The 56,720-nt window shown below is 71.5% G+C and carries 53 protein-coding genes, 1 tRNA gene, 1 other RNA gene and 1 pseudogene (1 of these 56 running past the window's edge); 19 read left to right on the top strand and 37 right to left on the bottom strand.

Annotated features, from left to right (window positions below; translation table 11 throughout):
• The 4 genes in view from GIS00_RS26805 to GIS00_RS05325 are tightly spaced (at most 14 nt apart) and all read right to left on the bottom strand, a layout consistent with a single transcriptional unit that may run on beyond the window.
• Positions 1–827: the 5' portion of a sugar phosphate isomerase/epimerase family protein gene (locus GIS00_RS26805; protein ID WP_196073126.1), read on the bottom strand. It extends 52 nt beyond the left edge of the window; only the first 827 of its 879 coding nucleotides appear in the window; it begins with the start codon at positions 825–827; the stop codon falls past the left edge of the window.
• Between the two features lie 5 nt (positions 828–832).
• Complete coding sequence (locus GIS00_RS05335) at positions 833–1,885, bottom strand: Gfo/Idh/MocA family protein (RefSeq protein ID WP_154767238.1); 1,053 nt, start codon at positions 1,883–1,885, stop codon at positions 833–835.
• 14 nt (positions 1,886–1,899) lie between these two features.
• Complete coding sequence (locus GIS00_RS05330) at positions 1,900–3,114, bottom strand: CaiB/BaiF CoA transferase family protein (RefSeq protein ID WP_154767237.1); 1,215 nt, start codon at positions 3,112–3,114, stop codon at positions 1,900–1,902.
• Positions 3,114–3,911 (bottom strand): enoyl-CoA hydratase/isomerase family protein, encoded by a 798-nt coding sequence (locus tag GIS00_RS05325; RefSeq protein ID WP_154767236.1) that lies wholly within the window; start codon positions 3,909–3,911, stop codon positions 3,114–3,116. The genes GIS00_RS05330 and GIS00_RS05325 overlap by 1 nt, the downstream gene beginning before the upstream one ends.
• A 222-nt stretch (positions 3,912–4,133) precedes the next feature.
• Here GIS00_RS05325 and GIS00_RS05320 point away from each other — a divergent pair, with 222 nt between their 5' ends.
• From GIS00_RS05320 to GIS00_RS28825, 7 genes are all read left to right on the top strand, one after another.
• Positions 4,134–5,009: a fumarylacetoacetate hydrolase family protein gene (locus GIS00_RS05320; RefSeq protein ID WP_322097541.1), complete on the top strand. Its 876-nt coding sequence runs from the start codon at positions 4,134–4,136 to the stop codon at positions 5,007–5,009.
• Positions 5,006–6,364, top strand: coding sequence for an aldehyde dehydrogenase (NADP(+)) (locus GIS00_RS05315; RefSeq protein WP_154767235.1), 1,359 nt, complete (start codon positions 5,006–5,008; stop codon positions 6,362–6,364). Before GIS00_RS05320 ends, GIS00_RS05315 begins: the two co-directional genes overlap by 4 nt.
• A 72-nt stretch (positions 6,365–6,436) precedes the next feature.
• The gene (locus GIS00_RS05310; protein WP_154767234.1) at positions 6,437–7,762 is read left to right on the top strand and encodes an extracellular solute-binding protein; all 1,326 of its coding nucleotides are present in this window, start codon (positions 6,437–6,439) and stop codon (positions 7,760–7,762) included.
• Between the two features lie 3 nt (positions 7,763–7,765).
• A complete protein-coding gene (locus GIS00_RS05305) occupies positions 7,766–8,725 on the top strand; it encodes a carbohydrate ABC transporter permease (protein ID WP_154767233.1) in 960 nt (319 codons plus the stop codon).
• Complete coding sequence (locus GIS00_RS05300; RefSeq protein ID WP_154767232.1) at positions 8,722–9,588, top strand: carbohydrate ABC transporter permease; 867 nt, start codon at positions 8,722–8,724, stop codon at positions 9,586–9,588. Before GIS00_RS05305 ends, GIS00_RS05300 begins: the two co-directional genes overlap by 4 nt.
• Positions 9,585–10,496, top strand: a complete 912-nt coding sequence (locus GIS00_RS05295; RefSeq protein ID WP_154767231.1) for an aldo/keto reductase — start codon at positions 9,585–9,587, stop codon at positions 10,494–10,496. The genes GIS00_RS05300 and GIS00_RS05295 overlap by 4 nt, the downstream gene beginning before the upstream one ends.
• A 215-nt stretch (positions 10,497–10,711) precedes the next feature.
• Positions 10,712–11,743: a GGDEF domain-containing protein gene (locus GIS00_RS28825; protein ID WP_196073125.1), complete on the top strand. Its 1,032-nt coding sequence runs from the start codon at positions 10,712–10,714 to the stop codon at positions 11,741–11,743.
• Between the two features lie 187 nt (positions 11,744–11,930).
• Here GIS00_RS28825 and GIS00_RS05285 read toward each other — a convergent pair whose 3' ends face one another.
• Positions 11,931–13,187, bottom strand: a complete 1,257-nt coding sequence (locus tag GIS00_RS05285) for a sensor domain-containing phosphodiesterase (RefSeq protein ID WP_196073124.1) — start codon at positions 13,185–13,187, stop codon at positions 11,931–11,933.
• 567 nt (positions 13,188–13,754) lie between these two features.
• Between GIS00_RS05285 and GIS00_RS05280 the strand changes: the two genes are divergently transcribed.
• The 3 genes from GIS00_RS05280 (at position 13,755) to GIS00_RS05275 (ending at position 17,099) form a co-directional block, all read left to right on the top strand.
• On the top strand, positions 13,755–15,128 hold the full coding sequence (locus tag GIS00_RS05280; protein ID WP_154767228.1) for a S8 family peptidase: 1,374 nt from the start codon (positions 13,755–13,757) through the stop codon (positions 15,126–15,128).
• The gene (locus GIS00_RS26800) at positions 15,029–16,078 is read left to right on the top strand and encodes a hypothetical protein (protein ID WP_196073123.1); all 1,050 of its coding nucleotides are present in this window, start codon (positions 15,029–15,031) and stop codon (positions 16,076–16,078) included. Before GIS00_RS05280 ends, GIS00_RS26800 begins: the two co-directional genes overlap by 100 nt.
• 115 nt (positions 16,079–16,193) lie before the next feature.
• Positions 16,194–17,099 carry a hypothetical protein gene (locus tag GIS00_RS05275; protein WP_154767227.1) on the top strand — a complete coding sequence of 302 codons (906 nt, stop codon included), beginning with the start codon at positions 16,194–16,196 and terminating at the stop codon, positions 17,097–17,099.
• A gap of 6 nt (positions 17,100–17,105) precedes the next feature.
• Here the strand turns inward: GIS00_RS05275 and rdgB are convergent, their stop codons facing one another.
• From rdgB to clpS, 8 genes are all read right to left on the bottom strand, one after another.
• Positions 17,106–17,711, bottom strand: coding sequence for an RdgB/HAM1 family non-canonical purine NTP pyrophosphatase (gene rdgB / locus GIS00_RS05270; protein ID WP_322097539.1), 606 nt, complete (start codon positions 17,709–17,711; stop codon positions 17,106–17,108).
• Positions 17,708–18,466: a ribonuclease PH gene (gene rph, locus GIS00_RS05265; RefSeq protein ID WP_154767226.1), complete on the bottom strand. Its 759-nt coding sequence runs from the start codon at positions 18,464–18,466 to the stop codon at positions 17,708–17,710. Before rph ends, rdgB begins: the two co-directional genes overlap by 4 nt.
• 35 nt (positions 18,467–18,501) lie before the next feature.
• Entirely contained in the window at positions 18,502–19,191 is a 690-nt protein-coding gene (locus tag GIS00_RS05260; RefSeq protein ID WP_154767225.1) for a rhomboid family intramembrane serine protease, read from the bottom strand.
• A 95-nt stretch (positions 19,192–19,286) separates the two neighbouring features.
• A complete protein-coding gene (locus tag GIS00_RS05255) occupies positions 19,287–20,237 on the bottom strand; it encodes a PLP-dependent cysteine synthase family protein (RefSeq protein WP_154767224.1) in 951 nt (316 codons plus the stop codon).
• Positions 20,238–20,244: 7 nt separating this feature from the next.
• Positions 20,245–20,529 carry a MoaD/ThiS family protein gene (locus GIS00_RS05250; RefSeq protein WP_154767223.1) on the bottom strand — a complete coding sequence of 95 codons (285 nt, stop codon included), beginning with the start codon at positions 20,527–20,529 and terminating at the stop codon, positions 20,245–20,247.
• Positions 20,530–20,579: 50 nt separating this feature from the next.
• Positions 20,580–21,020, bottom strand: a complete 441-nt coding sequence (locus GIS00_RS05245; RefSeq protein WP_322097538.1) for a M67 family metallopeptidase — start codon at positions 21,018–21,020, stop codon at positions 20,580–20,582.
• A gap of 47 nt (positions 21,021–21,067) precedes the next feature.
• Positions 21,068–21,613 (bottom strand): DUF2017 domain-containing protein, encoded by a 546-nt coding sequence (locus GIS00_RS05240; protein WP_322097537.1) that lies wholly within the window; start codon positions 21,611–21,613, stop codon positions 21,068–21,070.
• A gap of 1 nt (position 21,614) precedes the next feature.
• Positions 21,615–21,908: an ATP-dependent Clp protease adapter ClpS gene (gene clpS / locus GIS00_RS05235; protein ID WP_230313181.1), complete on the bottom strand. Its 294-nt coding sequence runs from the start codon at positions 21,906–21,908 to the stop codon at positions 21,615–21,617.
• Between the two features lie 199 nt (positions 21,909–22,107).
• On the opposite strand from clpS, the gene GIS00_RS05230 reads away from it, so the two are divergent.
• From GIS00_RS05230 to GIS00_RS05220, 3 genes are read left to right on the top strand one after another with little or no spacing between them, the layout of a single operon-like run.
• Complete coding sequence (locus GIS00_RS05230; RefSeq protein WP_154767222.1) at positions 22,108–23,397, top strand: nicotinate phosphoribosyltransferase; 1,290 nt, start codon at positions 22,108–22,110, stop codon at positions 23,395–23,397.
• Between the two features lie 36 nt (positions 23,398–23,433).
• Entirely contained in the window at positions 23,434–24,021 is a 588-nt protein-coding gene (locus GIS00_RS05225) for an isochorismatase family protein (RefSeq protein WP_154767221.1), read from the top strand.
• 45 nt (positions 24,022–24,066) lie between these two features.
• Positions 24,067–25,995 (top strand): alpha-amylase family protein, encoded by a 1,929-nt coding sequence (locus tag GIS00_RS05220; RefSeq protein WP_322097535.1) that lies wholly within the window; start codon positions 24,067–24,069, stop codon positions 25,993–25,995.
• Between the two features lie 84 nt (positions 25,996–26,079).
• Here GIS00_RS05220 and GIS00_RS05215 read toward each other — a convergent pair whose 3' ends face one another.
• The 10 genes from GIS00_RS05215 to GIS00_RS05170 all read right to left on the bottom strand — a co-directional run bounded on the left by GIS00_RS05215 (position 26,080) and on the right by GIS00_RS05170 (position 36,850).
• Positions 26,080–26,877 carry a peptidyl-tRNA hydrolase gene (locus GIS00_RS05215; protein ID WP_154767220.1) on the bottom strand — a complete coding sequence of 266 codons (798 nt, stop codon included), beginning with the start codon at positions 26,875–26,877 and terminating at the stop codon, positions 26,080–26,082.
• Between the two features lie 133 nt (positions 26,878–27,010).
• Positions 27,011–28,225 carry a phosphoserine phosphatase SerB gene (serB, locus tag GIS00_RS05210; protein ID WP_154767219.1) on the bottom strand — a complete coding sequence of 405 codons (1,215 nt, stop codon included), beginning with the start codon at positions 28,223–28,225 and terminating at the stop codon, positions 27,011–27,013.
• 82 nt (positions 28,226–28,307) lie between these two features.
• A complete protein-coding gene (gene ctaD, locus GIS00_RS05205; protein ID WP_322097534.1) occupies positions 28,308–30,059 on the bottom strand; it encodes an aa3-type cytochrome oxidase subunit I in 1,752 nt (583 codons plus the stop codon).
• A gap of 189 nt (positions 30,060–30,248) precedes the next feature.
• Positions 30,249–32,021, bottom strand: a complete 1,773-nt coding sequence (locus GIS00_RS05200) for a gamma-glutamyltransferase family protein (protein WP_154767218.1) — start codon at positions 32,019–32,021, stop codon at positions 30,249–30,251.
• 87 nt (positions 32,022–32,108) lie between these two features.
• Positions 32,109–32,181 (bottom strand) — tRNA-Ala (locus GIS00_RS05195).
• Positions 32,182–32,274: 93 nt separating this feature from the next.
• The gene (locus tag GIS00_RS27280) at positions 32,275–33,135 is read right to left on the bottom strand and encodes a DsbA family protein (RefSeq protein WP_154767217.1); all 861 of its coding nucleotides are present in this window, start codon (positions 33,133–33,135) and stop codon (positions 32,275–32,277) included.
• Positions 33,136–33,355: 220 nt separating this feature from the next.
• Positions 33,356–33,958, bottom strand: coding sequence for a DUF3349 domain-containing protein (locus tag GIS00_RS27275; RefSeq protein ID WP_322097533.1), 603 nt, complete (start codon positions 33,956–33,958; stop codon positions 33,356–33,358).
• A complete protein-coding gene (locus tag GIS00_RS05180) occupies positions 33,955–34,218 on the bottom strand; it encodes a hypothetical protein (RefSeq protein WP_154767216.1) in 264 nt (87 codons plus the stop codon). Before GIS00_RS05180 ends, GIS00_RS27275 begins: the two co-directional genes overlap by 4 nt.
• A gap of 14 nt (positions 34,219–34,232) precedes the next feature.
• Positions 34,233–35,498, bottom strand: a complete 1,266-nt coding sequence (locus GIS00_RS05175; RefSeq protein WP_322097532.1) for an inorganic phosphate transporter — start codon at positions 35,496–35,498, stop codon at positions 34,233–34,235.
• Between the two features lie 299 nt (positions 35,499–35,797).
• Positions 35,798–36,850: an FKBP-type peptidyl-prolyl cis-trans isomerase gene (locus GIS00_RS05170; protein ID WP_154767214.1), complete on the bottom strand. Its 1,053-nt coding sequence runs from the start codon at positions 36,848–36,850 to the stop codon at positions 35,798–35,800.
• 200 nt (positions 36,851–37,050) lie between these two features.
• Here GIS00_RS05170 and GIS00_RS05165 point away from each other — a divergent pair, with 200 nt between their 5' ends.
• Together GIS00_RS05165 and GIS00_RS05160 are read left to right on the top strand one after the other, a co-directional pair.
• Entirely contained in the window at positions 37,051–38,358 is a 1,308-nt protein-coding gene (locus GIS00_RS05165; protein WP_322097530.1) for a magnesium transporter MgtE N-terminal domain-containing protein, read from the top strand.
• 440 nt (positions 38,359–38,798) lie between these two features.
• The gene (locus GIS00_RS05160; protein ID WP_154767212.1) at positions 38,799–39,509 is read left to right on the top strand and encodes a TetR/AcrR family transcriptional regulator; all 711 of its coding nucleotides are present in this window, start codon (positions 38,799–38,801) and stop codon (positions 39,507–39,509) included.
• A gap of 79 nt (positions 39,510–39,588) precedes the next feature.
• Here the strand turns inward: GIS00_RS05160 and ssrA are convergent.
• The 7 genes from ssrA to GIS00_RS05125 form a co-directional block, all read right to left on the bottom strand.
• Positions 39,589–39,961, bottom strand: a transfer-messenger RNA (tmRNA) gene (gene ssrA / locus GIS00_RS05155).
• Between the two features lie 108 nt (positions 39,962–40,069).
• Positions 40,070–40,582 (bottom strand): SsrA-binding protein SmpB, encoded by a 513-nt coding sequence (smpB, locus tag GIS00_RS05150; RefSeq protein ID WP_154767211.1) that lies wholly within the window; start codon positions 40,580–40,582, stop codon positions 40,070–40,072.
• A 94-nt stretch (positions 40,583–40,676) separates the two neighbouring features.
• On the bottom strand, positions 40,677–41,579 hold the full coding sequence (gene ftsX, locus GIS00_RS05145; RefSeq protein ID WP_154767210.1) for a permease-like cell division protein FtsX: 903 nt from the start codon (positions 41,577–41,579) through the stop codon (positions 40,677–40,679).
• Between the two features lie 77 nt (positions 41,580–41,656).
• Entirely contained in the window at positions 41,657–42,346 is a 690-nt protein-coding gene (gene ftsE, locus GIS00_RS05140; RefSeq protein ID WP_322097529.1) for a cell division ATP-binding protein FtsE, read from the bottom strand.
• Positions 42,347–42,477: 131 nt separating this feature from the next.
• Positions 42,478–43,308 carry a histidinol-phosphatase gene (hisN, locus tag GIS00_RS05135; RefSeq protein WP_322097528.1) on the bottom strand — a complete coding sequence of 277 codons (831 nt, stop codon included), beginning with the start codon at positions 43,306–43,308 and terminating at the stop codon, positions 42,478–42,480.
• On the bottom strand, positions 43,305–44,090 hold the full coding sequence (locus GIS00_RS05130; protein ID WP_322097527.1) for a class I SAM-dependent methyltransferase: 786 nt from the start codon (positions 44,088–44,090) through the stop codon (positions 43,305–43,307). Before GIS00_RS05130 ends, hisN begins: the two co-directional genes overlap by 4 nt.
• 58 nt (positions 44,091–44,148) lie before the next feature.
• Positions 44,149–44,907 (bottom strand): class I SAM-dependent methyltransferase, encoded by a 759-nt coding sequence (locus GIS00_RS05125; RefSeq protein ID WP_154767209.1) that lies wholly within the window; start codon positions 44,905–44,907, stop codon positions 44,149–44,151.
• Positions 44,908–45,008: 101 nt separating this feature from the next.
• Between GIS00_RS05125 and GIS00_RS05120 the strand changes: the two genes are divergently transcribed.
• Positions 45,009–46,295, top strand: a complete 1,287-nt coding sequence (locus tag GIS00_RS05120; protein ID WP_154767208.1) for a CpaF family protein — start codon at positions 45,009–45,011, stop codon at positions 46,293–46,295.
• A gap of 66 nt (positions 46,296–46,361) precedes the next feature.
• Here GIS00_RS05120 and GIS00_RS05115 read toward each other — a convergent pair whose 3' ends face one another.
• The 5 genes from GIS00_RS05115 to GIS00_RS05095 form a co-directional block, all read right to left on the bottom strand.
• Positions 46,362–47,003 carry an NADPH-dependent F420 reductase gene (locus GIS00_RS05115; RefSeq protein WP_154767207.1) on the bottom strand — a complete coding sequence of 214 codons (642 nt, stop codon included), beginning with the start codon at positions 47,001–47,003 and terminating at the stop codon, positions 46,362–46,364.
• 66 nt (positions 47,004–47,069) lie between these two features.
• Entirely contained in the window at positions 47,070–47,558 is a 489-nt protein-coding gene (locus GIS00_RS05110) for a nucleoside deaminase (protein WP_154767924.1), read from the bottom strand.
• Positions 47,559–47,597: 39 nt separating this feature from the next.
• Positions 47,598–48,218, bottom strand: coding sequence for a YigZ family protein (locus GIS00_RS05105; RefSeq protein ID WP_322097525.1), 621 nt, complete (start codon positions 48,216–48,218; stop codon positions 47,598–47,600).
• A gap of 4 nt (positions 48,219–48,222) precedes the next feature.
• The gene (locus GIS00_RS05100; RefSeq protein WP_154767206.1) at positions 48,223–48,948 is read right to left on the bottom strand and encodes a DinB family protein; all 726 of its coding nucleotides are present in this window, start codon (positions 48,946–48,948) and stop codon (positions 48,223–48,225) included.
• Between the two features lie 70 nt (positions 48,949–49,018).
• Positions 49,019–50,569 carry a fatty acyl-CoA synthetase gene (locus GIS00_RS05095; RefSeq protein WP_154767205.1) on the bottom strand — a complete coding sequence of 517 codons (1,551 nt, stop codon included), beginning with the start codon at positions 50,567–50,569 and terminating at the stop codon, positions 49,019–49,021.
• 57 nt (positions 50,570–50,626) lie between these two features.
• Between GIS00_RS05095 and GIS00_RS05090 the strand changes: the two are divergent.
• Positions 50,627–51,886 (top strand): annotated as a pseudogene (locus GIS00_RS05090) (MFS transporter).
• Here the strand turns inward: GIS00_RS05090 and GIS00_RS05085 are convergent.
• Positions 51,876–54,140 carry an aminotransferase class III-fold pyridoxal phosphate-dependent enzyme gene (locus GIS00_RS05085; RefSeq protein ID WP_154767204.1) on the bottom strand — a complete coding sequence of 755 codons (2,265 nt, stop codon included), beginning with the start codon at positions 54,138–54,140 and terminating at the stop codon, positions 51,876–51,878. The pseudogene GIS00_RS05090 and the gene GIS00_RS05085 overlap by 11 nt on opposite strands.
• 24 nt (positions 54,141–54,164) lie before the next feature.
• Between GIS00_RS05085 and GIS00_RS05080 the strand changes: the two genes are divergently transcribed.
• Positions 54,165–55,325 (top strand): glycerate kinase, encoded by a 1,161-nt coding sequence (locus tag GIS00_RS05080; RefSeq protein ID WP_154767203.1) that lies wholly within the window; start codon positions 54,165–54,167, stop codon positions 55,323–55,325.
• Positions 55,326–55,362: 37 nt separating this feature from the next.
• Here GIS00_RS05080 and GIS00_RS05075 read toward each other — a convergent pair whose 3' ends face one another.
• Entirely contained in the window at positions 55,363–56,118 is a 756-nt protein-coding gene (locus tag GIS00_RS05075) for a DeoR/GlpR family DNA-binding transcription regulator (RefSeq protein WP_154767202.1), read from the bottom strand.
• 118 nt (positions 56,119–56,236) lie between these two features.
• Here GIS00_RS05075 and GIS00_RS05070 point away from each other — a divergent pair, with 118 nt between their 5' ends.
• On the top strand, positions 56,237–56,590 hold the full coding sequence (locus GIS00_RS05070) for a DUF4406 domain-containing protein (protein ID WP_154767922.1): 354 nt from the start codon (positions 56,237–56,239) through the stop codon (positions 56,588–56,590).
• The last annotated feature ends 130 nt before the right edge of the window (positions 56,591–56,720 follow it).

The raw sequence follows: 56,720 nt of genomic DNA, 5'->3' as shown, positions 1-56,720 counted from the left end.
AACTCGAGTGCGGCCGGCACCTCGGCCTCGGTGAGATGTTCGATCACCAGCGCGCCCTCGTAGCCGGCGTCGGCCAGCAGGTCGAGGTAGAGCGGGTAGTCGAGGATGCCCTGGCCCGGTCCGGGCAGGCCGGGGACCGCCTCACCCGGCGCCGTCGGGACGACGTCCTTGGCGTGGGCGAGCCGGAAGTACGGGCGCTCGGCGGCGAAGCCGTCCCGGATCACCTGCCCCACCAGCTCCGGCCGGGCCAGCGCGGTGGAGAAGAAGTTGGTCGGGTCCATGCAGATCCCCAGGTGCGGCGAGGAGAAGCGACGCACCAGATCCGCGCCCAGCTGCGGGGTGTCGCAGACGTTGACCACGTACGGCTCGATCAGCACGACCACGTCCTCGGCCTCCGCGACCGCCACCAGTTCGGCCAGCACCGCTTCCAGGTCGGCCATCGCCTGCGGCGTGTGGTTGGTCGGGTCGTCGTCCCAGTCCCCGGTCGGCGCGAGGCTGCCGGTCTCCACGCTGATCAGCTGTGTACCGAGCAGGTGCATCCGGCGCAGGTAGCCGGTGAAGGTGTCGATGTTCCGCCGACGGATCGTCAGGTCGTGGTGCAGCAGGTTCAGATAGCCCGCGACGGCGCAGATCCCGATCCCCTCGGTGTCGTAGGCGGCCTTCCAGGCGGCGAAGTCCCCGCCGGTGACGTCGGTGTCGAAACCGAAGCCGACGGAGACCTCGGCCGGCGTGAACTGCACCGAGGCCAGGCCCAGCTCCCGGGTGCGGGCGGCCGCCCGGTGCGGGTCGGTCCCGGTGATCACGTTCGAGAAGATGCTCGGGTACACGGGTCTCAGAGCTCCAGGTCCAGATCGACGGGTGTGCCGCCCTGCTCGGCCGAGGCGACCGCCGCGGCACCGAGGCGGACGGAGCTGAGGACGTGACGGCCGGAGTTGGACGGCTCCCGGTGCTGCAGGATGGCGGACTGCAGTTCGCCCATCGCGCCGGCGAAGCCGTCCGGGAACCAGGACCCGGCCGGGGTGGCACGGACGGTCCCGGACGGGCGCAGCAGCTCGACCTCCTCGCGGTCCAGCACCTGGCCGCGGATGCTGCCGCCCTCGCCGGTGATGGTGAACCGGTGCACCGGCGGGATGTCGTCCCGGGCAGCCCCGGTCCCCCGGATCGTCGCCAGGGTGCCGTCCTCGCAACGGATCCCGATCAGCACCGTCCACGGGGTGCGCGCCGGTCCCGGCTGCACCGGGGCCCGCAGGTCCTCCGCCCGCACCTGGACCACCCGCTTGCCGGCCAGCCAGCACCGGGTGATGTCCAGCCAGTGCGCGCAGTAGTCGTAGAGGACGAAGTGCGCCTGGTCGTTGAAGTGCCGGTCCGCGGTCCAGGCGAACGAGGTCTCGAAGTCGTGCCCGATGGCGCTGACCTCGCCGATCTCGCCGGCGGCCAGCCAGCTCGACGCGAGTCGCCAGGACGGCGCCCACCGGCCGTTCTGGTTCACCGCGAGGCGCAGGCCGAGGTCATCGGCGAGGGCGACCAGCTCCTCCGCCTCCGCCGGGCTGTTCGCGAACGGTTTCTGGCTCAGCACGTGTTTGCCGGCGCGCAGGGCCTGCCGGACCAGCGGCGCCCGGTCCTCGGTCCGCGCCGGCACGTCGACGACCTCCACCTCCGGGTCGGCCAGCAGCTCCTCGGCGTCGGCGTAGACGTGCACGCCGAAGGTGTCGGCGGCCCGCTGCCGGGCCACCGGGTCGATGTCGTAGATCCCGGTCACCGGCAGGCCCCAGGCCCGGTACCCGGGCAGGTGGGCGTCCTGCGCGATCCAGCCGCAGCCGAGCATGCCGATACCCAGCGGGTGGCCGGGGATCAGCGGGCGGTGGTCGAGATCCAGGGTGTCCATGGTTGTCCCGGTCCTCAGAGGTCCTCGTGGCCGACGACGCCGGTGGCGAGCAGGGTCTCGACGTCGCTGCCGCCGTGGCCCAGCTCGGCGAGGATGTCCTTCGTGTGCTGGCCGGTGAGCGGGGCGCCGGACCGCACCGCCGGTGGCGTCGCCGAGAGCCGGAACGGGAAGCCCGGCGTGGTGACGGTGCCCTCGGTCGGGTGGTCGTAGGTGACGAAGCTGCCGTTGTGCTTGACCTGCGGGTCGGCCAGCAGGTCCTGGTATGAGTACACCGGACCGACCCAGATGCCGTTGTCCAGCAGGAGTTCCAGCCACTCCCCCGTCGACCGGGTGCGCAGCGCCGCGGACACGATCGCGGTGATCTCGTCCCGGTTGCCGTTGCCGTCGACGATGTCGTCCATCTCCTGCAGCCGCTCGCTGCCGATCAACCGGCCCAGCTGCGCGAGATTCGGCATGGCCAGCGCGATGTACCCGTCGGAGGTGGCGAACGCCCCGTACGGTGCTCGGATGTACGGGTGGCCGTGCGGCTCGTGCCCGCGGGTCTGCGGGATGCCGCCGACGGTGAAGATCGCCAGTTCCTGCGCCTGCACCGCGATGGCGCTGTCCAGCATGTTGACCTGGACCAGCTGACCCTCCCCGGTGCGGGCCCGGTGCAGCAGCGCCGCGAGGGTGCCCTCCACCGCGCTGTAGGCGGTGATGGCGTCGCAGGCGTAGGTGCCGGCGGCCTGCGGCGGGTCCTCCACCCGGCCGACGTTGTACATGGCCCCGCTCATCGCCTGCAGCAGCATGTCCTGCCCGGGCCGGAACGCGTACGGCCCGTCCTCGCCGTAGCCGGACATCGAGACGTAGACGATGGACGGGTTCACCGCGCGGATGGACTCGAAGTCGACCCCGAGCCGGGCGGCCACCCCCGGCCGGTAGTTCTGGATGAAGACGTCCGCGGTCGCCGCCAGCTCCAGCAGGATCCCCCGGCCGGCGTCGGACTTGAGATCGACTGCCAGGCTGCGCTTGTTGCGGTTCAGCGCCAGGAACGAGGCGTTGATCCGGCGGCCGTGCGCGGCGCCGGCCGGGGCGTGTCGCTGCCACTCCCCCGTCACCGGCTCGACCTTCACCACATCGGCACCCAGGTCGCCGAACCGCATCGCGGCCAGCGGGCCGGCCATCGCGATGGTCAGGTCGACGACGCGGTAGCCGGACATCGGGCCGACCGCGGCTGCGGGAGAGTTCATCATCGTCCTTCGAAGCGGGGCTCGCGCCGGGCCAGGAACGCCGCGCGCCCCTCGGCGGCGTCGGCGGTGGCGAAACAGATGGTCTGCATGCGGCGCTCGAGCGCGATCGCGTCGTCGAGCGACATGCTGTACGCAGCCTTGAGATCGATCTTCGCCGACTGCGCGGCCAGCGGTGCCCGGGAGGCGATGGTGGCGGCCAGGGCCAGCGCCGCGGACAGCAACTCGTCGGCCGGCAGCACGTCGGTGACCAGCCCCCAGGACAACGCGGTGGGCGCGTCGACCGGGTCGCCGGTGAGGATCATCCTGGCCGCGTTGGACGGGCCGACCGAGTGCGCGAGCAGCGCCGCCTGGCCGCTGCCGCCGATCCAGCCGAGCTTGATCTCCGGCGCGGCGAAGCGGGCGGTGTCGGCGGCCAGCCGGATGTCGCACCCCAGCGCCAGCTCCAGCCCACCACCGAAGGCGAAGCCGTTGACGGCCGCCACCACCGGGGTGCGCGCGGCCCGCAGCAGGTCCCCGTAGTCCTTGCGCAGCCCGAAGTCCCAGGCGGTCGGGTAGTCGTCCAGGCCGGCGATGTCGCTGCCGACGCAGAACGACCGCCCGGTGCCGGTGAGCACCGTGCAGCGCAGCCCCGGATCGGCGTCGACCGCCTGCAGATGCTGCTCCAGTGCGGCGGTCATCGCCGGGGTGAGCGCGTTCAGCTTGGCCGGGCGGTCCAGCCGGATCACCGCCACCGCGCCGTCGACGTCCAGGGTCACCTGCCCGTCCGGCTGCGCCGGGGAGTCGTGCGGCTGCGTCATCGCTGCGGTCCGATCGTGAGTGGGATCCCCGGTGGCACACACACGTCGGCCCGTCCGGTGATCGGCACAGTAGCGCCGCAGTGCGGCTTCTGCAATCCGTAAGTCCGACACTTTCGTAACTTCGTCCGATGAACACTCTTGACGCCGCACCGCCGAGTCCCTACCTTTCTCATCACGAGGCGCACGGTGAGGTGCGCTGTTTCCCCGGTAGGAGGAGCGCGGGTGCGCATCGTCCGCTATCTCGAGACCCCCACCGCCCCAACGCCTGCGATCGGTGTGCGGGACGGTGACACCATCACCGCACTGCCCGGCGACCTGGCCGGTCTGCTGTCGATGTCGCTGTCGTCCCTGCGGGACGTGGTCGACGCGGCACTTTCCGATGCCGCGGCCGTCCGGGTGGCGGCGGCGGACGTGCAGCTGCTGGCGCCGGTGGACGGCGCCACCGAGGTGTGGGCCGCCGGTGTCACCTACCACCGTTCGCAGCAGGCCCGCATGGAGGAGAGCGAGCGCTCCGCCGACATCTACGAGCGGGTGTACGACGCGAAGCGGCCCGAGCTGTTCTTCAAGTCGGTGGCCTGGCGGGCGGCCGGCCCGGGCCGGCCGATCCAGGTCCGCGAGGACTCCGAGATCAACGTGCCGGAACCGGAACTCGCCCTGGTGCTGAACTCCGCGGCGGAGCTGGTCGGCCTGACGATCTGCAACGACGTGAGCTCCCGGTCCATCGAGGGCGAGAACCCGCTCTACCTCCCCCAGGCCAAGGTGTACCTCGGCGCCTGCGCGCTCGGGCCGTGGATCACCCCGATCTGGGACGTCGCCGATCCCTACGCACTGGGCATCTCGATGGAGATCGACCGTGGCGGCGCGACCGTGTGGTCCGGAACGGCATCGACCGCCCAACTGCACCGCACCTTCGACGACCTGGTCGAGCACCTGTTCCGGGCCGACGACTTCCCCGCCGGCGCGATCCTGTCCACCGGCACCTGCCTGGTGCCGGACCTGCCGTTCACGCTCGACGCCGGCGACACCGTGCGCATCGGCATCGACGGCATCGGCAGCCTGGAGAACCCGGTGGTGCGCGGGAAGGTGGCGGCGCGATGACGGCGTGGGCGGACACCTCCCGTGCGGAGCGGGCGGTCGTGCTGGACCGGATGGCGTCGGCACTGGAGGCCGCCGGCGAAGGGATCATCGCCCTGGCCGACCGCGAGACCTCGCTCGGCTCCGCACGTCTGGCCGGCGAGCTGCGCCGGACCTGCTACCAGCTCCGGTTCTTCGGGGAGGTGCTGCGCGACGGCGGCTACCTCGAGGCGACGATCGACCATGCCGGCGACACCCCGATGGGCCCGCGCCCGGACCTGCGCCGGATGCTCGTCCCGATCGGACCGGTGGCGGTGTTCGCCGCGAGCAACTTCCCGCTGGCCTTCTCGGTGCCGGGCGGCGACACCGCCTCCGCGCTGGCGGCCGGTTGCCCGGTCGTGATCAAGGCGCACTCCGCCCATCCCGGCACCTCGGCCCTCTGCTTCGAGGTGCTGTCCGGCGCCGCCCCGGCCGGTGTCCTCTCCATGGTGACCGGGCGGCAGGCGGGTCGGGACCTGTTGGCCGATCCGGTGATCCGGGCGGCCGGCTTCACCGGCTCGGTCGGTGCCGGACGGGAGCTCGCCGCGATCTGCGCGGCCCGACCGGACCCGATCCCGTTCTTCGGCGAGCTCGGCAGCGTCAACGCGCTGGTGGTCACGCCGGCCGCGGCCGCCGAGCGCGGCACCGCGATCGGCCAGGGGCTGGCCGGTTCGTTCACCCTGGGTGCCGGTCAGTTCTGCACCAAGCCGGGTGTGGCTTTCGTCCCGGCGGGTGTCGAGGGTGACGCGGTGCGGGATGCGTGTGTGGCGGCCGTCGCGGGTTCGTCGTTCACGATGCTGACGCCGCGGATCCTCGAGGGCTTCCTCGCGGGGGCTGCCGGGGTCGGTGCGGACGGTCGAGGTCCGGACGGCGGTGCGGGGGCGGTCGTGGTCGAGATCGACGACGTGGCCGGCTTCCTCGCGCGGCCGGAACTGCTGGAGGAGGTCTTCGGACCGCTCCTGGTGATCGTCCGGTTCGCCGATCCGGAGAAGCTGCCGGAGGTGCTGGCCGGATTGCCGGGGGCACTGACGGCGTCGATCCAGCACGGGGCCGGGGATCCGGACCTGCGGGCCCTTGTCGCGGCGGTACTGGGGGTGGCGGGGCGACTGGTCTTCAACGGTTTCCCGACCGGGGTCGCCGTTTCCTGGGCGCAGCACCACGGTGGCCCCTGGCCCGCCACCGACACCCAGCACACCTCGGTCGGGGCCACCGCCATCCGGCGTTGGCTGCGGCCGGTTGCCTTCCAGGACGCTCCCCCGGACCTGCTGCCGGCCGAGCTCCGTGACGGGCCGGTCGACGTGCCGCGGCGCGTCGACGGGGTCCTGCAGCTCGCCTCCTGAACCACCCGCACCAGCATCACCAGCACGCATCAGCACGACAAGTCCACCGTCACAACGAAGTACGGAGAATCGATGAAGCCGAACCCGTTGTTCCAGCGCCCCATCTCCCGCCGCACCCTGCTCCGGGCCGGCGGCACCCTGGCCGCCGCCGGGCTGGCCGCTCCCCTGCTCGCCGCCTGCGGCTCCGACGACTCCGGCGGCGGGTCGGGCACCGCCACCAGCGGTGGCGGCGGCGGAGGTGGCGGCACCATCAAGCTCGGCATCGTCCAGGCCTGGGTGGAACCGATCCAGCCGACCATCGACGCCTTCACCAAGGAGTCCGGCGTCAAGGTCGAGATCGTCCCGCTCTCCGGCTCGTCCGGCGTCGAACTGATCCAGCAGTTCACCCCGGGCTTCGTCTCCGGCAAGCCCGCCGTCGACGTCATGGTCATCTCCGACGAGGCCACCCCCGGCTTCGTCAAGGCCGGCTGGTTGGAGCCGCTGGACGACATCGGCAACGCCGAGTACTGGTCGGACTTCCCGACCTTCGTCAAGGACTACGCCGACACCTGGTCGTCGCAGGACGGCAAGATCTACCGGCTGCCGACCTCGTTCACCATCTGCCTCTACGTCGTCCGGCAGGACGTCCTCACCGAGCTCAAGGCCGACGTCCCGGCGTCCTGGGACGACCTGAAGGCGTTGGGCGAGAAGGCGAAGTCCAAGAACATGTTCGCCTTCGGCGACGCCCTGTCCAAGCCGGCGCTGGCCTCGGTCGATGCCGCCTGGCTGTCGCTGCAGGGCGGCGGACAGGTCTTCGACTTCGATGCCGGCACCAAGGCGGCGTTCGAGTTCGCCAACGACATGCTGACCACCGGCTACATGCCCAAGGACGGCCTGGCCTGGACCTACGACCAGAGCAACGCCGCCTACACCGGGGACTCGCTGTTGTCGATGCGGCAGTGGGACTACTTCCTCAGCGTCTCCGCCGGCACCACGCCCTGGTACTCGCCGGACAAGGTCGTCGTCGTCCCGCCGCCGGCCGGCACCGGCGGCCAGGCCGCGACCTACGGCGGTGGCTGGGGTCTGGCCGTCCCCGCGGCGGGCGAGAACAAGGACAACGCCAAGGCTTTCGTCGCCTACATGACCGGCAAGGACCAGGCGGTGGCCCTGGCCAGCGCGAAGAACTCGCAGTTCTCCGTCATCCGGAACACCACCCTGGACGCCCTGCCGGACCGTCCGCAGTACATCGCGCTCGCCGACTACAACAAGGCGAACGTGGTCAAGCCGCGGCCGTTCCACCCGAAGATCAACGAGGCACAGGGCATCCTCGACGACATGTACACCGGCTACCTGTCCGGGCAGCTGTCCATCGACGAGGCGATGTCCAACGGCGCATCGCAGATCAAGGCGCTGGGCTGACCGATGAGCACGACGCACCCCGGACCGCGCACCGGGATCGAGGTGGCGGGATCCTCGCCGTCGCAGAAGGTGCCGGCGGCACGACCACGCCGCCGGCGCAATCTGCGGGTGGTCCTGTTCTGCTTCGCCCTGGTGGCGCCGGTGGTGCTGATCCGGGTGTTCACCGCCGGCTACCCGATGGTGCAGACCGCCGTCACCAGCCTGCAGAACGACAACCCGACGCAGGGACCGGCCACCTGGGCCGGGTTCGACAACTACACCTACCTGGCGGAGAACCCGCAGATCCAGGGATCACTGTTCTTCACCGCGGTGTTCGCCGTGGTGTCCACCCTGCTGGAGATCGTCATCGGGCTGGCGCTGGCGGTGCTGCTCAACCAGAAGTTCCGCTTCCGCCGGCTGGCCCGGGCGGTCAACCTGCTGCCCTGGGCCATCCCGGCGGTGGTGGCCGGCGTCGCGTTCAAGTTCGCCCTCGACCCGCAGTACGGCGTGATCGCCGGGCTCCTCAACCTGGTCGGCTTCGACGGCGTCAGCTGGCTGTCCGAGGTCAACCCGGCCCGGGTCTCGGTGATCGGCGTGAACGTCTGGCGCAACGCGGGTTTCGTCGCGGTGCTGCTGCTGGCTGCGCTGCAGACGATCCCCGGCGAGCTGTACGAGGCGGCCCAGGTGGACGGCGCGAACGCCTGGGGCCAGTTCCGCCGCATCACCCTGCCGCTGGTGATGCCGGTGGTGCTGTCGGCCGGCATGTTCATGCTGATCTGGCAGGTCGCCTCGTTCGACCTGGTGCTGGCGATGACGGGCGGCGGCCCGGGCACCGCGACCAGCGTGCTCGGGTACTCCGCCTATGTCATCGGATTCCAGAACTTCAACTTCGGCCGCAGCGCGGCCGTCGCGATGGTGCTGCTGGTCTTCGTCTGCATCATCGGCACCGTGTTCTCCCTGGCCCGCCGGAGGTACGAGAAGTGAGCGCCACCACGGTGTCCGAGCTGCCGGTCACGACCCGGCGGCGGAAGCGGCCGATCGGCCGGTGGATCGGGCTGACCGCGCTGTTCCTGGTCGCGTTGTTCCCGATCTACTGGATCGTGGTGTCGTCGGTGACCCCCGGCGGCAAGCTGCTCACCGCACCGCCCCGGTACCTGCCGACCGAGTTCACCTTCGACAACTTCGTCCGGCTGTTCACCCAGTACCCGGTGGGCAAGGCGATGGCGAACTCGCTGATCATCTCGATCACCTCGACGGTGGTGTCGGTGGCCATCTCCTACCTCGCCGCCTACGCCTTCGCCCGGTACTCCTTCCCCGGCAGCAAGCTGTTGCTCGGGCTGCTGCTGCTGAGCAGCTCGCTGCCGCAGATCGCCACCGTCATCCCGCTGTTCGACGTCTTCGGCGACCTGGACCTGGTGGACAGCCTGACCGGGCTGAACATCCTGATCACCTCGGCGATCACCCCGTTCACCGTGTGGATCCTCACCACCTTCATCCGGCGGGTGCCGGTGGAGGTGGAGGAGGCGGCGAAGATCGACGGCGCCAGCATGATCGGCGTGATCTTCCGGATCACCCTGCCGCTGACCATGCCGGCGGTGGCCACCATGCTGGTCATCAACTTCATCCACTGCTGGAACGAGCTGTTCTACCCGCTGATCTTCGCCCAGTCGGCCGACAGCCAGCCGCTGGCCCTGGGTCTGCTCAACCTGTCGGCCAGCGTCGCCAACGCCGGCAAGCCCTGGGACCTGATCAGTGCCCTGACGGTGATCATGATCGCGCCGATCATCTGCGTGGTGATCGCGTTCGAGCCGTTCATCACCAAGGGTTTGGCAGCTACAGACAAATGAGCATCCGGCTGCCGAGGTTCGGGCTGGGGGCGGCGCCGTTCGGGGGTGCGTACCGGGCGGTGGACCAGGCCGAGGCGGACGGGGCCGTGCGCGCCGCACTGGAGCTGGGCATGACCCTGCTGGACACCTCGCCGCACTACGGGGACACCAGGTCGGAGACCGTGCTCGGCCGGGCGCTGGCCGGGATCCCGCGCCAGGACTACCTTCTCGCCACCAAGGTCGGCCGCTACGGCGACGCCGGCTGGGACTTCTCGGCCGGCCGGGTGCGGCGCAGCGTCCAGGAGAGCCTGGACCGGCTCGGCGTCGACCGGCTGGACCTGGTGCAGTGCCACGACATCGACTGGGGTGACGAGGGTCAGGTGCGGGACGAGGCACTGCCCGTGCTGCGCGAGCTGGCGGCCGCCGGGGTGGTCGGGGCGATCGGGGTGACCGGCTACCGACTGGACGTGCTGGAGCGGGTCGCCCTGGCCGAGCAGGTGGACACCGTGATGGCCTACTGCACGTACCAACTGCAGGACCGGCGACTGGCACCCGTCGCGGCGCGGCTGTCCGCGGCCGGGATCGGCGTGATGAACGCCGCGCCGCTGGCGATGGGGGCGCTGACCGCCGCCGGGCCGCCGGCCTGGCACCCGGCCGGGGCGGAGATCCTGGCGGCGATCGGGCGGGCGGCCCGGGTGTGTGCGGAGACCGGGGTGGACATCGCATCGGTGGCGCTGGGGTTCGCCGGGACGGCGCCGGCGGGCATCAACTGCACGGTGGTGGGGGCGGAATCGGCGGAGCTGGTGCGGCGGACCGTCGCGGCACTCCGGACGGTGGTCGACCCGGGGTTGCCGGCTGCGGTGGAGGCCGAACTGGCCCCGGTGCTCAACCGGCCGTGGGAGTTCCCGGTGCCGGCCGGGGCGGCCTGAGGCTCGTCCACCGATTGCGCGCAACCGGACCGCCGATCCGAACGCTGTTCTGCCCGACTCCGTGACCGATGCACTGCCGCGTCGAAGGTGGGCACACATCCGTGGACTTCCCGACGCCGTCGAGTAGGCTGAACGGGCGAACGCCGGTGTCGGTGCGATCCGAAGGGGAACGCGGCCACCGAGCGTACGACCGGAAGCAGACCCGGGAGGACTCGGTGAACAACTCGACAGGCAGGCAGGCGAGCGGTCCGGTTCCGGCGAACCCGTTCGCGCCGGCGCTGCTGCTGCCGACCCGCGGCTTCGACGCCGTGAGTGAACAGGTGGTCGGCTACCTGAGGTCCGTCACCCCCATGAAGCAGTGGGCGGTGACCCGCTTCGCCCACGGCACCGAGACCATCCTGACCGCCAGCCCGGAGTTGGACGGGTTCGGCGTGGCGCCCGGTGACGACTTCCCGTTGGACAAGGCCATGTGCCACCGGATGAGCAGCGGCGACGGACCGCGGATCGCCCCGGACACGCGGGCGGTCCGGGTCTACGACGAGGCCTACCGGTACGCCGCCGACCAGGGCATGACCATCAATGCCTACGTGGGCACGCCGATCGTCCGGCCGAACGGCGAGGTGTTCGGCTCCATCTGCGGTCTCGACCCGGAGACCAAGGACGACTCGCTCCGTGACCTGGAGCCGCTGCTCGACCTGCTCTCGAGCATGCTCTCGGCGGTCCTGGACGCGGACTCGAGTGCGACCGAGGCCGCCCGGGACCTGGAGCAGGCCCGGCACGATGCGGACACCGACGCGCTCACCGGCCTGCTGAACAGGCGCGGTTGGGAGCGGTTCATCGAGCACGAGGAGGCCCGGTTCCGCCGGTTCGGCGATCCGGCCAGCGTGGTGATGATCGACCTGGACCGCCTCAAGTACGTCAACGACACCCAGGGGCACGACGCCGGGGACCGCTACATCCAACGGACCGCGGACGCGCTGCGCGCCACCACCCGGGACTCCGACGTCGTGGCCCGCCTCGGCGGCGACGAGTTCGGCATCATCGCGGTCGGCGCCGGCCAGGAGCGGACGCGCGAGATGATCGCCCGGATCAGCCAGGCGTTCGAGGACGCCGGGGTGGCCGGGTCCATCGGCTACGCCCCCTTCACCGTGGTGGCCGGGTTCCCCGGGGCCCAGCGGACGGCGGACGAGCGGATGTACGAGGCGAAACGGCGGCGGCGGGAGCTGCTGGCGGAGCACGTGTCCTGACCCGCACGTGTCCCGAGCCGAACGCCGGGTGACGTCCGGCTTGCCCGGAAACGGCAGGTGCGTTACGGTTCGTCCACCACCACGGGGGATGCGCACTTGGGGCGCCCCGCCAGGTTCAATTCCTGGGTCCTCCACCAGATGCCGAAGGCCGGTCGCGAGCGCGACCGGCCTTCGGCGTTCCGGCCGTTCAGCCCGCCGCGTCTTCCTGCAGCAGATTCGGGATCGATGACGCCGGGAGGGCCGGGGACCAGTGGTAGCCCTGGCCGTCGTCGCAGCCCAGGCGCCGGGCCAGCACCGCCTGCCGCCGGCTCTCGACGCCCTCGATGCACGTGTGGAAGTCCAGATCCCGGGCCAGGGTCATCAGCGCCCGACCGACCGCGTCGCCCACCGTCGTCCCCAGTGATGCGGCCACCGCCCGGTCCAGCTTGATCCCGTCGATGGGCAGGCGCAGGACGTGTCCCACCGACGAGAAGCCGGTGCCGAAGTCGTCGAGCACGATCCGGAAGCCGCGACTGCGCAGTTCGGACAGGAAGGCGCGGTCGTTGGGACTGGCTGCCATGGCTGTGCTCTCGGTCACCTCGAGGCTGACCGCACCCGGGTCGACCCCGGCGTCGACCACGGTCTCGGTGATGCGGTCGATGCAGTCGGCGTACTCGAAGTGCCGGGCGGACAGGTTCACGTTGATCCGCAGGTCCGGCCGGATCGTGAGCCACCGCCCGAAGTCGGTCATCGCCCGGCCCAGCACCGCCAGGTCGAGATCGATGACCAGGTCACTGCGTTCGGCCCGCGGCAGGAACTCCGACGGTGGCAGTACCCCGTCGTCGGGATGCTCCCAGCGAGCCAGCGCCTCGACGGCGGTCAACCTGCCGTCGCCCAGCCGGATGATCGGCTGGTACCACGGGACGATCTGGCCGGCCTCGGTCGCCGCCGCGAGCTCCCTGCTCTCGGCGACCGCCCTGGTGTGCTCGCCCTGCTCCCGTCGGCGTAGCTCGAGCTGCTCCTCGACCACCGCGGCCACGTCGTGGAGCTCACGGAGCTGGTCGGATCCGAACTCGCGGGGCACCGTGTCCAGCAGGCACAGTGCCCCGACGGGGAGGCCCTCGCGGCCGCGCAGCGGAACCCCGACGTAGACCCGGTACGGATCGGCCAAGCCGCCGGGAGTGATGTCCGGGACGACCACCGGCGCGCCGCTGTCCACCACCCCGGCGCACATCGACAGTTCCCGCGGGATGACCCCGAGCTCGGTCCCGTGGGCGGCGATGGTGTGCTGGAACGCCTGGTCGACGATGTTGACCTGTGCCGACGGGAAGTCGAAATGCCGTGCGGCCAGCCGCACGGAGTGGTCGATGGCCGAGGCGGGCCCGTGCCTGCCGAGGTAGTGGCGGGCCGAGATGTGCTGCCGGCGCCTCGCTGCGTTGACCTGTGTGGCGCTGATCGGTCTCACCCCTTGCAACCTTGCACTGTCGGGTCGGTCCGCCATTTCCTTGACGATCGTCCGACGGATTTCACCGTACGTCCGCGCAACCGTTGCGGCCGACTCACGGCCACCACCTTCGCCCGACCGGTCCCCTGTCGCCACGCTTTCTCCGTACCCCTGTGCACCCCCCGTGTGGCGAACGTGTGCCGCCGCACGCCCGCCACCCGATCTGTGCCACGTCGGGACAACGCTGTCACCCGTCGAGCGCACGGGTCTGTTCCATCGCACCCGGTGAACCGATGTTTCGTGCGTTACGTGCGGGTGTCGCCGGAGCATCTGCGGTCACCGACGGGTGACCCGGGCGCACCCGTCCGGGGAGTACCACGCCACCGATGGGTCGCGCGGCGCCGGATGACCGGTGACGGCGGGCCGTGGTTCACTACCTCCGGCGGGCTCGTCAGCGTGGTCAGGTCGCCGTCGGAGGCAGTCACCGGCAGTCGGGGGTTCGTGCCGGCCACCGATGTCCCTGCCGCCGGCTCCTTGCCATCCCGGCTTGTCGCACCGTCTCACGGTGCACGTCAGTGGAGGACGTCCATGCCCAGTGCCATCCGTCGGGGCCGTCGGCCCCGTTCGCTCGCCGCGGTCGCCGCGCTGATGTTCCTCGGGGCGTCGCTGACCTTCCTCACCCCGGCTGCGGCAGCGGTTCCCGCGGTGCCTGCGGTCGAGGCAGCGGCGGCAGCGGCCACGCCGACCCCGGCGGTGCGCAGTGTGCAGGCCGACCTGGCCCCGGTGAGCGCAGGATCGGGCAAGGCCTGGCCGTCGACGGGTCCCGCGGTCGCGGTGCTGGACACGGGTGTCTACCCGCACCCCGACCTCAACCTGGCGAAGTCGATCGACTGCCTCTCCGGGGTGGCGAAGGAACTACCGGTCACCGACCTCTACACGGACCTGAACGGGCACGGCACCGGGGTGTCCGGGGTGATCGCGGGCAAGCCGAACACCGCGAAGGGTGTCACCGCCGGCGTTGCTCCGGGCGCGCCGATCGTGTCGATCCGCATCCTGAACGCCAAGGAGCAGGGCACGGTGCAGACCTTCCTGTGCGCCCTCAACTGGCTGAACACCTATGCCGCGGCGAACCGGATCAAGGTCGTCAACATGTCTCTCGCCGCCCCGGGCAGCGACGACGGCAACTGCGGCCGCACCAACAACGACCCGATCCACCAGGGCATCTGCACCCTCTACTCCAAGGGCCTGGTCTTCACCGGTTCCGGCGGCAACGCCAAGTCCGGCCAGTCGCCGCAGCCGCTCTCCACGCTGATCCCGGCCGCGTACAACGAGGTCCTCGCCGTCACCAACGCCGCCGATTTCGACGGCCGCCCGGGCGGTACCGCCCAGGCGCCCGGCACCTGCACCGCGCCCGACGGCGGTGACCGCGCCTACTACACCAGCTACTACGCGGCCACGGCGGCCGACGCCGAGCACACCATCGCCGGCCCGGGCGTCTGCCCGTACACCACCCGCAAGGGCGGCACCTACGGCTACATCCAGTCCGGCACCTCGATCGCCGCGGCCGCGGTCAGCGGCGTGGTGCTCAACTGCTTCAACGGTGGGTCGTGCGTCGGCAAGACCGCCGCGCAGGCGATGAAGATCGTGCTGAACCAGGCCGCGGTGGCCGGTACCAAGGGTCATGCCATCACCGGTGACCCGCTGCACCCGGTCGCCGGCAAGTACTACGGCTTCATGGCCTCCACCGTGCCGGTCGCGATGAGCACCGCGGGCGCCTCTACACCGCGGTCAACCCGGCCCGCATCATGGACACCCGCAGCGGTTGGGGCGGCTACCGCGCCGTGCCCGCCAACGGCTCCGTCGTGCTCCAGGTGGCCGGTCGCGGCGGCGTCCCGTCCTCCGGTGCCGGCTCCGTCCTGGTCAACATCACCGCCGTCACCCCCGGATCCACCGGCACGGTGACCGCCACTCCCGGCGGCGTCATCGGCGGCACCGCGCAGCTCAGCTTCGTCGCCGGCCGCAACTCGACCACCCAGGTGGTCGTGCAGCTGGGCAGCACCGGCGCCATCCGGCTGGCCGACAACTCGCCGCGCAGCATGCACATGGTGGTCGACGTGATCGGCTGGTACCGCGCCGGGACCGCGACCAACACCGGCGCCACCCAGGGCGACACCTCGGCCCGGGTCTTCGACACCCGCACCGGTGCCGGCACCGCCAAGGGCGCCATCCCGGCCGGCGGCACCCGGGTGATCAGCGTCCGCGGCCGCGCCGGCATCCCGCTCAACGGGGCGCAGACCGCGGCGCTCTCGGTCACCGTCGCCGGGCCCACCGGCTCCGGCAGCCTGAGCGTGTACCGCGGCGACATCGGCTCGCCCGGCAGCGCCGACATCAACTTCCCGGCCGGGGTCAGCACCACCTCGACGGTGATCGTGCCGGTCGCCGCCAACGGCACCATCCGGGTCACCAACAACTCGTCGCGACCGGTCCACGTGCTCGCCGACAACAACGCGCACACCCTGACCGGGGTCCCGGGGCAGAGCAGCACACTGCACTCGCTCACCACCAAGCGGATCGTGGACACCCGGACCGGGCTCGGTGCACCCAAGCGGGCCGTCGCGCCGGTCGCGTCGATCGGCGTGCAGGTGGCCGGCAAGGGAGGCGTGCCGACCGCCGGGGTGAAGGCCGTGGTGGTCAACGTGATCGCGGTCGGGCCGACCCGCACCGGGCAGGTGATGGCGTACCAGTACGGCACCTCGCGGCCGTCCGCGCCGACCCTGAGCACCACCGCGGGCGTCATCACCTCGAACACGGTGATCGTCCCGGTGAGCGCGGCCGGGAAGATCACCCTGACCAACAACTCCACCGGCTCCACCCACCTGGTGGTCGAGGTCTCGGGCTGGATCCAGGGCTGATCCGGAACTCGCGGCCACCGACCGGGTGGTTCTCCCCGGCACCGGTGGCCCGCGGCGGTACTTTCGCACTGCGGTGAACCACAGGCGTGCCGCGGCCCCGACGGAAGAAGGCCCGATGTCCTCACCGGACGAGTCCCGCCACGACCAGCAGGCCGACCGGCCCGACGCCGGATGGGGCGGATCCGCGGACGAGACCCAGGTGCTGCCACCGGGTTCCTACCAGCGCCCGTCGAGCGCACCGAGCGGGCCCATCGCGGATCCGGGGGCACCATTGTTCTCCGGACCGACCGAGCAGTACACGCCGATGTCCGGCAGCTCCGGGACGACCAACGACGACCCGGCGACCAGCTACCTGACCAAGCAGCCGGACACCGGTGCGCAGTACGGGTACGGCGCACCCGCGTACAGCGACGTGGAGGCGGCGCCGCCGCCCACCGCGACCTATCCGCCGACGCCGGCCGTGTCCCCCTCGGCCGCTCCCCCGTACGCACCGCAGGGCTACCCGCAGGCGTACGTCCCGGTGGTGGCGTCCACCCCGCCGGTGGCGCCGCCGGCCGCGGCCGCGTCGAGCGGATCCCGGGTGCTGGCCGGCTTCCTCAGTGCGTTGATCGGATTGATCCTGGTGGGCGGCGGGCTGTTCCTGACCGCGCGCTACGGCGCGAACGTCTACACGACCCTGTTGCAGGGCGTGGACACCCCGAAGATCGCCGACCTGATCCTCACCGGGCTCGGGCTGGTCCTGCTGTTCGGCGCGGTGCTGCTGAACAGCTGGTCGCCGTGGGCCACGGCGGTCCCCGGGGTCGCCCTGGCCGGGCTCGGCGCCTGGGCGATCTCCACCCGGTCCGGACTGGAGACGGTGTCCGACTGGAGCGAGAAGGTGCTCACCCGCGGCGAACTCGCCGTGTGGCACGCCGCCGGCTGGACGCTGCTGCTCGGCCTGCTGCTGCTCGGCGCCTCGATCGCCACCGCGGTGGCCAGGGGTGCCGGGCGTCGTGCGGCCTCCCCCGCCCCGCTGACCTGACCGGGTTCAGCCCAGCCGCAGCAGGTGCGGCAGCATCTTCTCGATGGCCCGCCCGCGGTGCGAGAGCCGGTCCTTCTCGGACGGGTCGAGCTGGGCGGAGGTGCGCGCATCGCCGGCCTCGTCCGACTCGGTCGGCACGAACACCGGGTCGTAGCCGAACCCGTTGGCGCCCAGCACCTCCCGGATGATCCGCCCGCGCCACTCACCGCGCACCAGCACGGTGTCCGCACCCGGGACGGCCAGCGCCAGGGCGCTGACGAAGTCGGCGCCGCGGCGCTCGTCCGGCACGTCGCGGAGCTGGCCGAGCAGCAGGTCCACGTTCGCCGCGTCGTCGCCGTGCCGGCCCGACCAGCGCGCGGACAGCACACCGGGCATCCCGTTGAGGGCGTCCACGGTCAGCCCGCTGTCGTCGGCGAGCGAGGGCAGCCCGGTCTCCCGCGCGGCCTGCTCCGCCTTGTCGGCGGCGTTGGCCTCGAAGGTGGCGCCGGTCTCCGGCAGTTCCTCGAAGGCCGGCACGTCGTCCAGGCCGAGGACGGTGACCCGGCCCTCGAGGATCCGCCGCAACTCCTTGAGCTTCTTGGCGTTCCGGGTCGCCAGCAGCAGGGTGCTCACGCCGTGCCCACCCCGGGCAGTTCCTTCGGGTACGGCTGGGCCAGCACCTCGCGCTGCAGCGCGGTCAGCCGGTCGATCCCGGTGAAGGCCACGTCCAGCAGCCGGTCCAGGGTGGACCGCGGGAAGGTGGCGCCCTCGCCGGTGCCCTGCACCTCGACCAGCGTCCCGGTGTCGGTGGCGACCACGTTCATGTCGACCTCGGCCCGCGAGTCCTCCTCGTAGGGCAGGTCGAGCCGCACCTTGCCGCCCACCACACCCACCGACACGGCGGCGATCTGGCAGGACAGCGGCTGCGGGTCGGTGAGCGCGCCGGCCGCACGCAGCCAGGTGACGGCGTCGGACAGTGCCACGTAGGCACCGGTGATCGCCGCCGTCCTGGTGCCGCCGTCGGCCTGGATGACGTCGCAGTCGACGGCGATGGTGTTCTCGCCGAGGGCGGACAGGTCCAGGCAGGCGCGCAGGGACCGGCCGATCAACCGGGAGATCTCGTGCGTGCGGCCACCGACCCGGCCCTTGACCGACTCGCGGTCGGACCGGTCGTGGGTGGAGGACGGCAACATCGCGTACTCGGCGGTCAGCCAGCCGAGCCCGGAACCCTTGCGCCAGCGCGGCACCCCGGTCGTCACCGAAGCGGCGCACAGCACCTTGGTGCCGCCGAACTCGACCAGCACCGAGCCGGCCGGGTGGGACTGGAAACCTCGGGTGAAACGGATGGGGCGCAGTTCGTCGTCGGCACGACCGTCGGAGCGGGACATGGCTCCAACCTATCGGTCGCGCGCGGTGCTCCCGGTCAGAAGCCGGTGGGCAGCTGCGGTGCGGCCGCCGGGTTCACCTTGGGTCGCCGTGGCCCGTCGGCCTTCGCCACCAGGAACGCCGCCAGCACACCGCCGATCGCCCCGAAGAGGTGACCCTGCCAGGAGATCCCGGTCTCACCGGCGGACAACGCGACCGAGATGATGCCGGTCCAGAAGATGCCGCCCCAGATCGCCAGCAGCAGCACACCGAGCAGGATCTGCCCGACGCTGCGGTTGAAGACGCCGCGGGCCACCAGGTACGCCAGCCAGCCGAAGACCAGGCCGGAGGCGCCGACGGTCACGGCGTTCGACGGCCCGAACAGCCACACCCCGAAACCGGAGATCAACCACACCAGGATCGTCACGGCGACGAACTGCCGCACCCCGCCGACCATGATCAGGAAGCCGAACACCACCAGCGGCACCAGGTTGGACAGCAGGTGCCCCCAGGACCCGTGCAGGAACGGCGCCGTCACGATGCCGAGCAGGCCCGATCCGGTGCGCGAGACGATGCCGTACTGACCGAGCTTGTAGCTCATCAGGGCGTTGACCACCTGCACGACGACCAGCACCACGGCGAAGGCGCCGACGGTGATCGCGGCCGGCTTCACCGCGGGCATCAGCGACGACGAGTCCTTCGCCTTCGCGACCGGCGCGGGATCGGACGGGAGCGGCAGTGAGCTCATGTCACCAGGCTAGCGATGCAGCGGCGCGGGTGACTCAGGGTTCACCCCGGTTTCAGGCCCGAAGGATCAGGCCCAGAAGGATCAGGCACAGCGGATCAGGCCCACAGCTGGCCTTCGAGGCCCTCCGCCGCGGCGGCGTCGTCGCCGGCGCCGTACACACCGGTGGACAGGTACTTCCAGCCGGCGTCGGCCACCACGAACGCGATGTCCGCCCGGCGGCCCTGCTTGACCATCCGGGCCGCGATGCCCAGCGCCGCGTGCGCGGCGGCACCGGTGGAGATGCCGGCGAAGATGCCCTCGACCTCCAGCAGCTCCCGGGTACGGCGCACCGCGTCCTCGGGCCCGACGGAGAACCGCGAGGTCAGCACCGACTCGTCGTAGAGCTCGGGGACGAACCCCTCGTCCAGGTTGCGCAGCCCGTAGACCAGCTCCCCGTACCGCGGTTCGGCGGCGACGATCGAGATGTCCGGCACCTTCTCCCGCAGGTACCGGCCGACGCCCATCAGGGTGCCGGTGGTGCCCAGGCCGGCGACGAAGTGGGTGATGGTCGGCAGGTCCGCCAGCAACTCCGGGCCGGTGGTCGCGTAGTGCGCACCGGCGTTCCCCGGGTTGCCGTACTGGTAGAGCATCACCCAGTCCGGGTGGTCGGCGGCCAGGTCCTTCGCCATCGCCACCGCGGCGTTCGACCCGCCGGCGGCCGGCGACGGGATGATCTGCGCGCCGTAGGCCCGCAGCAGCATCCGCCGTTCCTCGGAGGTGTTCTCCGGCATCACGCAGATCAGCCGGTAGCCCTTGACCCGGCACACCATGGCCAGCGAGATACCGGTGTTCCCGCTGGTCGGTTCGATGACGGTGCAGCCCGCGCGCAGCCGCCCGTCCGCCTCGGCGGCGGCCACCATGGCCAGCGCCGGGCGGTCCTTCACCGAACCGGTGGGGTTGCGGTCCTCGAGCTTGGCCCAGACCCGGACCTCGGGCGAGGGCGACAGCCGCGGCAGACCCACCAGCGGCGTACCGCCGACGGCATCCACCAGGCTGTCGTACCTCATCGCAGGATCAGACCGCCCCGGCCCCACCCGCAACGGCGGGCAGGATGGTGACCTGGTCGCCGTCGGCGATCGCGGTCTCCAGGCCACCGGTGAACCGGACGTCCTCGTCGTTGACGTAGATGTTCACGAACCGGTGCAGCGCACCGTTCTTCACCAGCCGGTCGCCCAGCCCGGTGTAGTTCGCGTCGAGATCGCTGATCACCGCGGCGAGTGTGTCGCCGGTGGCCGTGACCGACTTCTCGCCCTTCGTGACCGGACGCAGGATGGTCGGGACGGAAACCTTGACGCTCATGTCGGGTGCTCCTCGTGGTCTTCTTCGGGGGTGTTCTTCTCTGGGGATCTTCAGCTGGTGGCAACGTCGGCAGGGGGCGCGGACATTTCCAGTATCTCGACCGGCTCCTCGGTGACCTGGCCGTCGACGATCCGGTAGGACCGGAACTCCTCGGTGTCCGGCTCGCGGGTGGAGACCAGCACGTAGTGCGCCTGCGGTTCGCCGGCGTAGGAGATGTCGGTGCGGCTGGGGTAGGCCTCGGTGGCGGTGTGCGAGTGGTAGACGACCACGACCTCCTCGTCCCGGTCGTCCATCTCGCGGTACAGCTTCAGCTGCTCCCCGGAGTCGAACCGGTAGAAGGTCGGCGACCGCTCGGCATTGGTCATCCGCACCAGCCGGGTCGGGGTGTCCGCACCCTCCGGACCGGCGATGATCCCGCACGCCTCGTCGGGATGGTCGGCCCGGGCGTGGGTGATGATCTCGTCGACCATCGATCGGGGGATGCGCAGCACGGGGTCGATTCTATTGGGCCGTGTGCCGTGGTCGGTCCAGCGCCGGCTCAGTCCAGCATCTGCTCGACCAGGGAGTCCTGGACATAGGTGAGCCAGCGGTAGGTGTGGAACATCGCCTGTTCCGGCTCCGGGCGCTCGCCGGCGGTGTCCATCACCGTGTCGGTCTCGTCGGTGATCTCCAGCCGGACGCCGAGGGCGAGCCGGACGTCGTTCAGCGCGGCGATCCACTGCCGGGCCTGGTCCTCGTCGAGGTGCACCGCACCACCGCCGGGCGGCAGCGAGTCCAGCACGGCGACCGCGGCGGAGTCCTTGCCGGCGATGATCTCCGGTTCCCGGAGCGCGCGCAGCCCGGCGGAGAGCTCGGGATCCTCGCGGTGGAAGTCGGGCAGCAGCCGGGCCAGGGCCGGATCCTCCGGAGTGGTCGAGGGCGCGGTCGCGATCCCGGTCATGGCGACCAGCGGGTCGTCCGGTGCCTCCGACCGGCGGCCGGCGAGCAGCTGGCGGACCTGGTCGACCAGGTCGGACAACACGGTGACCTCGACGGCCTCGAACGATGCCCGGTAGCGGCCGCCGAAGCGGCGGAACGGGCGCACGTCAGCGGTCCTGTGCCAGGGTGGCCCAGAGACCGGCACCCTGCAGCTTGGCGACGTCGGCCTCCATCGCCTCCCGGGTGCCGACCGAGACGGTGGCCCGACCGCGCCGGTGCACGTCGAGCATCAGCTTCTCGGCGCGCGGTTTCGGGTGGCCGAGCAGCTTCTGGAAGACCCAGGTGACGTAGGACATCAGGTTGACCGGGTCGTTCCAGACGATGGTGACCCACGGGCTGTCCGGCGCGGTGATCTCGTCGGTGACCTGCTCGGGACTGCGCGTGGGCGCGGTGGCAGACATGACGGCCGCCATCGCCCGGACCGCCGGCCCGGTCGTGTCCGCCGGAAGGGTCACAGCACGCACCCCTCCAGTGTGGCACGCATCCAGGTGGACGCAGAGTGTCCGATTGATGACCGAACGGAATGTCACACGGCTGTAGAGGAACCCGATCGGCCGGGCAGCCGGGCGCCCGTCCGGAAGCACCTTCTAGGCTCGGCGGATGGCCACCACGGCATCGACCGCGCTCATGACCGACCAGTACGAGCTGACCATGCTGCAGGCGGCACTCGCCGACGGCACCGCGGACCGGCGCTGCACCTTCGAGGTGTTCGCCCGCCGGCTGCCCTCCGGCCGCCGGTACGGGGTGGTGGCCGGGACCGCGCGGGTGGTCGACGCGATCGCCGACTTCGTGTTCGACGAGCAGACCCTGGAGCGACTCGCCCCGATCCTGGACGAGCGCACCCGCGAGCACCTGGCCGGCTGGCGCTTCGACGGCGAGGTCGACGGCTACCCGGAGGGCGAGCTGTTCTTCCCGGACTCCCCGATCCTGTCCGTCTCCGGCAGCTTCGCCTCCGCGGTGATCCTGGAGACGCTGGTGCTCAGCATCCTCAACCACGACTGCGCCATCGCATCCGCGGCGGCCCGGATGGTGACCGCCGCCGACGGGCGTCCGCTGATCGAGATGGGCTCGCGGCGCACGCACGAGGAGGCCGCGGTGGCCTCCGCCCGGGCGGCTTACCTGGCCGGCTTCGGCACCACGTCGAACCTGATGGCCGGTCGCCGCTACGGCATTCCCACCGGCGGCACGGCGGCGCACGCCTTCACCCTGCTGCACGACAGCGAGGAGGCCGCCTTCGCGTCGCAGGTCGCGGCCATGGGCGCCGGCACCACCCTGCTGGTCGACACCTACGACATCACCCAGGGCATCGCGACCGCCGTCGAGGTGGCCGGGACCGGCCTGGGCGCCGTCCGCATCGACTCCGGTGACCTCGGCGTGCTGGCCCGGGCGGCCCGGCAGCAGCTGGACGAACTCGGCGCCACCTCCACCAAGGTCGTGCTCTCCGGCGACCTGGACGAGTACGCGATCGCCGCACTGCGCGCCGAGCCGGTCGACATCTACGGCGTGGGCACCTCTCTCGTCACCGGGTCCGGGGCACCGACGGCCGGGATGGTCTACAAACTGGTCGAGGTCGACGGCCGGCCGGTGGCCAAGCGCAGCCTCAACAAGGCCTCGCACGGCGGCGCGAAGACCGCGCTGCGCCGGCACAAACCGTCCGGCACCGCCACCGAGGAGATCGTCTTCCTCAAGGCCGGCCCGGCGCCGGAACCGGAGGACGGCGACCGGGTGCTGCCGGTGCCGCTGCTGCGCGCCGGGGCACCGGTCGACGGCCTGCCGGACCTGACCGCCGCCCGCGAGCGGCTGCGCGCCGCGCTGGTCACCCTGCCCTGGGAGGGACTGACCCTGTCCGAGGGGGACCCGGCGATCCCGACCACCCTGCTCGGCCCCTGATCCCCCGACCCGCCCACACCCCCGGAGACCGCTCCCATGTTGGACCACTCGCCCACCTCCGCACTGATCGTCGTGGACATGCAGCACGACTTCGCCGACCCCACCGGGTCCCTCTACGTCAAGGGCGGCGAGGAGCTGCTGAGCCCGATCGTCGCCGAGATCGAGGCCGCGAAGGCTTCCGGTGCCCTGGTCGTCTACACCCAGGACTGGCACCCGGAGCACACCCCGCACTTCGCCGTGGACGGCGGGATCTGGCCGGTGCACTGCGTGATCGGTTCCGCCGGCGCCGAGTTCGTCCCCGGCCTGCCGGTCGAGGGACCGGTGGTGCGCAAGGGGTCCGGACCGGAGGACGGCTACTCCGGTTTCTCCGTGCTGGATCTCGGTTCGGGGAAGACGAAAGGCACCGAGCTGTCGACGATCCTGGACGAGCACGGGATCATGTCGATCTCCATCGTCGGCCTGGCCGGCGACTGGTGCGTGAAGTCCACCGCGGTGGACGGGGTCGGCCTGGGCTACGACGTCACCGTGCCGCTGTCGATGACCCGGTTCGTCGAGCTGAACCCGGGTGACACCGAGGCCGCCGTCGCGGCGATGCGGGAAGCGGGAGCCACCGTCCTGGACTGACGTGTCGCGCGCGCCGGGACCGGCCGCGTACCGCAGACTGTGCCGGTGCGCGCTCCCGCGGTGGTCCACGAACTGGCCGGTCCGGCGTTGTCCGGGCTGCCCGCCCATCGGCGCGACCTCTTCGCGCTGCAGCTGGACCGGTGGTGGGACGACCTGGCGGACGGGCTGACCGCGGCCTACCCGTCCGCGGTGGCGGACGAGTTGATCACCCGGCTGGTCCCGCTCGCCGCGGCCACCTTCGCCCAGCGGCAACCGGACCTGGCCGCCCTGGACATGGAACGGGTGCTGCAGCCGGACTGGTTCCAGCAGGAGACGATGCTCGGCTACGCCGCCTATGCCGACCGGTTCGGCGGCACCCTCGCCGGGGTGCAGGAGCGCATCGGCTACCTGCGCGAGATGGGCGTCACCTACCTGCATCTCATGCCCCTGCTGGAGCCGCGTCCGGGCGACAGCGACGGCGGGTACGCGGTCGCCGACTACCGCAGCGTCCGGGCCGACCTGGGCACGATGGACGACCTGCGCGCCCTGTCGGCCGCGCTGCGCCGCAACGGGATCAGTCTGGTGCTCGACCTGGTGCTGAACCACGTCGCGAAGGAGCACGAGTGGGCCCGGCGGGCGCTCGCCGGCGAACAGCGGTACCGCGACTACTTCCACCTCTTCCCGGACCGCACCATGCCGGACGCGTACGAGCGCACCCTGCCCGAGGTGTTCCCCGACTTCGCCCCCGGGAACTTCACCTGGCAGGACGATCTCGGCTGGGTGTGGACCACCTTCAACTCCTTCCAGTGGGACCTGAACTGGACCAACCCGGACGTCTTCTGCGAGTTCGCGGAGATCGTGCTGTTCCTCGCCGATGCCGGGGTCGAGGTGCTGCGGCTGGACGCGATCGCCTTCATCCACAAACGACTGGGCACCAACTGCCAGAACCAGCCCGAGGTGCACGCGATCACCCAGGCGCTGCGCGCGGTGGCCCGGATCGCCTGTCCGGCATTGTGTTTCAAGGCGGAGGCGATCGTCGGGCCGGCGGACCTGGTGCACTACCTCGGTCAGGGCCGGCACCACGGCAAGGTCAGCGACATCGCCTACCACAACAGCCTGATGGTGCAGATCTGGTCCATGCTGGCGGCGCGCGACGTCCGGCTGGCGGCGCATGCGCTGGGCAACCTGCCGGTGGCGCCGACGACCACCGCCTGGGTGACCTACCTCCGGTGTCACGACGACATCGGTTGGGCCATCGACGATGCCGACGCGGCGGCGATCGGCGCGACCGGGCACGGGCACCGGTCGTTCCTGTCCGACTACTACTCCGGCGTCTACCCCGGATCACCGGCGCACGGGCTGGTGTTCCAGGCCAACCCGGTCACCGGTGACCGGCGGATCAGCGGCATGGCGGCGAGCCTGTGCGGGATCGAGAACGCCTGGCACAGCGGCGATCCGTCGATGGTGGACAGCGTGGTGGGCCGGATGTTCCTGGCCTACGCGATCGTGCTGGGCTGGGGCGGGATCCCGGTGGTCTGGCAGGGCGACGAACTGGCGATGACCAACGACGAGCACTGGGCCTCCGAGCCCGGCCACGAGGGTGACAACCGCTGGACCCATCGGCCGGTGATGGACTGGTCGCTGGCCGACAGCCGCGCCATTCCGGGCAGTGTCGCGGCCCGGGCCTTCGGCAACCTGGTCCACCTGGCCCGGGTGCGGGCCGGGATCGAGCAGCTGCACGCCTCGGTGTCCTCGGAGATCGGCACCGTTGCCGATCCCGGCGTGCTGCCGGTGATCCGCCGGCACCCGATCGGCCCGATGGTAGAGCTGTACAACGTGACGGACTCCTGGCGCCCCTACCCCGCCGGCCTGCTCGCCGAGGCGGGGATCACCGATGGGGTGGACCGGATCTCGGGCGAGGAGGTCGTCGCCGGCAGCGACCACAACGTCTGGCTCGCGCCGTACCAGGCCCTCTGGATCACGGCGGCGGACTGAGCGGTCGCCGGAGTGAGGATCGCAGGTCCGGAGCGAGGTACGAGTGCAGGACCGAGGACCGGAGCGCAGAGCGGGCCGCGACCATCAGGCACCTCGCGCTGGGGCATGGGCGGCGACGGTGACGGTGCCGGGCGGGACCTCGGTGAAGCCGGCATCCCGGACGGCCAGCAGCTTCTCGGAGCGCCAGGCCTCGCCGGGGTCGGCGAGCCGGGCCACCAGGGTGTCCCATGCGTCCGGGTGCAACAGTCGCGCCCGCGCGGGCAGGCCGGCGTCGATCCAGGCCTGCAGCGCCGGCGGGTCGGTGGCCAGCAGCGCGGCGGCGATCATCCCGGCGTGCCCCGCCTGGGCCATGGTCTTGCCGAGGGTCATCGGGTGGTGCGGGTTGATCCAGACGCGCAGTTCCGGCGTCGGCGGGCCGACCTCGGGTGCCGGGTCGACGTCGACCGGCGCGTCCGTGCCGCCCACCTGCAGCTTGGACACCCGCTTGTCGAGCTCGGCCACCCGGCCGGGCAGCAACGCCCGGACCTCGGTGCCGGCGTCGGCGAAGGACAGCCCGGGCAGGTCGGCGGTCGCCTCCCACTGCGCACCGCGACCGCGCCGGGTGACCTTGCGGATGTGCCCACCGCAGTAGTCGGCGATCGCCTCGTGCCACTCGCCGCCCGGTTCGGCCCGCGGGTCCAGGCAGAGTGCGGCGGCGCCGGACGCGGCCATCGCCAGCGCCCGGTGCCAGGACGGCGGGGCGTCCCGTTCCATCCGCAGCAACAACTGCATGGCCCGGATGTCCTCGGCCGCCTCGTCCCGATCGGCGAGCACCTGCTCCGAGTCCAGCCCCAACCAGTGCGCGTACCGGGCCCGCAACGGGGCCAGCGCCTCTCCCGTCATCTGCCCTGCACCTCCTGACCTGCGTGGATCATGTTCGCCCGCATGTCATCACGACCTTGAAATGGGACCGGTGTGACAGGAGGCAACGACTTCGCCCCTGCAGGCCTACATGATCCACGCCGGGAGGTGGGGGTCAGCCGAGGGGGACGCGGCGGAGCTGGCCGTCGGCGGCGTCGGCGGCCTCCACCTCGGCCCGGGTGATGCCGAGGATGAACAGCACCGGGTCGAGGAACGGCTGGTTGAGCGCGGTGTCGGCGACCTCGGCCAGCACCGGCTTGGCATTGAAGGCGATGCCGAGCCCGGCGGCGGTGAGCATGTCGATGTCGTTGGCCCCGTCGCCGACGGCCACCGTCTGGGACAGGCCCACCCCGGACTCCACGGCGAACCGGGCCAGCGCGCGGGCCTTGCCCGGCCGGTCCACGATGTCACCGATCACCCGGCCGGTGAGCCGGCCCTGCTCGACCTCGAGGGTGTTCGCGGCGACGAAGTCCAGGTCCAGGTCCTCCACCAGGTGCTTGGCGACCTGGGTGAACCCGCCGGAGACGATGCCGCAGCGGTAGCCGAGCCTCTTCAGCGTGCGGATGGTGGTCCGGGCTCCCGGCGTCAGCTCGAGCGAGCGGCCGACCTCGTCCAGCACGGCGGCGTCCAGCCCCTCCAGCATCGCCACCCGGGCCCGGAGGGAGTCGGCGAAGTCCAGCTCGCCGCGCATCGCCGCGGCGGTGATCTGCTCGACCTTCGCGCGGGTGCCGGTCCGGTCGGCGAGCATCTCGATCACCTCACCGGTGATCAGCGTGGAGTCGACGTCGAACACGATCAGCCGCTTCGCCCGCCGGGCCAGGCCGGCCTTCTGCACGGCGATGTCGACGCCGTGCGCGCCGGCCAGGTCGGCCAGTGTGCTGCGCAGCCGGTCGTCGTCCGGGGCGGTGACCTCGAGTTCGAGCCCGGTGACCGGGTAGTCGGCGATCCGCTTGATGGTCTCGATGTTCACGCCGATCTCGCCGAACGCCCGGGAGATGACCGCGATGGCGCGGGCCTGCAGCGGGCGGCCCAGCACCACGACGACGTGCGTCGCGACGGTGCGGCTGTGCGCCCCCGGCGGGTTGACCGCGACCCGGACACCCATGCCGACGGAGGCCATCGCCTGCTCGACGTGCTCCTGCACCGACTCGGGGTCGCCGGCCGACTCGACCAGCACACCGAGCGTGAGCCGGCCACGGATCACCACCTGGTCGACGTCGAGCACGTCCACGTGGTGCGCGGCGAGCGCGGTGAACAGCACGCCGGTGACCCCGGGCCGGTCCTCGCCGGTCACGGTGATCAACACGGTGGACAACGGTCGCTTGCTCATCTGCCGGCCTTCCCGCCACAGCCGCGCGGGCCGGCGCCCGGTGTCCCGGACCCGGCCCGCGCGGCGGGTGGAGCTGGTGGTGCTAGTGGCTCGTGGTGTTCGAGTTCGGGATCTTCAGGTGGTCGCTGGCCTCGATGTCGGCGAGCGGTTCCCAGTCCCGGTGTGGGTGGGCCTCGGTGCGCATCCGCTCGATCATGTGCGGATGGTGCAGTTCGAAGGCCGGCCGCTCGGAGCGGATCCGGGGCAGCGAGGTGAAGTTGTGCCGCGGCGGCGGGGTCGAGGTGGCCCACTCCAGCGAGTTGCCGTAGCCCCACGGATCGTCGGCGGTGGTGACCTCGCCGTAGCGCAGCGACCGGAAGACGTTCCAGATGAACGGCAGGGTCGAGGCACCCAGCACGAACGCACCGATCGTGGAGATCATGTTCAGCGTGGTGAACCCGTCGGTGGGCAGGTAGTCCGGATAGCGCCGGGGCATGCCGATGGTGCCCAGCCAGTGCTGCACCAGGAACGTCAGGTGGAAGCCCAGGAACGTGGTCCAGAAGTGGAACTTGCCCAACCCCTCGTCCAGGAACCTGCCCGTCATCTTCGGGAACCAGAAGTAGATCCCCGAATAGGTGGCGAACACGATGGTGCCGAAGAGCACGTAGTGGAAGTGCGCGACCACGAAGTACGAGTCCGACACGTGGAAATCCAGCGCCGGCGCGGCCAGGATGACACCGGTCAACCCACCGAACAGGAACGTGACCAGGAACCCGGCGGCGAAGAGCATGGGTGTCTCGAAGGACACCTGGCCCCGCCACATCGTGCCGATCCAGTTGAAGAACTTCAGACCGGTCGGCACCGCGATCAGGAACGTCATGAAGGAGAAGAACGGCAGCAGCACCGCGCCGGTGGCGAACATGTGGTGCGCCCACACCGCCACCGACAGCGCCGCGATCGACAACGTCGCATACACCAGGCCGCGGTAGCCGAACAGCGGCTTGCGGCTGAACACCGGGAACACCTCGGACACGATCCCGAAGAACGGCAGCGCGATGATGTAGACCTCGGGGTGCCCGAAGAACCAGAACAGGTGCTGGAACAGGATCGCGCCGCCGTTGGCCGGGTCGAACACGTGTGACCCGAAATGTCGGTCCGCGGCCAGGCCGAACAGCGCGGCGGTCAGCACCGGGAACGCGATCAGCACCAGGATCGAGGTCACCAGGATGTTCCAGGTGAAGATCGGCAGCCGCCACATCGTCATGCCCGGGGCACGCAGACAGACCACCGTGGTGATCATGTTGACGCCGCCCAGGATGGTGCCCAGACCGGACACGGCCAGACCCATGATCCACAGGTCACCGCCGACGCCGGGCGAGTTCACCTCGTTGGACAGCGGCGTGTACGCGGTCCAGCCGAACGCGGCCGCGCCGCCCGGGGTGAAGAAGCCGGACACCGCGATCAGCGAGCCGAACAGGTACAGCCAGTAGGAGAACGCGTTGAGCCGCGGGAACGCCACGTCCGGCGCGCCGATCTGCAGCGGCAGCACGAAGTTGGCGAAACCGAACACGATGGCGGTCGCGTAGAACAGCAGCATGACCGTGCCGTGCATGGTGAACAGCTGGTTGAACTGCTCGTTCGACAGGAACTGCATGCCCGGCCGGGCCAGCTCGGCGCGCATGAACAGCGCCATGACGCCGCCGACCATGAAGAAGAAGAACGCCGTGCAGATGTACATCTTGCCCAGCGTCTTCGGATCCGTGGTGCGCAGATACCCCAGGAGCGCCACGCCGGGGCGGAGCTTGTGGACCGGATAGGCCCTCTCCACCACGGGGCGGGGTGCAACAGCGGTCACGGCGGTCCCTCCAGCAGTTTCGTCGCACGCGCCGTGATTCCGACCCGGCGGGGCAGGAACGGCGCTAGGGGGAGCTTAGTCCGACAACGTGTAGAACTCGCCCCGGGGGCACCACCAATTCTCATGATGGGGGCGTACCGGCCGACCCGCCGCCGGTGCGCCGCGGTCCCGGCCGGGCCCGGGAGCCGGTCACCGGCCGGCGGCGTAGCCCTGTGACCCGCGGGGATCGGCCGCGGCGTGCAGCAGGCCCGCTTCCGGGTCGCGCCGGACGGCGCACATCCGACCCAGGGTCCACGGTCCGGAACGGATCACACGGTGACCGAGATCCTCCAGCGTGTCGAGCACCTCGCTCCCCCAGCGGTCCTCCGCGACGACCTCGAGCGGGGTCGCGGTGCGGGGGTGGAACGAGCTCGGCATGTGGGTGCTGTGGAACATCGGCGCGTCGATCGCCTCCTGCAGGTTCAGCCCGGCGGCCACCCGGAGGAAGAAGACCAGCTGCCACTGGTCCTGCTGGTCGCCGCCGGGTGTGCCGAAGGCGATCTCGACCCGGCCGTCCCGCAGCGCCATCGACGGCGACAGGGTGGTCCGCGGCCGGCGTCCCGGGGTCAGGGTGGCCGGCAGGCCCACCTCCAGGGTGGTCATCTGCAGCCGGGATCCCAGCGGGAACCCGAGCTCCGGGATGACCGGGGAGGACTGCAGCCAGCCACCGGACGGCATCGCCGCGACGGTGTTGCCCCAGCGGTCCACCACGTCCACGTGGCAGGTGTCGCCGCGGACCACGCCGGAGCGGGCGATCGTCGGCTCCCCCGACCCGGCGAACCGCACCGCGGCGCCGGGGAAGTCCGGCAAGCGGGGCGTGCGGCCACCCGGGGATCCGGGCCGCAGGTCGCCGTCGGCACGCTCGCCGACCAGCGCCACCCGCTGCGCGGTGTAGTCGTCGGAGAGCAGGTCGGCGAGTGGCACGTCGGCCGAGTCGCCGTACCAGGCGTCACGGTCGGCGAAGGCCAGCTTCGCCACCTCGGTGACGGTGTGGACGAACGCCGCGCTGCCGTCCGGGACCGCTCCCGGCAGGCCGAGCCGCTCGAGCATCCGCAGCTGTTGCAGCAGCACCGGGCCCTGCCCCCAGGCAGGGGTCTTCGCCACGGTCCAGTCGCCGAACCGGGCGGTGGCCGGCGCCTCGTACCCGGGCCGCCAACCGGCCAGGTCGGCGCCGGTGATCACCCCGGCGTGCGGGGTACCGGAGGAATCCATCAGCTCCTGCCGCGCGAAGGCGTCGACCGCCTCGGCGACGAACCCCTCGGTCCAGGCCCGGATCGCGCCGTCCAGCTGCTGCTCCCGGCGCGGCCCGGCGGCCTCCGCCGCGGCGAGCAGCCGGCGGTAGGTGCGGGCCAGCACCGGGTTGCGCAGCACCGACCGGGCGGCCGGGGCCGCTCCCCCGTCCAGGTACACGGCCGCCGAGGTCGGCCAGTGCTCGGTGAAGAGCTCGCGCACACCGCCGATCGCGGCCGAGATCGTCGGAAGCACCGGCACCCCACCCTCGGCGAGGTGGATCGCGTACGGCAGCACGTCCGACAGCGCGAAGGTGCCGTGGTCGCGCAGCAGGGTCAGCCAGGACACCGTCGATCCCGGGATCGCCGCTGCCAGCAGACCGGCACCGGGCACCAGGTCCAGCCCCAGCGACCGGTAGTGGGCAGCGCTCGCCGCGGCCGGCGCCGGTCCCTGGGCGCACAGCACGGTGGGCAGACCGTCCGGGCCGGCGAAGAGCAGCGACATGTCGCCGCCCGGGCCGTTCAGGTGGGGTTCGGCCACCTGCAGCGCGAAGCCGGCGGCCACGGCGGCGTCGACCGCCGTCCCGCCGTGCTCGAGCACGGACATGCCGGCCGCGGTGGCCAGGTGATGGGTGGAGGACACCATGCCGAAGGTGCCCCAGAGTTCAGGTCGGGTGGTCCACACCCGGACCATCGTGCGCCTGCCGCCGAACGGGCGCCGCACCGGCCCGGAAACGCCAGAACCCCCGACCGGATCCCGGTCGGGGGTTCTGTTCACGGGTGGAGCTGAGGGGACTCGAACCCCTGACCCCCACACTGCCAGTGTGGTGCGCTACCAGCTGCGCCACAGCCCCGTGAAGCTGCCCGAAGACCATACCAATTCCGGCGACCGCGATCCTAATCCGCTGGTCAGGACGGCACGACGGGCTCCGGGCAGCTCCGCCGGCTCAGCCGACCAGGTCGGTCAGCCAGGCGGTGTTGTTGGTCGCCAGCGGCGCACCGTCCTTCAGCACGGTGGGCGTCGCCACCCGGCCGACCGCGGCCTGCAGCACCGCGTTGCCGGCGGTCGCGGCCGCCTCGGCGGAGGCCACATCGGTGCCGGCGGTGATGCAGGAGACCGCGGTGGACGGCACGTTGTACCGGGCGGCGATCTCACCGAGCTGGGCGTTGGTCAGGTCCGCGGACCCGCCCTCCGCGGGCTGTGTGCCGTCGGCGTAGAGGCCCTCCATGAACTGCATCCAGGCACCCTTGGGCGTGGTGGCGTCCTTGGCGACGCACTGCAGCGCGGCAGAGGCCCGGGTGGAGTAGTCCTTCGACGCCGACTGGGGGTTCAGGAAGTTGAGGGTGTGGTAGCGGACGGCGAGCTTGCCCTCGTCGACGGCCTTGTTGATCTGCTGCCCGTACTGCTCCTCGAACTGGGCGCAGATCGGGCACATCATGTCCTGGAAGACGTCGATGGTGACCGACGGGGACCCGTTCGACACAGTCACCACGTTGTCGGCGAAGGTCGCGGTCGACTGGGTCGAGGGGCCGTAGTCGGTGACCGGAGCGGCCGTCTGCTGCTTGTTGATGACCAGGCCGATGGTGATCACCGCGGCGATCAGCACCACGGCGACCGACCCGATGATCACCTGGGTGCGGTTGGACCCCGGCTTGTTCCGGCGGACGGCCGCGACGGACTGCCGGCCGGCCTGCTGCTTGGCGGAACCCGTGCGGGCGGGGGTGTTCTGCCGGGCGGCGGACTGACCGCTGCGGGCCGGACCGCTCTTCCCCGGTCCCTTGCCGTTCTTCTTCCCGCCCTGCGCCACGTTCCGTCCTCTCGTCGGCGGACGTCACCGCCCGGCGCCTCGTGCGCCGGGGACGTGCGTCCTGCCCGTTTCCACGTCCGATCTCCTCGAACGGTTCCGGGGTCGGGAACAGTGTGCGGCCTCCGCACGTGAAGAACATGGGAAGCACCGGCCCGGACCTGCACCGGGAGTGCCGGCGCGGAGTCCGGGATCACACCGCGCTCGATCACACCGCGTCAGATCAGACGGTGGCGTCGAGGCGGGCCTGCACCCGGGCGATGTCGGTGTCCGACGGCATCTCGTCGGTGACCTTGGTGATCAGGACGGCTATGTCGGGCACACCGCCGCCTTCGCGCAGCACCTCGTCCGCCACCCACCGCACCTCGTCGTCGGTCAGCCGCCGGCGCAGCAGGGCGACCAACGGGATGTAGTCGGTCGGCGGCACCCCTTCCGGGTAGCCCTTGCGCAGCCAGTCGACGACGGATTGCAGCACCGACGGCCTCTGCGCTCCGGTTTCCGCCGGGTTCCCGGCGTCGGCCAGCGGCCAGCCGGCCGCGGCCAGCCGGGCGGAGACCCGGCTGATGCTGTCGGCGTCCGGGACCTGGTCGGTGACCCGCTGGACGGCCGCCGCGATCGCCGCCCGGTCGGCCGGCAGGTGCCCGGACGTGGTCAGGTCCTCGACGATCCCGTCCAGCTCCTGGTCGGTCAGTTTCGGCCGGAGCAGGGCCAGCAGCGGGAAGTAGTCGGTCGGCGGCACGCCCTCCGGGTAGCCGGTCCGCAACCAGCCGAGCACCGAGGCCAGGAACCCGGTGCGGGTGGGTGTCCCGGTGCGGTCGTCGGTCACGACAGGCCGAACCGGGCGAGGAACGACTTCGACGCGGTCAGCACCACCAGGCCGAGCACGACGGCGAGCAGCACGACCAGGAAGCAGACGCCGGCGCCGATGCGGCCGGCCGGCGTGGTGCGCACCGCCCCGTCCGGTCCGGCCCCGCCGGCCAGCGAACGCAGGCCGAGCGCGAAGATCGCGGGCAACCCTGCCCCGAGCAGCAGGCCGACCAGCACGACCTTCCAGATGGGGGCGAGCGAGGTGAGGATCGTCGACATCTCGTGGCTCCGTTTCAGACCGAGGCGGTCGGGCGGTCGGCGGCCGGGGCGGTGGGGGTCCCGTTGGACGACTCGTCCCACTCCGCGTTGACGTTGCCGGCGTGCACCGGGGTGCGGCGCGAGCGGAGGTAGATGGCCGTGGAGACGGCGACCAGGATCGCGAAGACCAGCAGGATGCCGAGCAGCCCGTCGGCCGGACCGCTGAGCAGGTCGGCGAGGAACCAGCAGATCGCGCCGACGATCGCCGCGACCGGCAGGGTGATCAGCCACCCGACGGCCATCCGGCCGGCGACCCGCCAGCGCACCTGGGCGCCCCGTTTGCCCACCCCGGAGCCGAGGATCGACCCGGTGGCGACGTGCGTGGTGGACAGCGCCATCCCCAGGTGCGAGGACGTCATGATGACGGCGGCGGAGGCGGTCTCGGCGGCCATGCCCTGCGGCGAGGAGATCTCGACCAGGCCCTTGCCGAGGGTGCGGATGACCCGCCAGCCACCGATGTAGGTGCCCAGTGCGATGGCCAGGGCGCAGGAGGCCTTGACCCAGAACGGGATCGAGTCGGTCGAGGTCAGCGACCCGTGGGCGACCAGCGCCAGGAAGATCACGCCCATCGTCTTCTGCGCGTCGCCGGTGCCGTGCGCCAGCGAGACCAGCGACGCCGAACCGACCTGACCCCAGCGGAAGCCGCGCTCCCGGGACCCGTTCGGCACCCGGCGGGTGATGGCGAAGACCAGGAACGTGCCGGCCGCGGCGATCAGGCAGGCGATCACCGGGGACAGCACCGCGGGGATCACGATGCTGGACAGCACCAGCGTCCAGTCGACGCCGCTGGAGAACCCGAGACCGGCAACGGCGGCGCCGATCAGGCCGCCGAACAGCGCGTGCGAGGAACTCGACGGCAGGCCCAGCAGCCAGGTGGTCAGGTTCCAGAGGATGCCGCCGACCAGACCGGCGAAGACGATGGTGATCAGCAGGTGATGGCCACCGGGCGCGTCGAAGAACGGCATCGGCTCCCCGGCGTGGTGGATCACGGTGCCCGAGGCGTCCTTGACGTCGCTCGTGTACTGGATCTTCACCACCTTGGCGACGGTCTTCGCCACCTCGATGGACAGGAAGGCACCGACCAGGTTGAGCACCGCCGACAGGGCGACGGCCACCTTCGGTGTGAGCGCGCCGGTGGCGATGGAGGTCGCCATGGCGTTACCGGTGTCGTGGAATCCGTTCGTGAAGTCGAAGGCCAGCGCGGTGCCGACGACCAGAACCAGGATGATGAACTCGGTCACGGCGTGAATGGTGCTGTGCCGCAATGCATCTGTCCAACGGTGTCGTCACGCTTCCGGGACGGTCGCCGGGCCGCGACGTGCAGCTTTGCCAGGCGAAACAACCTGGTTCACCAACTGTTCATCTTCCGGATGCCGTGCTGTTGCCACTTTCCCGGTCGTTCGCGCGTTGCGGGTGACCCCCTGGCTCCCGCACCACCACCGGAGGCCGTCGATCGGCGGAACTCGGCGCGCTCCCCCGGTGAACGACGAAGGCCCCGCCCGCGGTGTGGCGGGCGGGGCCTTCGTGGCCGTGCGGTGGATCAGCCGGTCTTGGAGACCTGGGCGACGATGTCCATCACCGCAACCGCGGCGGTCGAGGTCTGGCCGGTGGTCGAATCCGACGTACCCGGCAGCAGGATCATCACCCGGCTGCCGATCGGCACCCCGATCAGGCCCTCGGTGACGCTTTCCTGTCCATCGGTGCCGACCGCGGCGGTGATCTTCTGCAGGCCCTTGGTGGACGGGTCGGCACCGTCGTCCGTCTCGCTCGCCCAGGTCGAGGTGGTCTGTGAACCGTCCCAGGCGGTGACGACCAGCTGGCCGACGACGTCGCCGGCGACGACCTTCTCGCCGGTACCCGTGGCGAGGACGATCACCTCCGCCTTGGTCGGCTCCGGGGCGTCGCCGATCTCGATCGTCGGCTCCTCGCCGAGCTTGCCGGTGACCTTCGGGATGCCGGTCTTCGGCAGGTCCTTGTTGGGCGTCGCGTCGGTCTGGCCGGTGGCGTCGGACTTGATCACGTTGATCACGTCGATGACGAACACGATGGTGTCGGTGCCCTTGATCGACCCGTCGGAGTTGCCGGTGGCGCCGTAGCCGTCGGCCGGCGGCAGGCTGAGCAGCACCCGGCTGCCCTGCTTGACGCCGGTCAGGCCGACGCTCCAGCCGGAGACGACACCCTCGCCGATCTTGAAGGAGAACGACTGCTTCTTGTCGTAGGAGTTGTCGAAGACCTCGCCGCCCCAGACCTGACCGAGGTAGTTGACCTCGAGGTAGTCGCCGGCCTCGGCCTCTGCTCCCTTGCCCTCGGTGAGGATCTCCCGCTGCAGGCTGGGCACCGGGTTCCCGGCCGGGAACTCCAGCGTCGCCTTGGTGCCGAAGTCACCGGTGGCGGTGGGCAGCTCGGCGGCCGGCACGGCCGCGGCGAGGGCCGTGGCCGCCGGGACGTCCGGGCCGAGGGTCGCGGCGGTCACGGCACTGCCGGAGGAGGACGCCGACGCCGAGGTGGTCGGGGTGGCCGAGTCGTCGGTGCCGCACGCGGCGAGCACCAGGAGCGACAACGGCAGGGCCGCGAGGGCTGCCCGGATACGCATAGGGAGGGATTCCTTCGTCGGGTACTGGGTCTTCTCAACTGCGGGGTCTGCTCCGCCGTAGCCCGGTGAAGGGTGTCCGGCCTGGACACCCTACGTGCCGGGGCTGTCCCACCGGTGTGAACCCACGATGGGAGACGGCCGGGAACTGCTGGGTCACGGCATGGGGAAGTAGCGGAGGCACCGGGCCCTACAGTTGCGGCGTGGCTGGTGCAACGAGGGTCTTCGCGGCCCAGACGGTCGGTCTGCCGGTCTACGGACCCTCGGGCGAGTCGATCGGCAAGGTGCGCGACATCGTCGCCGCCCTGCGACTGGACCGGAAGCCACCACGGGTGCTCGGCATCGTGGTCGAGTTGCCCACCCGGCGGCCGATCTTCGTGCCCATGCTGCGGATCACCTCGGTGGCCGGCGACGGCATCTCGCTGGCCACCGGATCGGTGAGCCTGCGCCAGTTCGAGCAGCGCCGGACCGAGGTGCTGGTCAGCGGTCAGCTGATCGGGACGAAGGTGCGGATCGCGACCACCACCGCGGCGGCGACGATCGTCGACGCCGCAATCGAGCAGACCCGGACCCGGGACTGGATCGTGGACCGGATCGCGGTGCGCGAGCGCAGCGGCATGCTCACCCGGCGGGCCCCGGTGCAGGTGCTCGGCTGGACGGACGTGCGCGGGCTGGATCTCACCGACTTCACCGACTCCACCAACCTGCGCACGGAGCAGTTGCTGGCCTCGTTCGAGGGCATCCGCGCCGCGGATGCCGCCTCGGCGATCCGCGAGCTGCCACCGGCCCGGCGGTACGAGATCGCCGACGCGCTCGACGACGACCGGCTCGCCGATGTCATCGAGGAGCTGCCGGAGGACGACCAGAAGGACCTGCTCGCCCACCTGGACGACGCCCGGGCCGCGGACATCCTGGAGGCGATGGACCCGGACGACGCCGCCGACCTGCTCGCCGAGCTGCCGACCGGGCTGTCCGAGCGGCTGCTGGAGCTGATGGAGCCGGAGGAGTCGGCCCCGGTCCGCCGGCTGCTGCAGTACTCCTTCGACACCGTCGGCGGTCTGATGACCCCGGAGCCGATCGTGATGACCCCGGACGCCACGGTCGCCGAGGCGCTCGCCCGGGTGCGCTCCCCCGACCTGACCCCGGCACTGGCATCGATGGTCTTCGTCTGCCGCCCGCCGCAGGCCACCCCGACCGGGCGCTACCTCGGTGTGGTGCACACCCAGCGGCTGCTCCGGGAGGCGCCGTTCGGACTGGTCGCGGCCGCCATCGACACCCAGGTCGCCAGGCTCTCCCCCACCGGGACCCTCGCCGAGGTCACCCGTTTCTTCGCGGCCTACAACCTGGTCTGCGCCCCGGTGGTCGACGACGAGGAACACCTGCTGGGTGCCGTGACCGTCGACGACGTCCTGGACCACCTGCTGCCGGACAACTGGCGCGAGGAAGGGATCGGCGACATCCCGAACCGCCCGCGGTCCACCCCGCGCCTCAAGGATGCCGGCCGGTCCTGACCGCCTCTACGTCTACTGGTCCGACCTGCAGCACCGGCGCCCCGATGGGTACCGCGCTGGTCCGATACGGCGGCACTCTTCCGCCGCCGCGGCCGGTCCGGGCGGGTGAAGCCCGACCGGAGCAGCTGCGCGGCGGTCTACACCCCGCCGGCGGCTCCGGGAATCACCCGATCCGGGACGCTGATGCGAGGCCTACGGGTCGGCGGACGGGCGCATTCCGCACTTCCGGACCATTCGGACAGAACGGGCGGGACAACGATGTTCGACCGATCGTCACCGATCTGGCACGATCAGTCATGCGAGCGGGTGACGAAACGTCTCGATTAGAACAACGTTCGGCCAATGTCCTCGCTCCGCCGAAGCTTGAAAGCCTCTGTAGGTGTCGGATTCACCCGTGCGCCGGAACACAACGGTTCGCCATTTCGTGGTAATTTGCCGCGGTGCCACGACCGAAACTCCATGACGCCGACCTGCGCGCCCGCCTGCTGGACCGCACTGCGCAGACCGTTGCCGACCACGGGATCGGCGCGCTGTCGCTCCGCACGCTGGCCGCGGCGGAGGGCACGTCGACGACCGCCGTCTACTCACTCTTCGGCGGGAAGCCGGGGTTGCTGGCGGCCCTGCACGGCCGTGCCTTCGCACTCTTCAGCGAGGCACAGCACCGGATCCAGCGTGACGAGGACCCGATCCAGACCCTGATCTCGATGGGCCTGACGTACGGCGAGTGGGCGCTCGCGAACCCGCACCTCTACCAGGTCATGTTCGGCTCCGGCCTGGCGCAGTACGTCCAGGATCCGGACCAGATGGCGATGAGCGGCGGCACCTTCGACGCGCTGCTCGACCTGGTCGGCGAGGCGGAGGCCCGCGGCGCGCTCGTCGGCGACACCAGGCTGATCGCGTTCGCGCTGTGGAGCACCATCCACGGGTCGGTCTCGCTGATCATCGCCGGCTTCGGGCCGCAGGAGTCCGATGCGGTCCGCAAGACGATCCAGGGCGTCGTGCGCACCACGATCCGCTGCTACCAGCCGAACCCGGCCCCGTTGCGGCCCAACGCACCGCACCCCGGTGTCCCGCACCCGTCGCAGACCCACCACCCGCGCAACCACACCGAGCAGGGTCGTGTCGACACCGGCCCCATCGGCCGGCACTGATCTCAGCCGGCGCGACCGGAACCAGAACAACAGGTCCCCAACACCAAAGAAGCCCCCGACCGGGCAGGTCGGGGGCTTCTCGTGGAGGTGGCGGGAATCGAACCCGCGTCCAATGTTGTGTTGTGAGGACTTCTCCGGGCGCAGTCCGCTAGGTCTCTACTCGGCCCCGATGATCATGCGAACGTGCCATCGTGACAGGCCCAGTCACTGTGAGATGTCCCGCCGGACCCCGTGACCGGGTCCTTTGGTGATCCTCCTGATCGACGCCAGGATCCGAGCCGGAGGCGAGCTCGGTCTGACGGAGTCGCTACTCGCTCAGGCGGCGAGGGCGAACTCGCGCTGACTGTTGTCGGCGCTTGATTTTTTTGCAACGGATCGTTAACGAGATGATCGTTGCCTTCCTCGGCCCGCTTCTCCTCACTCGACAGACACTGTCGAAACCGATCACCCCCGTGCGGGGACTGCTCGGGTACTGCTGGTGCTGCTCCGTACTGCACAGGTGGAACAGCGGAGTCAGTCTACCTGTTCCCCGCTTGTTCGAGGACGGGTTTTCCGGCCGGTCAGTCCCGGTAGCCCTTGGCACGGCGACCGGCGGCGACGGCCATCTCCCGGTCGGCGTCCCGCTTGGCCATCGACTGCCGCTTGTCGTACTCCTTCTTGCCGCGGGCCAGGGCCAGTTCGACCTTGACCTTGCCGTCCAGGAAGTACAGGGACAGCGGCACCAGGGCCAGCCCGCCTTCGCGAAGCTTGGCCAGCAGCCGGTCGATCTCCGCGCGGTGCAGCAACAGTTTCCGGGCCCGGCGCGGGGCGTGGTTGGTCCAGGTGCCCTCGGCGTACTCGGCGATGTGCAGGTTGCGCAGCCACACCTCGTCATCGGTGACCGTCGCGAAGGCGTCCACCAGGGAGGCGCGGCCGGCCCGCAGGGACTTCACCTCGGTGCCGGTGAGCGAGATCCCCGCCTCGAGGACGTCGATGATCGAATAGTCGTGCCGGGCCTTGCGGTTCGACGCGATCAGCGACTTCCCGGAGGCCCGCTTCTCGGTGCGCCGTTCTGCGCGTCTGTCGGTAGCCATGGCCCGACCAGAGTACTCAGCCGCGGCCAGTGATTTCCCGGGCGCGACCGTGCACCGTCGTCATCAGGCCGAACAGCTACATCCGGACGTACAGCTACATCCGGACGTACAGCCGCAGGGTCGTGTAGGCCGAGACCGCGGCCAGCGCCACCCCCACCGGCACCAACCAGTACGCGGCCCAGACGATGTCCGACCCGTCGATGGGCGCCAGTACGTTCGCGTTGATCAATGTGCCCAGCACCCGGTCCAGCAGGCTGACCTTGGCCACCACCAGCCCGCCGATCGCCAGGGCGATGCCGACCACCGCGGCGACCACCGCCTCGATCATGAACGGGAGCTGGGTGCGCCATCGACTGGCGCCGACGAGTCTCATGATGTTGGTCTCGGTGCGTCTGGACAGCGCCGCCACCTGGACCATGTTGGCGATCAGCAGCACCGCGGCGATGCCCTGGATCGCGGCGATGATGATCGCGGCGAGCCGCACCGAGTCCAGGAAGCTGAAGATCTTGTCGATCAGCTCGCTCTGGTCGTTGACCGACTGCACACCCGGCTGGCCGGTGTACTGCTCGCTGATCACCCGGAACCGGGTCGGGTCGTTCAGCCGCACCTGGAACGACGCCGGCAGCGCCTCCTTGCGGGCGATCTCCAGCATCTCCGGCTGGCCGGCGAACTGCCGCTGGTAGGCCTCGAACGCGGCGTCCTGGCTCTGGAAGTCGACCGTCTGCACCTCGGGGTTGGCCTGCAGCGAGTTGAGCAGCGCCTGGCAGATGTCCTGGCTGCAGTTCGGGTCACCGGTGGACAGCTCGGTGGTCAGGTAGACCGACACCTCGACCCGGTCGCCGAAGATGTCCCGGGTCTTGTCGCTGACCTTGGCCAGCACCAGGCCGAACCCGAGCAGCAGCAAGGAGATCGCGGTGGTCAGCACCATCGCGATGGTCATCGTGATGTTCCGGCGGATGCCGGTGAACGCCTCGCTGAAGATGAATCCGGCGCGCATGTGTTCCTTTCGCGGCTGCTCCGCTCTGTTCGCGGTGCAGGTGTGGATCAGGCCGACGGGCGGCCCGGGGGGGAGGGTCAGCGGCCGACGCCGTAGACGCCTCTCGCCTCGTCGCGGACGACCTTCCCGAGCTGCAGCTCGATGACGCGTCGCCGCATCGAGTCCACGATGGTGTTGTCGTGCGTGGCCATCAGCACCGTCGTGCCGGTCCGGTTGATGCGCTCCAGCAGCAGCATGATGTCCGCGCTGGTGTCCGGGTCCAGGTTGCCGGTGGGCTCGTCGGCCAGCAGCAGCAGCGGCCGGTTGACGAAGGCCCGGGCGATCGCCACCCGCTGCTGCTCGCCACCGGACAGCTCGTGCGGCAGCCGGCGCGACTTGCCGTCCAGGCCGACCAGCTCGAGCACCTCGGGCACGATCTTGTTGATCGCGGCGCGCGGCCGGCCGATCACCTCGAGCGCGAATCCGACGTTCTGCTCGACCGTCTTGTTGTTCAGCAGCCGGAAGTCCTGGAACACGCAGCCCAGCCGCCGCCGGTGCACCGGCACCTTCGACCGCCGCAGCTTGACCAGGTCACGCCCGGCCACCTCGATCTCGCCCTTGCTCGGCACGTCCTCCCGCAGCAGCAGCCGCAGGAACGTCGACTTGCCGGATCCCGACGGGCCGATGAGGAAGGCGAACTCGCCCTTCTCGACGTCGACGGAGATGTCGTCGAGGGCGGGACGGGTCGATGTCTTGTAACTCTTCGACACGTGGGACAGGTGAATCACAAGCGGAGACTTTACGGGTCCGGCTCGTTATCTCCACGTGACCTGGCCGTACGGGATGTCGCGCGGGCCGAGCACGCGGTTATTCGTCGTCACTGCTGGTCACGGGGTCCTCACCCGTCGGCCCCGCGGCATCACTCCGCGGGCGCGAGGGTGGCCCGGGCGATCTCGTGCAGTGCGCCGTTGGTGGCCAGCGCGCTCACGCTGCCCGGCCCGATCGGGGCGCCGCCGACGTCGGTGAACACCCCGCCCGCCTCCCGCACGACCGGGACGAGTGCGGCCAGGTCCCACAGGTTCAGCTCGGGTTCCGCGGCGATGTCCGCGGCCCCCTCGGCCACCAGCAGGTAGGACCAGAAGTCGCCGTACCCGCGGGTCCGCCAGGCGCTCGCCAGCAGCGCGTCGAACCCGGCGATCCGGCCGGCGCGGATCCACTCCTCGCGGTCGGAGTAGGCGACCGAGGCGTCGGCGAGATCGGTCACACCGGAGACCTTGCAGGGCACCGCGCCGCGATCGGCGAAGCTGGCGAAGGCACCGAGACCGGTGGCGGCCCACCAGCGGCGGGCCAGCGCGGGGGCGGACACCACGCCGACCACCGGCTCGTCGCCGTCGAACAGCGCGATCAGCGTGGCCCACACCGGCACGCCGCGGACGAAGTTCTTGGTGCCGTCGATCGGGTCGATGACCCAGCGCCGACGGGCGGTCTCGTCCCCGGAGCCGAACTCCTCGCCCATCACGGTGTCCTCCGGCCGCACCTGCTCCAGCAGTGCCCGGATCTGTTGCTCCACGGCCAGGTCGGCATCGGACACCGGGGTCAGGTCGGGCTTGGCCACCACGTGCAGGTCGGCGGCGCCGAACCGCTCCAGACTGATCGCGTCGGCGGCATCGGCCAGCCGGAGCGCGACCGCGAGGTCGTCCTGCAGGGACGGGGTGCCGACGGTCTCGGGCGTGGGATCGGGGGCGGTCACCTCCGCAGGCTAGACGGTCGGCGCAGCTCGGCGCGGAGCTGGTAGAAGGCGAACAGACCCGGGCTGCGGGTGAACGCCTCGTACCGGCGCACCACCTCGCCGACGAACACCGGCAGCTGTCCGGGCGGCAACCGCGCCCCCCAGTCGGCGAACCCCACGGTGCACCAGTCGGCCAGCGCCTCCCGCGACCCGAACTCCCACGACCGGTCGGTGACGGACAGGTCGACCAGCTCGAAGCCGGCGTCCACCGCGTCCGACCCGAAGTCGCCCGGGTCGGCGTGGAAGAACGGCGACCGGAACCCGGCGAAGGCGGTGGCCCAGGCCGGCTCCTCGGTCACCTCCATGGCGACGTCCTCGATGCCGCGACGCGGGCCGGCGCAGACCATCAGCAGCACCGCCCGGCCGCCGGGCCGCAACGCCGCGGCGATCTGCCGGAGCGCGTGCGCCTGGTCGCGGACCCAGTGCAACGCGTTGAAGGAGACAGCGAGATCGAACTCGGACCGGAAGGGCAGGTTCATCACGTCGCCGGCCTCGAAGGACAGCCGCGGATCACCGGGCAGTCGCTCGCGCGCCACCTCGAGCATCCGCGGGCTGGGGTCGATGCCGAGCACCGATCCGCCCGTCAGCTGCTCGGCGATCCGTGCGCTGACAGCGCCGTCCCCGCAACCGATGTCGAGCACACGTTCGTCCCCCGTCAGCCGTACCGCCGCCAACGACGCAGCGGCCATCGCCTGCTGCAGTCCGTTGATCCCCGCGTAGGCCGCCCCGTCCCAGTCCGCCACGCCCCCATCGTCAGGTCGCCGGTGCGACAGCCGCAACCGGAAAGACGGTGCATCGGGCTCAGATCACATGGCGCGCCACTGCCCAGCGGTGGTGGTTGTGCAGCAGGTAGCCACCGTCCGGCCGGCGGAAGGGTGCGGCCGCGGCGAGGACGACGGGGGCGCGGTCGCTCATGGTGCCCTCGAATTCGCCGAGCAGGACGCCGTGCACCAGGTCATGGTCGTCGGCCGGCTGCCACGGCGTCGCGATGATCCCGGCGGCCAGAACCTCCAGACCGGCCTCGGCGAGCACGTTCTCCAGTCCACCCGGACGGCGCAGTTCGCCGTCCGGGGCGAGTGGCTCGCCGGCCGCGTCGGCCACCGCGCGCTCCAGCACGTCCAGGTCGTTGCGGGCACCTTCCGCCCAGTTGGCCACGGCCACCATCCCGCCCTGGACCAGCACCCGGGCCCACTCGTCGAGGGCGTCGAACGGGTACGCCGCGAACTGCAGGGCGTTGACCGCGGTCACCACCTCGAAGGAGTTGTCCTCGAACGGGATGTCCTCGGCATCGCCGGGATGCACCTGGCCGCCGGGGACCCGTCGCCGGGCCAACTCGACCATCCCGGGCGCCGGGTCCACCCCGGCGACCAGCACCCCGTCCGCCACCAGCCGGGCCAGGAACTCCCCACTCCCGCAACCGACATCGAGCACCCGCATCCCGCCGCGGATCCCGGCCGCCTGGATCAGCACCTCGTGCACCGGAGCGGTCGAGGCGCCCCAGTACCGGGACCAGCCGTCCGCCAGCCCGGACCAGGTGTCCGCGTCCGCACCGTCGACCATGCTCCCGATCCTGCCCGACAGGTGGGATCCGGGCGTAGGCTCATCCGCAAGGGGAAGGGATGGATCCGGGGGCGGGTCCGTCGCATCGAGGGGGAACGATCATGGCGGCACCATCGGCGATCACGGCTGCGCCCGGCACGGACCGGGCCACCGCACTGGACCACGTCCACGACGAGGTCCGAGAACTGGTCCGGCGCCGCGGCCTCGACCCGGTCACCGACCACCGCGGAGCCCGCCGGCTCATCGACGAGGTCATCGCGCACTACGAGGAACGCGCCGGCAGCAGCGCTCTCCCGGCACTGCACGACCGGGCCGCCGTGCACCGCACCGTCTTCGACGCGCTGGCCGGATTCGGCCCGCTGCAACGCTATTTCGACGACCCCGACGTCGAGGAGATCTGGATCAACCAGCCCGGCCGCGTGTTCGTGGCCCGGCACGGCCGGTCCGAGTTGACCACCACGGTGCTCACCGGCGACGAGGTCCGTGACCTGCTCGAGCGGATGCTCAAACCCTCCGGCCGCCGGATCGACCTGTCCTCGCCTTTCGTCGACGCCCTGCTGCCCGACGGCTCCCGGCTGCACGCCGTCATCCCGGACATCACCCGCGACCACGTCGCCGTCAACATCCGCAAGTTCGTCGTCGCCGCCCCCGGCCTCGAGGACCTCGTCGCCCGTGGCAGTCTCACCGCCCAAGCCGCGCGCTTCCTCGAGGCCGCGGTGACGGCCGGGCTCAACATCATCGTCTCCGGCGGCACCCAGGCCGGGAAGACCACCCTGCTCGGCGCTCTCGTCAACTCCGTGCCCGCCCGCGAACGCGTCATCACCGCCGAGGAAGTGTTCGAGCTCAAGCCCGAACTACCGGACGTGGTGGCGCTGCAGACCCGGCAGCCCAACCTCGAGGGCCACGGCGAGATCCGGCTGCGCCGGCTCATCAAGGAGGCCCTGCGCATGCGGCCCAGCCGCATCGTCGTCGGCGAGGTCCGGCAGGAGGAATCGCTCGACCTGTTGATCGCGCTCAACTCCGGCCTGCCCGGGATGTGCAGCGTGCACGCCAATTCCGCCCGGGAGGCGGTGGTCAAGCTGTGCACGCTGCCGCTGCTGGCCGGCGAGAACGTCACCGCATCGTTCGTGGTGCCGACCGTCGCGTCCTCGGTCGACATCGTGGTGCAGGCCGGTCTGGAGCCGGACGGGTCCCGCCGCGTCCGCGAGATCGTCGCCCTGCCAGGCCGTGTCGAGGCCGGTGTCGTCGAGGTCGCCGACCTCTTCATCACCCGGCACGGGCGACTGGTCCGCGCGCAGGGCTTCCCGCCGCACGAGGACCGTTTCGCCCGGCACGGATTCGTCCTCACCGACCTGCTGCGCGAGGACACGGACGACCGTCAGTCGTGATCGAGCGTGTCACTTGTGCCCGCAAGTGACACGCTCACATCCTGAGCGTGTCACTTCCGGGCTGCGTCAGATGGTGCGCGGGGCGATGGCGAGGTTCGAGACCAGCTCGTCCTTGGTCTGCCGCACTACGTAGGCCGGGCGGTCCCGCTCGACCCGCCAGGACTCGGACAGCGGGCCGACATTGACGGTGTCGAAACCGAACTCGTCGTACAGCCGGGTGACGAACTCGACGGCCTCGTCGGAGTCGCTGGAGGTGGCGAGGGCCCGGCGGCCGGGTGCGCCGGCCGGCGCGACGTCGGTGGTGATGTCGGCGGCCATGATGTGGTTGAAGGCCTTGGCGACCTTCGAGGTGGGCAGGTGCTGCTGCAGCAGTCCGGAGACGGTGGCCTCACCCTTCTCCAGCTCGTCGATCCGGCCGTCCCGCTCCCAGTAGTAGTTGTTCGTGTCCAGCACGATCTTCCCGGCCAAGGGCTCGACCGGGATGTCCTGGTAGGCCTTGAGCGGCACCGTCACCACGGCGACGTCGGCGGCGGCCGCGGCATCGGCGGCGGTGGCCGCCTTGGCCTTCGGCCCCAGCTCGGCGACCAGGTCGTCCAGCGTCTCCGGCCCGCGCGAATTGGCGATCACCACGTCGTAGCCGTGTGCCACCGCCGCCCGCGCGACCTGGCTGCCGATGTTCCCTGCACCGATGATTCCCAGAGTTGTCATGGTGCGTGCAACGCAGGAACGGCCCGGCAATTCCGGCTGTGACGCAGCAGATCCCGCGGAACGGTGTCAGCGGGTCCGCTCGGCCTGCCGCCGGTGCAGCTCGTACATCCGCTGCTCCAGTTCCGGCGCCGGACCGCCGATCTCGACGCCGGGCGCGACCTGCCGGATCGACAGCGGGACGACCGGGCCGAGGGCCGTGCCCCAGTCGGTCCGCCAGCCGACCAGCTGCGCGGTCGACACGGCATAGACGATCCGGCCCAGCCCGTTCCAGGCGTGCGCCGCGGAGCACATCGCGCAGTGCTCGCCCGAGGTGTAGACGGTGCACCCGGCCCGGTCGGCCGGCGCCACGTGCGCGCCGGCCCACCGGGCGATCTCGAACTCCGGGTGCCGGGTGCCGTCACCGCCGGAGGTGCGGTTGTGGTCCTCGAACAACACGTCGCCGCCGGCGCTCACCAGCACCGAGCCGAACGGCTCCTCCCCCGCGGCGAACGCCGCCTCGGCGAGCTCCGCGCAGCGGGTCAGGTGACGCAGGTCGGTCTCGGTGAGGTTGCACATCCCACCACTGTGCACCGACGACGAAGCGTCGTCCACCGGTCAGAGGGTGACCCAGCCGGTGCCGATGGGCCGGGCCTCCGACCGCCCGCCGGTCAGCTCGGACAGCCGCAGCTGCAACAGGTCCCGCTCGTCCTCCGGCACCGCCAGCGTGACGTCGACCTCGGCCGCGTAGTGCGCGCCGAAGATCCAGCCCTGCTTGCGGGCCTCCGCCTCCAGCGACGAGGCCGCGGCGTAGTCGACCGACACCATGTACTGCAGCCGCTGCGCCCGGGTGATCACCCGGGCGTCCTCGATCGCCGCCGCCACCGCCGCCCGGTAGGCCCGGGTCAGGCCGCCGGCGCCGAGCAGGATGCCGCCGAAGTAACGGACCACGACCGCGGTGACGTCGCTCAGCCCGGCGGCGACCAGCGTCTCCAGCATCGGCGTGCCGGCCGTGCCCGACGGCTCGCCGTCGTCGTTGCTGCGCTGCAGCTCCTGCCGCGGGCCGATGACGAACGCGGTGCAGTGGTGCCGGGCCTTCGGGTGCACGGCCCGCGCCTGCGCGATGGCCAGCCGGGCATCGGTCTCGTCGACGCTCGGGGTGAGCAGCGCCAGGAACCGGGACCGCTTGATCTCCAGCGCCGCCGTCGCCGGTGCGGCGAGGGTCCGATAGCTGGTCACCCTCCTACCGTAGGACCACCCGGGCCAGATCCCGCCCGGCGAAACGCTGGTGCTCGCACTCCTCGCGCAGCACCACCCGCAGGCAGCGCAGCGTGCTGACCGGGTCGCCTGCCCAGGGCGGGGGCGGGATCTCCGTGGCGAGCACCGCGGCATCGGCGTCGGCCAGCAGGTCCCGGACCAGCTGCATGCGGCCGGCGCGCACCTCCAGCAGCTCCGCGAGCGGCGGGTCGGCATCGTCGTCGAGTCCGAGATCGGTGCCCTCCGGCACGAACTCGCCCATGTCGGTGAACGCCAGACCCCACGGGTGGAACCTCGGTCGTTGCCCGAGCACCTGGCCGAGCCAGGCGTCGGTGACGAAGACCAGGTGCCGGGTCGTCTGCCGGAACGACCACTCACCCTCGACCGACACGGTGTCGGAGCCCGCCGGGAGGTCGGCGAGCATCGCCACCAGCCCGGCCCAGCCGCGCTCCACCTCGTCCCACGCCGCCCTCAGGTCGGCCGGGTCGTCCGAGCGCAGCAACACCCGGGCCGGTTGCCGGCGCTCCAGCTCGGCCAGCACCAGCGGCATCACGTCCACGCCGTTGATCGTCAGACCTGCCAGATCATCGGCCTCGCCGTCGATCTCGGCACCGGCCAGGGCGACCGACCGGAGCATCGCGCCGGACAGGTCGACCATCCGGAACCGGGCGCCGGTCAGGTCGACCCCGGTGAACTCACGTCCCTCATCCATGACGGCACCGTAGCGGGGGTTCCGGACAGTGCATGTCCGGAACAGTGCATGTCCGGAACCGGGTCCGGTGTCAGGTCCCGGAGGAGATGTCGTCGCGCAGCACTCGCTTGAGCAACTTGCCGCTCTGGTTCCGCGGCAGGTCGGCGACGAAGTGCACCCGCTTCGGGATCTTGAACGGCGCCAGCGTGGAGCGCGCGTGCGCGATCAGTTCCGCGGCGAGATCGTCGTCACCAACACGCCCCTCGCGCAGCACCACCACCGCCGTCACCGCCTCGATCCACCGCTCGTCCGGCTGTGCGATCACCGCCACCTCGGCCACCGCCTCGTGCGTGTACAGCGCGTCCTCCACCTCCCGCGAGGCCACCAGCACCCCACCGGTGTTGATCACGTCCTTGATCCGGTCCACCACGGTCAGGTAGCCCGCCTCGTCCGCCCGCACCATGTCCCCGGAATGGAACCAGCCGCCGGCGAAGGCCTGCTCCGAGGCCTCCGGGTTGTCCCAGTACCCGGTACACAGCTGCGGCGACCGGTACAGCAACTCCCCCGACTCCCCGGCCGGCACATCCGCGCCCTCCTCGTCCACCACCCGGGTCTCGACGAACACCACCGGCCGGCCGCACGATTCCGGCCGCTCCGCGTGCTCCTCCGGGCGCAGCACACACGCCAGCGGGCCGATCTCCGACTGTCCGAAGCAGTTGTAGAAGCCCAGCCCCGGCAGCTGCTGCTGCAACCGCTGCAGCACCGGTACCGGCATGATCGACGCCCCGTAGTAGGCCTGACGCAGCGACGACAGATCGGCGGTCGCCAGGTCCGGGTGGTTGGCCAACGGCACCCACACCGTCGGCGCCAGGAACAGCGCCTCGATCCGGTGCTCGGCCACCATTCCCAGCACCGCCGGGACGTCCGGCCGTGGCAGCAGATGGTTCGTCATCCCCACCATCAACCCCGGCAGCAGGAACACGTGCATCCCCGCCGAGTGGTACAGCGGCATGCACACCAACTGGCTGCCCACCGCAGTGAAGTCCAGACCGACCACACACGAGAGGTACTCGTGCACCAGCGCGCGATGCGTCATCATCGCGCCCTTGGGCAGCGCCGTGGTCCCCGACGTGTACAGCAGCTGCACCAGATCGGTGTCGACCACAGCGGTCTCGAGCTCCGGGACGGGACCTTCCGCCCAGCCCTCCAGCACCGCACCCGGCGCACCGTGCAGCACCAGCACCTGCTCCACCGCGGTGTCCGCCCGTACCGATTCCACCGTCTCCCGCAACGCCGGGTCCACCAGCGCGACCCGGCTCCCGGACTGCCGCAACAGGTACGACAGCTCACCACCGGTCAGCGCGTAGTTCACCGGCACATGCACCAACCCGGCCCGCGCGCACCCCAGGAACGCCAACAGGTAGGCGTCCGAGTTCGCGCCGACCGTCGCCACCCGGTCCCCCTTGACCAGTCCCAACGACAACAGATGCGCCGCAGCCCGGCTCACCCCGGCGTCCAGCTCCGCGTAGGTCCAGCTGCGATCGGCGAACACCAGCGCCGCCCGGTCCGGGTGCCGGCCCGCACTGCGCCGCACCACATCGTCCACCGTGCTGGACCGGGGATCTGCTGCCGCTGTGGTCATCGTCGACTCCTCTTCGCCTGCGCCGCCCGCAGGCTACCGCCCGGTCCGGACGGACTGATGTGCAACCATCGGTTGCACATTGGGTCGATCCTTGCCGCGATGGGTCGACACCCAGGCCTGCGGGAGAGGAACGGTCGGATGCGGACACGACGGAGCGCACCGGTGCTGGCGACGCTGTTCGCCGGCGCCTTCGTCATGGGCTGCGCCGAGATGCTGGTGGTCGGGATGATCGACCTGATCGCCGCCGACCTGGCCGTCACGGTGGCGGCCGCCGGCGCCCTGGTCACCGCCAACGCCCTGGGCCTGGCGGTCGGCGGACCGCTGCTGGCCCTGCTGACCGCCCGGCTGGACCGCCGGCCGGTGCTGCTCGCCGCCCTCGTGCTGTTCGTGCTGCTGGATCTGCTGCCGGCCCTCGGCGCCGGGTTCGGCACCTTCGTGGCGGCCCGGGTCGTCATCGGTGCGGTATAGGGGCTGTTCATCGCCGCCGCGATCAGCACTGCCACCTCGATCGTTCCCGCGGCCCGGGCCGGACGCGCGATGTCCGTGGTGATCTCCGGTTTCGCCACGGCCAGCGCGCTCGGCCTGCCGCTCGGCACGCTGCTCGGCCGCTGGGTCGGCTGGCGCGGATCCTTCGTGGCGGTGGTGCTGATCGGGCTGCTCGTCCTGGTCGCCGCGGCGGTGCTGCTGCCTCGGGTGCCGGCGGCCGCCCCGGCAGCGGCCGATCACCGGCCCGCGACCGTCCGGTCGGCCTTCGCACCCCGGGTGCTGGCGGTGCTCGCGGTGGGTGCGGTGATGTTCGCCGGGATCCAGTCGGCGCTCACCTACCTCGTCCCGTTCCTCGAGGGCACGAGCGGGGTGACCGGGCCGGCCGTCGGCCTGTTCCTGCTCGGCTACGGGGTGGCCACCACAGCCGGGTCGGCCGTCGGCGGCCGCTTCGCCGACGCCGATGCGAGCCGGGCGATCGTGGTCGGCACCGCCGGGGTCACGCTGTCGTTGCTGCTGCTGTCACTGGGCGGTACCTCCCCGGTGGTCGCCGGTCTCGCCGTGGTCGGCATCGGTCTCTCCGGCATGGGGATCGCGCCGTCGATCCAGCACCGGGTGGCGTCGCTGGCCGGGCCGGCCGCCGCCGTGGCCGCATCGCTGCCCGCCTCCGCGGTCAACCTGGGTATCGCGCTCGGCGCCTCCGCGGGCGGTGTCGCCATCGGCATCGCCGGCATCCCGGCCGCCGTCGGCACCGGCGTCGTCCTGGCCGCGGCGGCGGTCGGGATCGCCTGGCTGAGCCGGACCCTCGCACCGCCGGAGCGGGTCAGCCGGTAGCCAGCACCCGGCCCAGCGCGGCCAGGAACAGGTCGGCGTGCTCCACCCGCCAGGTCAGCGGCGGCCGGATCTTGAGCGTCGCGCCGGTCGGCCCGGTGAGGCCGGCCAGCACCCCTTCGCCGACCAGCGCCTCCAGCAGGTTGCGTGGTACGACCGGCCCGCGCAGGTCGACGCCGGCGATCAGTCCGACACCCCGCACCTCACCGAGCCGGGCGTCGGATCCCGCCAGCGCCCGCAGCCCGGATCGCAGGTGCTCGCCGACCACCGCCGCCCGCTCCGGGATCCGCTCCGCCTCCAGCACGTCGAGCACGGTCAGCGCGGCCGCCGCAGCGACGGGGGTGGCGGCGAAGGTGGAGAAGTACTCGTAGCGGGCGGCCAGGCGGTCGGCGATCTCCCGCCGGGTGATGACCGCGCCGATCGGGTGGCCGGCGCCCATCGGCTTGCCGAGGGTCACGATGTCCGGCAGCACCCCGGCCTGCGCGAAGCGCCAGAGTTGCCCGCTGCGGCCGTAGCCGGCCTGCACCTCGTCGGCCAGGAACAGTGCGCCGGCCTTCCGCGCGCCGATCGACAACCCCTGCAGGAAGCCGTCGTCCGGCAGGATGCCCTCGCTGGTGAACAGCGTGTCGGCGAGCACCAGGGCCGGCCGGTCCCCGGCCGACCGGAGCAGCTCGGTGGCCGCGGCCACCCGGTCCCGGGCGGCGCCGACAGCCACCTCGGGAGCGAGACCCCTGGGAGCGGCGAAGGTCCCGACATGCTCCGGCCGGTGGTCCGGCGGCCACTCGTTGGAGCTGAGGTCCGCCGTCCACTTCGTCGACCCGTGGTAGGCGTGCTCGGCGATCACCGCGGCGGTGCCGCCGGTCCACTCGGTGGCCAGCCGCCACGCCAGCTCGTTGGCCTCGGTGCCGGAGGTGGTGAACAGGCAGGTGTCCAACTCCGCCGGCATGGTGGCGAGCAGGCGCTCGGCGAGCTCCACCACCCCGTCGTGCAGGTATCTCGAGTGCGTGTCCAGTTGTCGCAGCTGCAGCGAGACCGCCTGCGCCACTGCGGGATGCGCGTGTCCGATCACGGCGACGTTGTTGTAGGCGTCGAGGTAGGTGCGCCCGTCCCGGTCGTGCACCCAGACGTCCTGCCCGCCGACGATGTCCAGCGGGGCGCGGTAGAACAGCGGCGACAGCGGCCCGCCCATCACGGCCGCCCGGCGTTCGCGCAGGCCGTCGCCGGTCACCGGCGGGTGCGACCGGGAGGTGCCGGCGGCCCGGCCGACCCGCCGGCGGAGGTCGTCCGGCGCGATGCCGGCCAGCAGCCCGAGCACCCGGCGGTTGGCATCGTCGTACTGCCCGATGTACGCGGTGTTGTCCGGGTGCAGCGCGGCGCGGGTGTCCGAGATGACCTCACTCAGCACCAGTCTCGCCAGCACCAACTCCCCCAGCAGCTCTGCCTCGGCCGGCTGCAGCGGCCGGACTCGCTGGTATCCCCGCAGCACCGCCGCCAGCAGGCCCCAGCTGTCGACGGGCTGCTCGTCGGCGGTGTTGCGCAGTACGGAGGCCACGGTCACCGCCAGGTCGCAGACCGTCGCGGTGTGGTGCATGTCGCCGAGATCGACCAGCCCGCAGACGGTCCCGCCGTCGGCCAGGACATTGGTCAGTGTCACGTCGGCGTGCTGCAGGCCCGAGGGCAACGCCGCCGTCGCCGCCAGCGCCGGCAGCACCCGGTCCACCAGCGGTCGCAGGCGGGCCGACGAACCCTGCGGCAACGGCAGGTCCGGGAGTGCCCGCATGTCCCAGCCGATCCGCCGGCCACCGGCCGGGTGGAAGAAGCCTTGCAGCGCCACCGATGTGCGCGCACCGATCGCCCCGACCTGTTCGGCCACGCCGACGGTGATCGGCGAGCCCTCCAGGTGCGCGCCCGGCACCAGGCCCAGGAAGCGGACGGCGCAGTGCCGGCCGAGATCGTCGATGAGGGTGAGCGAGGCCCGGCCGTCGCCGGTCCGCAGCACCCGGGGTACCGGCAGCCCCGGGTCGACGGCGCCGAGGTGGTCCATCGCCCGGATCTCCATGTCGACCACCGCCGGGTCCTCGGCCGGGTTCGACACCTTGAGCACCCCGGCCCCGGGGATCAGCACGTTGACGTCCCGCTCGGACCCGAGCCGCCGGGTGTCGGTGGCCCGGACACCCCAGCCCCGGAACAGGATGTCGCCGACCGCGTCGGCGTCGACCTGTGGCGCCGCGGAGGTCAGTACATCCGGCTCCGACATGCCGCTCACGCTAGCGTGGGGCCGATGGACACCGCGCGCCCCCGCATCCTGGTGTGCCCGGACAAATTCAAGGGCACGATGACCGCCCCGCAGGCCGCAGCCGCGATCGAGGCCGGGATCAGGCGGGTGCTCCCGGAGGCCGAGGTGCACCGACTGCCGGTCGGCGACGGCGGCGAGGGCACGGTGGACGCGCTGCTGGCGGCCGGCGCACTCCCCCGCACCACCACCGCCGCCGACCCGCTGGGCCGGCCGGTGCCGGCGGTCTGGGCGGTCCGAGACGGCACCGCGATCATCGAGCTGGCCGCGGCTTCCGGACTGGCCCGGATCGTGCCCACGGACGAGACCGCCCGCACCGCCGACACCTTCGGCACCGGCGAGCTGGTCCGCGCCGCCCTCGACGCCGGGGCCACCGGCATCGTGCTGGGTCTGGGCGGTTCGGCGGGGACCGACGGCGGGACCGGGATCCTGCGCGCGCTGGGCGCCCGGTTCTCCGACGCGGCCGGAGATCCGCTGCCGCCGGGCGGGGCCGCACTCGTCGACCTGGCGGAGGTCGACCTGTCCGGCCTTGACCCGCGGCTCGCCGGGGTGCCCGTGGTGCTGTGCAGCGACGTGCAGAGCCCGCTGCTGGGCACGTCCGGCGCCGCCCGGGTGTTCGGGCCGCAGAAGGGTGCGCTGCCGGGGACGGTCGAGGTGCTGGAGGCCGGGCTGGCCCGGCTGGCCGCGGTGCTGCACCGGGTGACCGGCCGGGACGCGGCCGCGCTCGGTACCGGCGGCGCCGCGGGTGGTGCCGCGGCCGGGTTGCAGGTGGTGCTGGGTGCGACGCTGCGTCGCGGCATCGACCTGGTCGCCGAGCTGATCGGGCTGGACGACCGGCTCGCCGGCGCCGACCTGCTGGTCGTGGGCGAGGGATCGCTGGACGAACAGTCGCTGGCCGGCAAGGCACCGGTCGGACTGGCCGCCCGGGCCGCCCGGCAGGGGGTACCGACGGTGGCGGTCGCGGGGCGGCTGGACGTTCCGCCGGAGCTGCTGCGGGCGAACGGGATCGCCGCTGCGGCGGCTGCCGTGGAACTCGCCGGGTCGCCGGCGGATGCGATGGCCGCGCCGGAGCAATGGACGACCGCCGCTGCCGCGTCCCTGCTGCGGCAGGTGCTGGACGACCCCGGGCTGCTGTCATTCCCATATTGATCGTGCAGGAACGTGCAGGATCAGGTGCTGCTGTCGATCAGGCGCGGAGCACCTTCATGCCGGCCGCCACCAGCTCGACCACCGTCGGATCCGCGGCGGGCGCGTCGGTGATCACCCCGCTGACCGCTTCCAGCGGCAGCACCCGGTGCGGTGAGGCGGCACCGATCTTCTCGGTGCTGCCGAGCACGTAGGTCTCGGCCGCCCGGGCCGCCAGCGCCCGTTTCATCGCGGCCTCGTCGGCGTCCCCGGTGGTCAGCCCCTGTCCCGGGTGGATCCCGGTGACCCCGAGCAGGAAGAGATCGGCGGACACCGCGGCCGCCGCCTCGACCGTCGCGGCCCCGCAGGCGACCGCCGAGTGGCGGAACAGCCGACCGCCCAGGATCAGCACCTCCACCTCCGGTTTCCCCAGCAGCGCAACGGCGATCGTCGGGCTGTGGGTGACGACGGTGAACGACAGGTCGTCCGGGAGCGCGTCGACGACGGCAAGGGTGGTCGTGCCGCCGTCCAGGATCACCGTGCCGCCGGGCCGGATCAGCTCCACGGCCCGCGCGGCGACCCGCCGCTTGCTGTCCGGTTCCACCGACCGCCGGGTGTCGTAGTCCGCGGCGGCCGGCGAGGCCGGCAGCGCGCCGCCGTACACCCGCTGACACAGTCCGGCCGCCGCCATCTCGCGCAGGTCCCGGCGCAGGCTGTCCTCGGACAGACCGAGCTCGGCCGCGAGGTCCTTGGCCACGATCTTGCCGTCGGTCCGCAGGCGCTCGAGCAGCAGGTCCCGACGCTCGGCTGCCAACATTTCTTCACGATCCTTCCCATTGCTGCACGTTTGTGCGTAGTCTACCTGCATGACCACGCAGACCACCAGCACCATCGACACCACAGCGACCACCGGGACCCCAGCTCACCGCCCGCTGCTGATCCTCATCGCCGGGCCCTACCGCTCCGGCACCGGTGACGACCCGGACAAGCTCGCCGCGAACCTGCGCCGGCTCGAGGAGGCGGCTTGGCCGATCTTCCGGGCCGGCCACATCCCGATGATCGGCGAATGGGTCGCCCTGCCGGTCCTCGCCGGCGCCGGGGTCACCGCACTCGACGACCCGATCGCCGGCGAGGTCATGTACCCGACCGCGGACCGGCTGCTCCGGCACTGCGACGGCGTCCTGCGGCTGCCCGGGGACTCCACCGGAGCCGACCAGGACGTCCGGCTGGCCCGGGATCGCGGCCTGCACGTCTGGTTCTCCCTCGACGACATCCCCGGCATCGGCTGACCGTCACCCCACACCCGACCGACCGAACACGACACCGACCGAACACGACAAAGGAGCACCCCATGCCGTACCACCGGCGCCCCCGCGCCAGCACCGCACACCCGCGTCGCCCCGGACCCGTGCCGCGGCG

It is taken from the genome of Nakamurella alba, assembly GCF_009707545.1.
Lineage (GTDB): Bacteria > Actinomycetota > Actinomycetes > Mycobacteriales > Nakamurellaceae > Nakamurella > Nakamurella alba.
Note: the sequence above shows the minus strand (reverse complement) of the source record. Positions and strands in the feature narration are given on the sequence as shown.

Bases quoted from the DNA above. Each gene is read 5' to 3' on its own strand.
- GIS00_RS05335 (WP_154767238.1), bottom strand. From the start codon at position 1,885: ATGGACACCCTGGATCTCGACCACCGCCCGCTGATCCCCGGCCACCCG.
- GIS00_RS05330 (WP_154767237.1), bottom strand. From the start codon at position 3,114: ATGAACTCTCCCGCAGCCGCGGTCGGCCCGATGTCCGGCTACCGCGTC.
- GIS00_RS05325 (WP_154767236.1), bottom strand. From the start codon at position 3,911: ATGACGCAGCCGCACGACTCCCCGGCGCAGCCGGACGGGCAGGTGACC.
- GIS00_RS05315 (WP_154767235.1), top strand. From the start codon at position 5,006: ATGACGGCGTGGGCGGACACCTCCCGTGCGGAGCGGGCGGTCGTGCTG.
- GIS00_RS05310 (WP_154767234.1), top strand. From the start codon at position 6,437: ATGAAGCCGAACCCGTTGTTCCAGCGCCCCATCTCCCGCCGCACCCTG.
- GIS00_RS05305 (WP_154767233.1), top strand. From the start codon at position 7,766: ATGAGCACGACGCACCCCGGACCGCGCACCGGGATCGAGGTGGCGGGA.
- GIS00_RS05295 (WP_154767231.1), top strand. From the start codon at position 9,585: ATGAGCATCCGGCTGCCGAGGTTCGGGCTGGGGGCGGCGCCGTTCGGG.
- GIS00_RS05280 (WP_154767228.1), top strand. From the start codon at position 13,755: ATGCCCAGTGCCATCCGTCGGGGCCGTCGGCCCCGTTCGCTCGCCGCG.
- GIS00_RS05275 (WP_154767227.1), top strand. From the start codon at position 16,194: ATGTCCTCACCGGACGAGTCCCGCCACGACCAGCAGGCCGACCGGCCC.
- rph (WP_154767226.1), bottom strand. From the start codon at position 18,466: ATGTCCCGCTCCGACGGTCGTGCCGACGACGAACTGCGCCCCATCCGT.
- GIS00_RS05260 (WP_154767225.1), bottom strand. From the start codon at position 19,191: ATGAGCTCACTGCCGCTCCCGTCCGATCCCGCGCCGGTCGCGAAGGCG.
- GIS00_RS05255 (WP_154767224.1), bottom strand. From the start codon at position 20,237: ATGAGGTACGACAGCCTGGTGGATGCCGTCGGCGGTACGCCGCTGGTG.
- GIS00_RS05250 (WP_154767223.1), bottom strand. From the start codon at position 20,529: ATGAGCGTCAAGGTTTCCGTCCCGACCATCCTGCGTCCGGTCACGAAG.
- clpS (WP_230313181.1), bottom strand. From the start codon at position 21,908: ATGTCTGCCACCGCGCCCACGCGCAGTCCCGAGCAGGTCACCGACGAG.
- GIS00_RS05230 (WP_154767222.1), top strand. From the start codon at position 22,108: ATGGCCACCACGGCATCGACCGCGCTCATGACCGACCAGTACGAGCTG.
- GIS00_RS05225 (WP_154767221.1), top strand. From the start codon at position 23,434: ATGTTGGACCACTCGCCCACCTCCGCACTGATCGTCGTGGACATGCAG.
- GIS00_RS05215 (WP_154767220.1), bottom strand. From the start codon at position 26,877: ATGACGGGAGAGGCGCTGGCCCCGTTGCGGGCCCGGTACGCGCACTGG.
- serB (WP_154767219.1), bottom strand. From the start codon at position 28,225: ATGAGCAAGCGACCGTTGTCCACCGTGTTGATCACCGTGACCGGCGAG.
- GIS00_RS05200 (WP_154767218.1), bottom strand. From the start codon at position 32,021: ATGGTCCGGGTGTGGACCACCCGACCTGAACTCTGGGGCACCTTCGGC.
- GIS00_RS05180 (WP_154767216.1), bottom strand. From the start codon at position 34,218: ATGTCGACGATCCTCACCTCGCTCGCCCCCATCTGGAAGGTCGTGCTG.
- GIS00_RS05170 (WP_154767214.1), bottom strand. From the start codon at position 36,850: ATGCGTATCCGGGCAGCCCTCGCGGCCCTGCCGTTGTCGCTCCTGGTG.
- smpB (WP_154767211.1), bottom strand. From the start codon at position 40,582: ATGGCTACCGACAGACGCGCAGAACGGCGCACCGAGAAGCGGGCCTCC.
- ftsX (WP_154767210.1), bottom strand. From the start codon at position 41,579: ATGCGCGCCGGATTCATCTTCAGCGAGGCGTTCACCGGCATCCGCCGG.
- GIS00_RS05125 (WP_154767209.1), bottom strand. From the start codon at position 44,907: ATGGTCGACGGTGCGGACGCGGACACCTGGTCCGGGCTGGCGGACGGC.
- GIS00_RS05120 (WP_154767208.1), top strand. From the start codon at position 45,009: ATGGCGGCACCATCGGCGATCACGGCTGCGCCCGGCACGGACCGGGCC.
- GIS00_RS05115 (WP_154767207.1), bottom strand. From the start codon at position 47,003: ATGACAACTCTGGGAATCATCGGTGCAGGGAACATCGGCAGCCAGGTC.
- GIS00_RS05110 (WP_154767924.1), bottom strand. From the start codon at position 47,558: ATGTGCAACCTCACCGAGACCGACCTGCGTCACCTGACCCGCTGCGCG.
- GIS00_RS05100 (WP_154767206.1), bottom strand. From the start codon at position 48,948: ATGGATGAGGGACGTGAGTTCACCGGGGTCGACCTGACCGGCGCCCGG.
- GIS00_RS05095 (WP_154767205.1), bottom strand. From the start codon at position 50,569: ATGACCACAGCGGCAGCAGATCCCCGGTCCAGCACGGTGGACGATGTG.
- GIS00_RS05085 (WP_154767204.1), bottom strand. From the start codon at position 54,140: ATGTCGGAGCCGGATGTACTGACCTCCGCGGCGCCACAGGTCGACGCC.
- GIS00_RS05080 (WP_154767203.1), top strand. From the start codon at position 54,165: ATGGACACCGCGCGCCCCCGCATCCTGGTGTGCCCGGACAAATTCAAG.
- GIS00_RS05075 (WP_154767202.1), bottom strand. From the start codon at position 56,118: ATGTTGGCAGCCGAGCGTCGGGACCTGCTGCTCGAGCGCCTGCGGACC.